This window comes from Escherichia whittamii, from assembly GCF_014836715.1.
GTDB classification, from domain to species: domain Bacteria; phylum Pseudomonadota; class Gammaproteobacteria; order Enterobacterales; family Enterobacteriaceae; genus Escherichia; species Escherichia whittamii.
Window position 1 is genome coordinate 555,509 of sequence record NZ_JACSQI010000001.1, and the last position, 52,849, is coordinate 608,357.

The 52,849-nt window shown below is 52.0% G+C and carries 47 protein-coding genes and 1 pseudogene (1 of these 48 only partly in view); 20 read left to right on the top strand and 28 right to left on the bottom strand.

Annotation, left to right across the window (positions count from 1 at the left end; all coding sequences use genetic code 11):
- Positions 1-104 carry the beginning of an alanine racemase gene (alr, locus tag H9644_RS02520; RefSeq protein WP_064525578.1) on the bottom strand. The gene continues 976 nt to the left of window position 1, outside the view, so 104 of the gene's 1,080 nt are visible here — the first part of the coding sequence; it begins with the start codon at positions 102-104; its stop codon lies off the left edge, out of view.
- Between the two features lie 52 nt (positions 105-156).
- Positions 157-1,572: a replicative DNA helicase gene (gene dnaB, locus H9644_RS02525; RefSeq protein ID WP_064525575.1), complete on the bottom strand. Its 1,416-nt coding sequence runs from the start codon at positions 1,570-1,572 to the stop codon at positions 157-159.
- 82 nt (positions 1,573-1,654) lie between these two features.
- Between dnaB and H9644_RS02530 the strand changes: the two are divergent.
- Positions 1,655-2,638: pseudogene (locus tag H9644_RS02530) on the top strand (NADPH:quinone reductase).
- Between the two features lie 163 nt (positions 2,639-2,801).
- On the opposite strand, the gene pspG reads toward H9644_RS02530, so the two are convergent.
- Positions 2,802-3,044 (bottom strand): envelope stress response protein PspG, encoded by a 243-nt coding sequence (pspG, locus tag H9644_RS02535; RefSeq protein WP_191772948.1) that lies wholly within the window; start codon positions 3,042-3,044, stop codon positions 2,802-2,804.
- Between the two features lie 134 nt (positions 3,045-3,178).
- Positions 3,179-4,174: a tRNA dihydrouridine(20/20a) synthase DusA gene (gene dusA, locus H9644_RS02540; RefSeq protein WP_105289453.1), complete on the bottom strand. Its 996-nt coding sequence runs from the start codon at positions 4,172-4,174 to the stop codon at positions 3,179-3,181.
- 155 nt (positions 4,175-4,329) lie between these two features.
- On the opposite strand from dusA, the gene zur reads away from it, so the two are divergent.
- Complete coding sequence (gene zur / locus H9644_RS02545) at positions 4,330-4,845, top strand: zinc uptake transcriptional repressor Zur (protein ID WP_064525566.1); 516 nt, start codon at positions 4,330-4,332, stop codon at positions 4,843-4,845.
- A 41-nt stretch (positions 4,846-4,886) separates the two neighbouring features.
- Here the strand turns inward: zur and H9644_RS02550 are convergent, their stop codons facing one another.
- The 4 genes from H9644_RS02550 to dgkA all read right to left on the bottom strand — a co-directional run bounded on the left by H9644_RS02550 (position 4,887) and on the right by dgkA (position 7,696).
- The gene (locus H9644_RS02550) at positions 4,887-5,096 is read right to left on the bottom strand and encodes a CsbD family protein (RefSeq protein WP_001030602.1); all 210 of its coding nucleotides are present in this window, start codon (positions 5,094-5,096) and stop codon (positions 4,887-4,889) included.
- A 115-nt stretch (positions 5,097-5,211) separates the two neighbouring features.
- Complete coding sequence (gene dinF, locus H9644_RS02555) at positions 5,212-6,537, bottom strand: MATE family efflux transporter DinF (RefSeq protein WP_191772950.1); 1,326 nt, start codon at positions 6,535-6,537, stop codon at positions 5,212-5,214.
- A gap of 72 nt (positions 6,538-6,609) precedes the next feature.
- A complete protein-coding gene (lexA, locus tag H9644_RS02560) occupies positions 6,610-7,218 on the bottom strand; it encodes a transcriptional repressor LexA (RefSeq protein WP_064525560.1) in 609 nt (202 codons plus the stop codon).
- 109 nt (positions 7,219-7,327) lie between these two features.
- On the bottom strand, positions 7,328-7,696 hold the full coding sequence (gene dgkA / locus H9644_RS02565; protein WP_000002907.1) for a diacylglycerol kinase: 369 nt from the start codon (positions 7,694-7,696) through the stop codon (positions 7,328-7,330).
- Between the two features lie 170 nt (positions 7,697-7,866).
- Here dgkA and plsB point away from each other — a divergent pair, with 170 nt between their 5' ends.
- Complete coding sequence (gene plsB, locus H9644_RS02570; protein WP_191773016.1) at positions 7,867-10,290, top strand: glycerol-3-phosphate 1-O-acyltransferase PlsB; 2,424 nt, start codon at positions 7,867-7,869, stop codon at positions 10,288-10,290.
- A gap of 166 nt (positions 10,291-10,456) precedes the next feature.
- Here plsB and ubiA read toward each other — a convergent pair whose 3' ends face one another.
- The 5 genes from ubiA to malK all read right to left on the bottom strand — a co-directional run bounded on the left by ubiA (position 10,457) and on the right by malK (position 15,726).
- A complete protein-coding gene (ubiA, locus tag H9644_RS02575) occupies positions 10,457-11,329 on the bottom strand; it encodes a 4-hydroxybenzoate octaprenyltransferase (protein ID WP_064525553.1) in 873 nt (290 codons plus the stop codon).
- 12 nt (positions 11,330-11,341) lie between these two features.
- Complete coding sequence (gene ubiC, locus H9644_RS02580; RefSeq protein ID WP_064525550.1) at positions 11,342-11,839, bottom strand: chorismate lyase; 498 nt, start codon at positions 11,837-11,839, stop codon at positions 11,342-11,344.
- A gap of 178 nt (positions 11,840-12,017) precedes the next feature.
- A complete protein-coding gene (gene malM / locus H9644_RS02585) occupies positions 12,018-12,956 on the bottom strand; it encodes a maltose operon protein MalM (RefSeq protein ID WP_191772953.1) in 939 nt (312 codons plus the stop codon).
- Between the two features lie 242 nt (positions 12,957-13,198).
- Positions 13,199-14,539, bottom strand: a complete 1,341-nt coding sequence (lamB, locus tag H9644_RS02590) for a maltoporin LamB (RefSeq protein WP_191772955.1) — start codon at positions 14,537-14,539, stop codon at positions 13,199-13,201.
- Between the two features lie 71 nt (positions 14,540-14,610).
- On the bottom strand, positions 14,611-15,726 hold the full coding sequence (gene malK, locus H9644_RS02595) for a maltose/maltodextrin ABC transporter ATP-binding protein MalK (RefSeq protein WP_064525541.1): 1,116 nt from the start codon (positions 15,724-15,726) through the stop codon (positions 14,611-14,613).
- A 364-nt stretch (positions 15,727-16,090) separates the two neighbouring features.
- Between malK and malE the strand changes: the two genes are divergently transcribed.
- The 3 genes from malE (at position 16,091) to malG (ending at position 20,159) form a co-directional block, all read left to right on the top strand.
- Complete coding sequence (gene malE / locus H9644_RS02600) at positions 16,091-17,281, top strand: maltose/maltodextrin ABC transporter substrate-binding protein MalE (RefSeq protein ID WP_064525535.1); 1,191 nt, start codon at positions 16,091-16,093, stop codon at positions 17,279-17,281.
- A gap of 428 nt (positions 17,282-17,709) precedes the next feature.
- Positions 17,710-19,254 carry a maltose ABC transporter permease MalF gene (gene malF, locus H9644_RS02605; protein WP_191772957.1) on the top strand — a complete coding sequence of 515 codons (1,545 nt, stop codon included), beginning with the start codon at positions 17,710-17,712 and terminating at the stop codon, positions 19,252-19,254.
- Between the two features lie 14 nt (positions 19,255-19,268).
- Complete coding sequence (malG, locus tag H9644_RS02610; RefSeq protein WP_001252058.1) at positions 19,269-20,159, top strand: maltose ABC transporter permease MalG; 891 nt, start codon at positions 19,269-19,271, stop codon at positions 20,157-20,159.
- Positions 20,160-20,253: 94 nt separating this feature from the next.
- On the opposite strand, the gene psiE is transcribed toward malG, so the two are convergent.
- Positions 20,254-20,664 carry a phosphate-starvation-inducible protein PsiE gene (gene psiE / locus H9644_RS02615; RefSeq protein ID WP_000202902.1) on the bottom strand — a complete coding sequence of 137 codons (411 nt, stop codon included), beginning with the start codon at positions 20,662-20,664 and terminating at the stop codon, positions 20,254-20,256.
- Between the two features lie 289 nt (positions 20,665-20,953).
- On the opposite strand from psiE, the gene H9644_RS02620 reads away from it, so the two are divergent.
- Entirely contained in the window at positions 20,954-21,232 is a 279-nt protein-coding gene (locus H9644_RS02620) for a hypothetical protein (RefSeq protein WP_064525529.1), read from the top strand.
- 46 nt (positions 21,233-21,278) lie between these two features.
- On the opposite strand, the gene H9644_RS02625 is transcribed toward H9644_RS02620, so the two are convergent.
- The 5 genes from H9644_RS02625 to pgi form a co-directional block, all read right to left on the bottom strand.
- Positions 21,279-23,375, bottom strand: coding sequence for a YjbH domain-containing protein (locus H9644_RS02625; protein WP_191772958.1), 2,097 nt, complete (start codon positions 23,373-23,375; stop codon positions 21,279-21,281).
- The gene (locus H9644_RS02630; protein ID WP_191772960.1) at positions 23,375-24,112 is read right to left on the bottom strand and encodes a capsule biosynthesis GfcC family protein; all 738 of its coding nucleotides are present in this window, start codon (positions 24,110-24,112) and stop codon (positions 23,375-23,377) included. The genes H9644_RS02625 and H9644_RS02630 overlap by 1 nt, the downstream gene beginning before the upstream one ends.
- Positions 24,109-24,747, bottom strand: coding sequence for a YjbF family lipoprotein (locus H9644_RS02635; protein ID WP_064525519.1), 639 nt, complete (start codon positions 24,745-24,747; stop codon positions 24,109-24,111). Before H9644_RS02635 ends, H9644_RS02630 begins: the two co-directional genes overlap by 4 nt.
- 114 nt (positions 24,748-24,861) lie before the next feature.
- Positions 24,862-25,104, bottom strand: a complete 243-nt coding sequence (gene yjbE / locus H9644_RS02640) for an exopolysaccharide production protein YjbE (protein ID WP_000757329.1) — start codon at positions 25,102-25,104, stop codon at positions 24,862-24,864.
- A gap of 510 nt (positions 25,105-25,614) precedes the next feature.
- Positions 25,615-27,264 (bottom strand): glucose-6-phosphate isomerase, encoded by a 1,650-nt coding sequence (gene pgi / locus H9644_RS02645; RefSeq protein WP_000789986.1) that lies wholly within the window; start codon positions 27,262-27,264, stop codon positions 25,615-25,617.
- Positions 27,265-27,557: 293 nt separating this feature from the next.
- Between pgi and lysC the strand changes: the two genes are divergently transcribed.
- Together lysC and H9644_RS02655 are read left to right on the top strand one after the other, a co-directional pair.
- Entirely contained in the window at positions 27,558-28,907 is a 1,350-nt protein-coding gene (lysC, locus tag H9644_RS02650) for a lysine-sensitive aspartokinase 3 (protein ID WP_191772962.1), read from the top strand.
- A gap of 248 nt (positions 28,908-29,155) precedes the next feature.
- Positions 29,156-29,428 (top strand): DUF3811 domain-containing protein, encoded by a 273-nt coding sequence (locus H9644_RS02655; RefSeq protein ID WP_001207629.1) that lies wholly within the window; start codon positions 29,156-29,158, stop codon positions 29,426-29,428.
- On the opposite strand, the gene rluF is transcribed toward H9644_RS02655, so the two are convergent.
- Positions 29,429-30,301: a 23S rRNA pseudouridine(2604) synthase RluF gene (gene rluF / locus H9644_RS02660; RefSeq protein ID WP_191772964.1), complete on the bottom strand. Its 873-nt coding sequence runs from the start codon at positions 30,299-30,301 to the stop codon at positions 29,429-29,431.
- Positions 30,302-30,649: 348 nt separating this feature from the next.
- Between rluF and H9644_RS02665 the strand changes: the two genes are divergently transcribed.
- The 9 genes from H9644_RS02665 (at position 30,650) to pepE (ending at position 38,137) form a co-directional block, all read left to right on the top strand.
- Entirely contained in the window at positions 30,650-31,597 is a 948-nt protein-coding gene (locus H9644_RS02665; RefSeq protein ID WP_191772966.1) for a sugar-binding transcriptional regulator, read from the top strand.
- Between the two features lie 70 nt (positions 31,598-31,667).
- A complete protein-coding gene (locus H9644_RS02670) occupies positions 31,668-32,474 on the top strand; it encodes an SDR family oxidoreductase (protein WP_191772968.1) in 807 nt (268 codons plus the stop codon).
- Between the two features lie 9 nt (positions 32,475-32,483).
- Positions 32,484-32,891, top strand: a complete 408-nt coding sequence (locus tag H9644_RS02675) for a mannose/fructose/sorbose PTS transporter subunit IIA (protein ID WP_191772971.1) — start codon at positions 32,484-32,486, stop codon at positions 32,889-32,891.
- Complete coding sequence (locus H9644_RS02680; RefSeq protein ID WP_191772973.1) at positions 32,891-33,385, top strand: PTS system mannose/fructose/N-acetylgalactosamine-transporter subunit IIB; 495 nt, start codon at positions 32,891-32,893, stop codon at positions 33,383-33,385. Before H9644_RS02675 ends, H9644_RS02680 begins: the two co-directional genes overlap by 1 nt.
- 65 nt (positions 33,386-33,450) lie before the next feature.
- Complete coding sequence (locus H9644_RS02685) at positions 33,451-34,248, top strand: PTS mannose/fructose/sorbose transporter subunit IIC (RefSeq protein WP_061336292.1); 798 nt, start codon at positions 33,451-33,453, stop codon at positions 34,246-34,248.
- 10 nt (positions 34,249-34,258) lie between these two features.
- Positions 34,259-35,083, top strand: coding sequence for a PTS system mannose/fructose/sorbose family transporter subunit IID (locus tag H9644_RS02690; protein ID WP_135405629.1), 825 nt, complete (start codon positions 34,259-34,261; stop codon positions 35,081-35,083).
- Between the two features lie 51 nt (positions 35,084-35,134).
- On the top strand, positions 35,135-36,364 hold the full coding sequence (gene sorE / locus H9644_RS02695) for an L-sorbose 1-phosphate reductase (RefSeq protein ID WP_191772976.1): 1,230 nt from the start codon (positions 35,135-35,137) through the stop codon (positions 36,362-36,364).
- Positions 36,357-37,169: a shikimate 5-dehydrogenase gene (locus tag H9644_RS02700; RefSeq protein WP_191772983.1), complete on the top strand. Its 813-nt coding sequence runs from the start codon at positions 36,357-36,359 to the stop codon at positions 37,167-37,169. The genes sorE and H9644_RS02700 overlap by 8 nt, the downstream gene beginning before the upstream one ends.
- Before the next feature lie 278 nt (positions 37,170-37,447).
- Entirely contained in the window at positions 37,448-38,137 is a 690-nt protein-coding gene (gene pepE / locus H9644_RS02705; protein ID WP_191772985.1) for a dipeptidase PepE, read from the top strand.
- A gap of 89 nt (positions 38,138-38,226) precedes the next feature.
- Here pepE and H9644_RS02710 read toward each other — a convergent pair whose 3' ends face one another.
- From H9644_RS02710 to metH, 3 genes are all read right to left on the bottom strand, one after another.
- Positions 38,227-39,858 (bottom strand): Na/Pi cotransporter family protein, encoded by a 1,632-nt coding sequence (locus H9644_RS02710; protein WP_064525446.1) that lies wholly within the window; start codon positions 39,856-39,858, stop codon positions 38,227-38,229.
- A gap of 170 nt (positions 39,859-40,028) precedes the next feature.
- On the bottom strand, positions 40,029-40,478 hold the full coding sequence (locus H9644_RS02715) for a hypothetical protein (RefSeq protein WP_064525442.1): 450 nt from the start codon (positions 40,476-40,478) through the stop codon (positions 40,029-40,031).
- Between the two features lie 289 nt (positions 40,479-40,767).
- Positions 40,768-44,451, bottom strand: coding sequence for a methionine synthase (metH, locus tag H9644_RS02720; RefSeq protein WP_191772995.1), 3,684 nt, complete (start codon positions 44,449-44,451; stop codon positions 40,768-40,770).
- Between the two features lie 199 nt (positions 44,452-44,650).
- Here metH and iclR point away from each other — a divergent pair, with 199 nt between their 5' ends.
- Positions 44,651-45,475: a glyoxylate bypass operon transcriptional repressor IclR gene (gene iclR / locus H9644_RS02725; RefSeq protein ID WP_000226399.1), complete on the top strand. Its 825-nt coding sequence runs from the start codon at positions 44,651-44,653 to the stop codon at positions 45,473-45,475.
- Positions 45,476-45,491: 16 nt separating this feature from the next.
- Here the strand turns inward: iclR and aceK are convergent, their stop codons facing one another.
- From aceK to metA, 4 genes are all read right to left on the bottom strand, one after another.
- Positions 45,492-47,216 (bottom strand): bifunctional isocitrate dehydrogenase kinase/phosphatase, encoded by a 1,725-nt coding sequence (gene aceK, locus H9644_RS02730; protein ID WP_191772997.1) that lies wholly within the window; start codon positions 47,214-47,216, stop codon positions 45,492-45,494.
- A 308-nt stretch (positions 47,217-47,524) separates the two neighbouring features.
- Entirely contained in the window at positions 47,525-48,829 is a 1,305-nt protein-coding gene (aceA, locus tag H9644_RS02735) for an isocitrate lyase (RefSeq protein WP_000857847.1), read from the bottom strand.
- A 29-nt stretch (positions 48,830-48,858) separates the two neighbouring features.
- A complete protein-coding gene (aceB, locus tag H9644_RS02740; RefSeq protein WP_191772999.1) occupies positions 48,859-50,460 on the bottom strand; it encodes a malate synthase A in 1,602 nt (533 codons plus the stop codon).
- A 268-nt stretch (positions 50,461-50,728) separates the two neighbouring features.
- The gene (metA, locus tag H9644_RS02745; RefSeq protein ID WP_191773002.1) at positions 50,729-51,658 is read right to left on the bottom strand and encodes a homoserine O-acetyltransferase MetA; all 930 of its coding nucleotides are present in this window, start codon (positions 51,656-51,658) and stop codon (positions 50,729-50,731) included.
- A 156-nt stretch (positions 51,659-51,814) separates the two neighbouring features.
- Here metA and H9644_RS02750 point away from each other — a divergent pair, with 156 nt between their 5' ends.
- Positions 51,815-52,258 carry an acetyltransferase gene (locus tag H9644_RS02750; RefSeq protein ID WP_191773003.1) on the top strand — a complete coding sequence of 148 codons (444 nt, stop codon included), beginning with the start codon at positions 51,815-51,817 and terminating at the stop codon, positions 52,256-52,258.
- 63 nt (positions 52,259-52,321) lie between these two features.
- Here H9644_RS02750 and H9644_RS02755 read toward each other — a convergent pair whose 3' ends face one another.
- The gene (locus tag H9644_RS02755) at positions 52,322-52,705 is read right to left on the bottom strand and encodes a YjaA family stress response protein (RefSeq protein WP_001326558.1); all 384 of its coding nucleotides are present in this window, start codon (positions 52,703-52,705) and stop codon (positions 52,322-52,324) included.
- Positions 52,706-52,849: the final 144 nt, after the last annotated feature.

Below are 52,849 nucleotides of genomic sequence, written 5' to 3' on the forward strand. Positions count from 1 at the left end.
GCTTTCACCACCGCAACCATTTTACTGGCAGGTGCCAGTTCACGAAGACGTTGCAGGTTGTGTCGCAGAGCGCGGCGGTTAATCACTACAGTTGCCGCTTGCATTTGTGTTCCTTGATAAGTGTTTGCTTTAATTACCTAATACATAAAATAATTATTATTCGTCGTCGTACTGCGGCCCCGCGTAGTTGTCGAAGCGCGACCATTGACCGTTAAAGGTCAGGCGTACCGTCCCGATTGGGCCGTTACGTTGTTTACCGATAATAATTTCCGCGATGCCTTTCAAATCACTGTTCTCGTGATAAACCTCATCACGATAGATAAACATGATCAAGTCTGCATCCTGCTCGATGGAGCCAGATTCACGCAAGTCGGAGTTGACCGGGCGTTTGTCGGCACGTTGTTCCAGAGAACGGTTCAACTGGGACAGGGCCACCACCGGCACGTTCAGTTCTTTCGCCAGAGCTTTCAGCGAGCGGGAGATTTCTGCAATTTCCAGCGTACGGTTGTCGGAAAGTGACGGCACACGCATCAGCTGCAGGTAGTCGATCATGATAAGCCCGATGCCGCCATGCTCACGGGCAATGCGACGCGCGCGCGAGCGCACTTCCGTTGGCGTCAGACCGGAGGAGTCATCGATATAGATATTACGTTTTTCGAGCAAAATGCCCATCGTGCCGGAAATACGCGCCCAGTCTTCATCATCCAGTTGCCCGGTACGGATTTTGGTCTGGTCGACGCGCGACAGCGACGCCAGAGAACGCATCATAATCTGTTCCGATGGCATCTCCAGTGAGAAGATAAGCACCGGCTTATCCTGCAACATCGCCGCGTTTTCGACGAGGTTCATCGCAAATGTCGTTTTACCCATCGACGGACGCGCTGCGACGATAATCAAGTCCGACGGCTGCAAACCGGCAGTTTTTTTGTTGAGATCGTCATAGCCGGTGTTTACCCCGGTCACGCCATCGTGCGGCTGCTGGAACAATTGCTCAATACGCGCCACGGTAGCGTCGAGCACATCGGCGATGTTCTTCGGACCTTCATCTTTATTGGCGCGACTTTCGGCAATTTTAAAGACGCGGGATTCAGCAAGGTCGAGCAAGTCTTCACTGGTGCGTCCTTGCGGATCAAAACCAGCTTCGGCAATCTCGTTAGCAACCGAGATCATCTCACGGACAACAGCACGTTCGCGTACGATGTCAGCATAAGCGCTGATGTTCGCTGCACTTGGGGTATTTTTTGACAGTTCTGCCAGATAAGCAAAACCACCGACGCTATCAAGCTGCCCCTGACGCTCCAGCGATTCCGCCAGAGTTATCAGGTCTATCGGTCTACCGCCTTCCTGCAAACGCGCCATTTCGGTAAAGATATGGCGGTGCGGACGGGTGTAGAAATCGTCTGCCACTACACGCTCGGCCACATCGTCCCAGCGTTCGTTATCCAGCATTAAACCGCCCAACACCGACTGCTCCGCTTCGATCGAGTGCGGAGGCACTTTCAGCCCGGCAACTTGTGGATCGCGTTCGCGGGGTTCAGCCTGCTGTTTGTTGAAGGGTTTATTTCCTGCCATAGTGAATGGAGTTACCGAGATAAAGAATGGGTCGAAACTTTACCATATGAAGCAGACCCTGACGATACGTTCTGGAGGACACATGGCAACACGCATCGAATTTCACAAGCACGGTGGTCCGGAAGTACTACAAGCCGCAGAGTTTACTCCTGCCGCCCCGGCAGAGAATGAAATCCAGGTCGAAAATAAAGCCATTGGCATTAATTTTATCGACACGTATATCCGCAGCGGCCTTTATCCGCCGCCATCGCTGCCCAGTGGATTAGGGACAGAAGCAGCTGGCATAGTGAGCAAAGTCGGCAGCGGCGTGAAACATATTAAAGCGGGCGATCGTGTGGTTTATGCGCAGTCAACGTTAGGGGCTTACAGTTCTGTGCATAACGTTAATGCCGATAAAGCGGCAATTCTGCCAGCGGCGATCTCTTTTGAGCAAGCGGCCGCGTCGTTCCTGAAAGGATTAACAGTTTATTATCTGCTGCGCAAAACGTATGAAATCAAACCTGACGAACAGTTCCTGTTCCATGCGGCTGCTGGTGGCGTGGGCTTAATTGCCTGCCAGTGGGCAAAAGCCTTAGGGGCAAAACTTATTGGCACCGTCGGCAGCGCGCAAAAAGCACAAAGCGCCTTAAAAGCAGGCGCATGGCAGGTGATTAACTATCGCGAAGAGAATCTGGTCGAGCGGTTAAAAGAGATTACCGACGGCAAGAAAGTGCGCGTAGTGTACGATTCCGTGGGCAGAGACACCTGAGAACGGTCGCTGGATTGCCTGCAACGTCGCGGTTTAATGGTCAGTTTTGGCAACTCATCAGGCGCGGTTACCGGCGTTAACTTAGGCATTCTCAATCAGAAAGGCTCGCTATATGTAACGCGCCCTTCCCTGCAAGGTTATATCACCACGCGGGAGGAGTTAACTGAAGCCAGTAATGAGCTGTTTTCATTGATTGCCAGTGGCGTAATTAAAGTGGATGTCGCGGAACAACAGAAATATCCGCTGAAGGATGCGCAGCGTGCGCATGAGATTCTGGAAAGCCGGGCGACACAGGGTTCCAGCTTACTGATTCCATAAAGAAATTGGGCTTCCACCTGGGAAGCCCTTTCTTTTATAGTTCGGCTGTATGTAGGGTACAGCACGATGAATCTGTTAGAGGCGCAATAGTGACAGATTTGATAATCAATTCCTATTTTGTTCTAAGGATAAAACCTGAGGTTGTGATCATCCGCACAATCCCTTAGTAACGCCAGCGGTCATAACGCTGATATTTCGGCACTTTTGGCGCTTTAATCGCCTTGATCACCCACACTACTGCAATTGCCAATAACAGCCACGGCAGCAACTTAATCATCAATGCCAGCATACCGCCGAGGAACATAATGGCCGTCGCCACAACCAGCGCGGCGATAATGCCCAGCAACGAAACGCCGGTGACCATCAACATGACAAAAAAGCCAATCACAAAAAGTAGTTCCCGCATGATGTTCTCCCAAATATGAAATCTCTTGCAGCCATTACAAGAATCATGCCAAAACATAATATGTTGATTTATAAAAAATATGCCCCGCGGCGATGCGCAGGGCATGGTGAATTTGACTACTTTGTGGTGAAAAATTAACGCTTATCTGCCACCAGTTTGAGCGCATGTTCCAGCACGTTAATGTCAGCGCCCGCTTTATGGGCATTTTCACTTAAATACCGCCGCCACTGACGCGCGCCAGGAATCCCCTGGAACAGCCCCAGCATATGCCGGGTGATATGGCCCAGATACGTTCCCTGGCTGAGTTCACGCTCAATGTACGGGTACATGGCGCGCACCACTGCCACCGGGTCAGCATCGGTATCCGAGGAACCAAATATCTCTCGATCCACCGCCGCCAGAATGCCTGGATTTTGATATGCCTCGCGCCCCACCATCACGCCATCCATATACTGCAAATGCACCTTAGCCTCTTCCAGTGACTTGATGCCGCCGTTAATCGACATTGTCAGATGCGGGAAATCACGCTTCAGTTGATAGACGCGCGGGTAATCGAGCGGTGGGATTTCACGGTTTTCTTTCGGGCTTAAACCAGAAAGCCAGGCTTTACGCGCATGGATGATAAACATCTCGCATTCACCTTTGCCGGAAACGGTGTTGATGAAATCACAGAGAAATTCATAGCTGTCCAGGTCGTCAATGCCAATACGCGTTTTCACCGTCACTGGAATCGATACTACGTCGCGCATCGCTTTTACGCAGTCGGCTACCAGTTGCGCATTGCCCATCAGGCATGCGCCAAACATGCCGTTCTGTACCCGGTCAGATGGACAACCGACGTTCAGATTGATTTCATCGTATCCGCGCGCTTCTGCCAGTTTTGCGCACTGTGCCAGCGCCGCCGGATCGCTACCGCCCAACTGCAACGCCACCGGATGCTCCTCCTCACTGTATGCCAGGTAATCACCTTTACCGTGAATAATCGCCCCCGTGGTTACCATTTCGGTATAGAGCAACGTATTGCGGGAAAGCAGACGCAGGAAATAACGGCAGTGTCTGTCCGTCCAGTCGAGCATAGGAGCAATAGAGAAACGGTATGCGGGATAAGCGGTTTGTGATTCTGCTGACATGGCGATTTTTTAAGCATCTGGTGAATTGGGGGCGCTACTATAGCATAACGAATATGCGATCAGGCAATGTGACAGCTTCGACGCCCGGTTGTCGGCGTTTAAGTGAGAATTATGGTAAAGTAAGGACATTCTTAACCCCACTTTCGAGGTGCACAATGGAAAAGACCACAACGCAGGAGTTATTGGCGCAGGCTGAAAAACTCTGCGCGCAGCGTAATGTGCGCCTGACTCCACAACGTCTCGAAGTGCTGCGCCTGATGAGCCTGCAAGAAGGGGCTATCAGCGCCTACGATCTACTTGATTTGCTGCGCGAAGCCGAGCCGCAGGCCAAGCCGCCGACAGTTTATCGCGCGCTCGATTTTCTGCTTGAACAAGGTTTTGTGCATAAGGTGGAGTCCACCAACAGCTATGTGCTCTGCCATCTGTTCGATCAGCCTACGCATACTTCAGCCATGTTTATTTGCGATCGCTGCGGCGCGGTTAAAGAAGAGTGTGCGGAAGGTGTGGAAGACATCATGCATACGCTGGCGGCAAAAATGGGGTTTGCCCTGCGGCATAATGTGATTGAAGCACATGGACTCTGTGCGGCATGTGTGGAAGTTGAAGCGTGTCGTCATCCTGAACAGTGCCATCATGACCACTCTCTTCAAGTGAAAAAGAAACCCCGCTAAGAGGGCGTACATCCTTGTACACGTCGGGCAGGAGGGATTAATTACCAACGGTAATCATGGCGTTTTTCCCAGCTATCAACCTCTTTTTCTGCCTGATCTTTCTGGTAACCGTAACGTTCCTGGATTTTACCCACTAACTGGTCACGTTTGCCTTCAATGACCGTCATGTCATCATCGGTCAGTTTGCCCCATTGCTCTTTCACTTTACCTTTGAACTGTTTCCAGTTACCGCCGACTTCGTCTTTATTCATATTCAAATCCTCATCGTTAGGTGGTGAATGAGAGTACGCTCACTTTTCTTCTGAACGTGGGATTAAGTGTAGTCAGGAATCTGGCTTAGGATTATTTATTCAGAATTTTTAACCGTCACGCTCCGGCAAACCAGGTTCCGTTACGCCAGTGACGACGCCAGATAGCAGCCAGAGAAAGCCCGCGCAGCGCCAGAAAGACGGTTAACGCCAGCCATAAACCATGGTTACCCAACCACGGCAACGTCAGTAGAGTTAAAGCAAACCCTGCTGCTGCGACTGCCATACTATTGCGCATTTCGGCAGCGCGTGTTGCGCCAATAAACATACCGTCCAGCAGATAACACCAGACTCCCACCAGCGGTAAAATAACCTGCCAGATTAGGTAGCGATCGGCCAGATTCTGGATCTGCGTTAACGACGTTAGCAACGCGATGATATATTCACCCGCCAGCAAATAAACCACCGAAAACAACAGTGCCACGATCCCCGACTGGCGGCATGCAGCGCGCCAGACATCCAGTAACTGGCTACCGTCGCGCGCGCCATACGCCTGACCGGAGTGGGCTTCAACGGCATAGGCAAAACCATCCAGCGCATAGGCGGTAAAGGTGAGTAGCGTCATCAGAACCGCGTTGACGGCGATAATATCGCTCCCCAGTCGCGCGCCAAGAACTGTTATTGCGCCAAAACAGAGTTGCAACAGCAGGGAACGCAGCATGATATCGCGATTAAGCGCCAGCAAACGGCGGAAGTTGCCTCGCCAGGCGGTTTTCAGCATTTCGCCGGAGATACCGCGTAGTTTGAGGATTTTACGCACCATGAGCAGGCCAATAAGCAACGTCGCATATTCGGCAAGCACTGTTGCCAGCGCCGCGCCCTGCACGTTCATATGCAGCCCCATCACCAGCCAGACATCCAGCACAATGTTGAGGATATTGCCAACCACTAACAGAATCACTGGCGCGCGGGCATATTGCACGCCGAGCAACCAGCCGAGCAGCACCAGATTCGCCAGCGACGCAGGCGCGCTTAACCAGCGGATTTCAAGAAAGCGCCGCGCCTGTTCCAGAACCGCTTCGCTACCGCCAACAATATGCAGCGCCAGCTCGATAATCGGTGTACGCAGTAACGCAATCAACGCTCCGGCCCCCAGAGCCAACAGCAACGGCTGCACCAGCGCACGCGCTAATGCCTGAGGATTTTTGGCACCATAAGCCTGTGCAGTAAGCCCGGTAGTGCTCATACGCAAAAACAGCAACAGCATAAAGAGAAAACTGGTCGCCGTTGCGCCAACCGCCACGCCGCCCAGATAAACCGGGCTATCAAGATGACCAATGACCGCCGTATCAACCAGCCCCAGCAAGGGAACGGTGATATTGGAGAAAATCATGGGTAAGGCGAGATGCCAGAGTGCTTTATCAGATGAAGTGAGGAATGCCATGCAGACAAGCCTGATGAAGAGAGATTAAAAACAAACCGCGATGCCAGGCGGCATCGCGGTATCAGAGATAAATTACAGCCAGTCGCCGTTGCGAATAACCCCAACCGCCAGCCCTTCAATGCTGAAGCTCTGCTGACGAAGGTCAACGACAATTGGTTTAAACTCGCTATTTTCTGGCAGAAGCTCGACTTTATTGCCCTGTTTTTTCAGACGTTTAACGGTAACTTCGTCATCTATACGCGCGACAACAACCTGACCATTACGCACATCCTGGGTTTTATGCACCGCCAGCAAGTCGCCGTCCATAATGCCGATATCTTTCATCGACATCCCACTGACGCGCAGCAGGAAATCGGCATTCGGTTTGAACAGGGAAGGATCGACCTGATAATGACCTTCAATATGCTGCTGCGCCAGAAGCGGTTCACCGGCAGCCACACGACCTACCAGTGGCAATCCTTCTTCCTCTTCCTGCAACAGACGAATCCCGCGCGATGCGCCGGAAACAATTTCAATCACGCCTTTGCGTGCCAGCGCCTTCAGATGTTCTTCTGCCGCATTTGGGGAACGGAACCCCAAACGCTGCGCGATTTCCGCACGCGTCGGCGGCATACCTGTCTGGCTGATGTGATCACGGATGAGATCAAACACCTCTTGTTGCCTGGCCGTTAACGCTTTCATTCCGCCCCCTGGGTGTATATACAGTTATGCTGTGAGTATATACAGCAAAAGGTGATTTTGGAACCATAAACTGCACAATAAACCAGAGATTTATCGAATTCTGGAAGCGTCATCCAAAATGCGACCATAACAGAATGCACCAGGTAATCACGGCGACGATAATGGCGATCAGCACCGCGGCGGAGCCCATATCTTTCGCCCGCCCGGAAAGCTCATGGTATTCAGAACCAATACGGTCAACCACCGCTTCGATGGCACTATTGAGAATTTCCACAATCATCACCAGCATGACAGAACTAATAAGCAGTACGCGGGTTATTGCATCCACATCCAGCCAGCAGGCAATGACCACTGCCAACAACACCGCCACGCCTTCCTGACGGAATGCTGCTTCGTTGATCCATGCGGCACGTAAACCTTTCCAGGAATAGCCAGCGGCTTTGATAATTCGAGTGAATCCAGTGGTATTATTGGCCATCGAAAGAACCTTTTTACATTATGAGCGTCAATATCAGTGTACCGTTGAATCCGAAGATTACGGTTAGCGTAACGTCGCGCGAAACATAAGCGGATACCACAGAATTTCCCATGACTTTCTGCTATCCTTCCCGCGCATTAGCATTATTAACCAGAGGCTTTACATCGTTTATGTCCGGCTGGCCACGAATTTACTACAAATTACTGAATTTACCATTAAGCATCCTGGTAAAAAGCAAGTCTATTCCGGCAGATCCTGCCCCGGAACTGGGACTCGATACCTCTCGTCCAATTATGTACGTTTTACCGTACAACTCAAAAGCGGATTTGCTGACGTTGCGCGCCCAGTGCCTGGCGCACGATCTGCCTGACCCATTAGAGCCGCTGGAAATAGACGGCACGTTACTGCCACGCTATGTGTTTATTCACGGCGGGCCGCGTGTTTTCACCTATTACACGCCGAAAGAAGAGTCCATTAAGCTGTTCCACGACTATCTCGATCTGCACCGTAGCAACCCGAATCTGGATGTGCAAATGGTGCCAGTATCGGTGATGTTTGGTCGTGCGCCGGGGCGTGAAAAAGGTGAAGTGAATCCACCTCTGCGCATGCTCAACGGCGTGCAGAAATTTTTCGCCGTGTTATGGCTCGGTCGCGACAGTTTTGTGCGTTTCTCTCCGTCAGTTTCGCTGCGCCGCATGGCTGACGAACACGGCACGGATAAAACCATCGCCCAAAAACTGGCGCGCGTGGCGCGTATGCACTTTGCCCGCCAGCGTCTGGCTGCTGTGGGGCCGCGTCTACCCGCTCGTCAGGATTTGTTCAATAAGCTGCTCGCCTCGCGCGCCATTGCCAAAGCGGTAGAGGATGAAGCGCGCAGCAAAAAAATCTCCCATGAAAAAGCGCAGCAGAACGCTATTGCGCTGATGGAAGAGATTGCGGCGAACTTCTCTTACGAGATGATCCGCCTGACTGACCGTATTCTGGGCTTCACCTGGAACCGACTTTATCAGGGCATCAACGTCCATAACGCCGAGCGCGTTCGCCAGCTGGCCCACGACGGTCATGAGCTGGTGTATGTGCCTTGCCACCGTAGCCACATGGACTACCTGCTGCTTTCTTACGTGCTGTATCACCAGGGGCTGGTGCCGCCGCATATCGCCGCCGGGATCAACCTGAACTTCTGGCCTGCCGGGCCGATTTTCCGCCGTCTGGGGGCATTCTTTATTCGCCGTACATTTAAAGGCAATAAACTTTATTCCACCGTTTTCCGTGAGTATCTCGGCGAATTGTTCAGCCGTGGTTATTCCGTCGAGTACTTTGTGGAAGGTGGTCGTTCCCGTACAGGCCGTTTGCTGGATCCGAAAACCGGTACGCTGTCGATGACTATTCAGGCGATGCTGCGTGGTGGTACACGTCCGATTACGTTGGTTCCGATCTACATCGGTTATGAGCACGTCATGGAAGTGGGTACTTACGCCAAAGAACTGCGCGGCGCGACGAAAGAGAAAGAGAGCCTGCTGCAGATGCTGCGCGGCTTAAGCAAACTGCGTAATCTCGGTCAGGGCTACGTCAACTTCGGTGAACCAATGCCGTTAATGACCTACCTTAACCAGCACGTGCCAGACTGGCGTGAATCTATTGATCCAATCGAAGCGGTGCGTCCGGCCTGGTTAACGCCGACGGTGAATAACATTGCTGCCGATCTGATGGTACGCATTAACAACGCGGGCGCGGCTAACGCCATGAACCTGTGTTGTACTGCACTGCTGGCGTCACGTCAGCGCTCACTCACTCGCGAACAATTGACTGAGCAGCTTAATTGTTATCTCGATTTGATGCGCAACGTGCCTTACTCCACGGACTCTACCGTTCCTTCAGCCAGCGCCAGCGAGCTTATCGATCACGCGCTGCAGATGAACAAGTTTGAAGTTGAGAAGGATACTATCGGCGACATCATCATTCTGCCGCGCGAGCAAGCGGTGCTGATGACCTACTATCGCAACAACATTGCGCATATGTTGGTCCTGCCTTCGCTGATGGCGGCGATTGTGACGCAGCATCGCCACATCTCTCGCGACGTATTGATGGAGCACGTCAATGTGCTGTACCCAATGCTGAAAGCGGAGCTGTTCCTGCGCTGGGATCGCGACGAGTTACCGGGCGTGATTGATGCGCTGGCGAATGAGATGCAACGTCAGGGGCTGATTACCCTGCAAAATGACGAGCTGCATATCAATCCGGCGCACTCCCGCACGCTTCAGTTGCTGGCCGCAGGTGCGCGCGAAACGCTGCAACGTTATGCGATTACCTTCTGGTTATTGAGCGCTAACCCGTCGATCAACCGCGGTACGCTGGAGAAAGAGAGCCGCACCGTGGCACAACGTCTCTCCGTGCTGCACGGTATCAACGCACCGGAGTTCTTCGACAAAGCAGTGTTCAGTTCTCTGGTCCTGACACTGCGTGATGAAGGGTATATCAGCGACAGCGGCGACGCCGAACCGGCAGAGACGATGAAGGTCTATCAGTTGTTGGCGGAGTTGATTACGTCCGATGTACGTTTGACGATTGAGAGTGCGACGCAAAGCGAAGGGTAATCGGTGAGCGTTGCCGGATGCGGCGAAAACGCCTTATCCGGCCTACAATAACCTGCAAACTCAATAAATTGCGATGTGTTATGTAGGCCTGATAAGCGCAGCGCATCAGGCAGCTTTTCACAGAAAAAAAGCCGGATGACCATGACCATCCGGCTTTTTTACATCATCAGAAATGCCAGTAACTCATTGCCAGCCCTAAAAACAGCACCAGGCCAACATAGTTATTATTCATAAATGCTTTAAAGCAGGCTTCGCGCTCGCGGTTGGCAATCAGTTTTTGTTGATAAACAAACAGTGCGCCCGCGACCAGAATTGACCAGTAATATCCCCAGCCTAAGCCATTTAACTCGCCGACAATCGCCATCAGCACCAGTACGCCAATCTGCAAAATGCCGATAATCAACTTATCGTATTGGCCGAACAAGATGGCGGTGGACTTAATGCCAATCTTCACGTCATCGTCACGGTCAACCATTGCATACTGCGTGTCATAAGCCACCGCCCACAGAATATTGGCAAGGAACATCAGCCAGCAGCTTAACGGCACCGATTCACTCACCGCGGCAAAAGCCATTGGAATCGACCAGCCAAACGCCGCGCCCAGCACCACTTGCGGTAAATGGGTATACCGCTTCATAAACGGGTACACCCACGCCAACGCCAGTCCGGCAATCGACAACAGAATGGTCATCGTGTTCAGCGTCAATACCAGTAGGAACGAAATCAGCACCAGCACCACAAATAGCGTTCGCGCCTCTTTCTCCGTAACCGCTCCGCTGGGAAGCGGTCGGTTTGCTGTGCGCTTCACATGACCATCAAATTTACGGTCAGCGTAGTCATTCACCACGCACCCGGCGGCGCGCATCAGCCAGACGCCAGCGACGAACACCGCCAGAATCCAGAGTTGGGGAACACCCGGCGTTGCCACCCACAACGCCCACAATGTTGGCCAGAGCAGCAGTAACGCGCCTATTGGCTTATCCGTACGCATTAAGCGATGAAACGCCAGCAGCTTATTCTGCGTCAGACTCCACTCCATATTTTTTTCCTCTTAGTACAACGGTGACGCCGGTAAAAACAGTTCAGTCAGCAACAGCGGCTTACCGCTTAATCGCAGGCGGGAACGGCGCCCCCAAAGTCCGGCATCACGGCCTATCTCAATAAAGTCCCGGGTTAATGTCGATGATGTGAACAGATAACGTCCTAATGGCGTTTTACCCAATTTTTGTAACGCCAGCTCGGGGCCACTTAACGTTGACACAGGGACGACGGTACGCCCGGCAAGCCAGGGTTCCCCATCGGCACATAGCAAAATTTCACGTAACCAGTAACGGGGTTCTTTCGGCAGCAGCGGTAATTCTTCGGGGATTTCATTCTGTTCGACAAATCCTTCGCGGATCATCGTCACGCTCACCGTTTTTCCCTGCTGTTCAAAACGTTTAGTCATGGAATCTTCGAGCAACAACCAGTCGAGTAGTTGCGGTTCCAGCGCAGGGATCTCTGCAAAATAGCGCAGCGCACGCAGTTGCGTTAACGCGGGGTGTGACATGCCGAACTCTCCGTTACATAACGTAAAGGCATTGTATCGCAGAAAAGCGATAACGGGAGATGTAAAGCATATTAAGTGATCTAATGCGCAACAAAAACGCAACAATCACATGGAAAGAGAAAAAAAGGTGCGCCAGGAGACGCACCAGTTGTTGCAAAATCAGCACTGTGGGGCGTAATTACCCCTTGCCTTTTACACTGCTGATAAAGGTGGAACGGGCAGATGTCGATCCCAGGCGTTCAGCTTCATCAAGCAGTTTTAACGCCTTATCAACATCACCTTTCGCGACAGCGTTTTTGATCGCGGTATTAAAATAACTTTCCGTGTCGTTGAGCATCGGTTCGCTTTTCTTCGCTGGCGCCGGAGCTGGCGTTGCTGCGGCTGGTGCCGTATAGGTCGCCGGAGCCGCAGTGTTGCCCACGGTCACCGGACCTGGGCCAGATGAACCAAATAGCGGTCCCACCAGCACACTGGAGCTGGAGTTCGTTTTCACTTTCAGTTTCAGCAGACCATCGGTGGTATGACGGGCTACCGGGTCTGGAATATCAGGGATCGAGTTGCCGACGCCTTTGGCATAGGCTTTTGCCGGGTCGAGTAGTTGCGTCGTCTGCTGGAGATCTTTTTCAGTGGTAAAGACCAGAACATACAGTTTTTGCTGCCCCAACGCTGGCGTCAGGCGCATAACCCCTTCCAGACGATCTGCGCTCATGACGCCTGGTTCCTGGTAGGTGAAATAACTGCTGGGGAAGAAGGCTGATGGGGTCATGTTCTGATCAAGAATCAGCACGTTCGGCGCAAATACACTGGTTTGTTTATTCACTTCGCTGGTCAGTGTAAGGGTCAGTTCGCCAATGTTTGCCGGAACGCTGTATGCCGCAACCGGGCCGCTGATACCAGGAACGTTCAACCGTTGGCCGCCAGTCGCTAACTGGGTAGTCTGAGTTTTGGATTGATCGACGGGTGTCCAGGTTAATTGTTGTAGTGCGGCAGATGGAATAGCTGGTGCGTCACTGGTGTTTTGCGGTACATAGTTGACGTCGGCAAGGCTAATTCCAGGCGCGCTCGCCAGCAACCCTGCTGATAAACAGAGGGCGATGAGACTTTTATTCATTTTCATTGTTTTCACCTCAAAATCTGGAGTTCAGCGGTAGCCAGGCAATAGCGCGCTTAACCCGATAATCAGAAGGGCTTACGCCCCTTATAGATAATGACAACCTGTTTTCATGCCGGATGCGGCGTGAACGCCTTATCCGGCCTACATTCGCCAACAGTTGTAGGCCTGATAAGACGCGACAGCGTCGCATCAGGCATTGATTACCGGATGCGGCGTGAACGCCTTATCCGGCCTACGATTAGCTATTACCACCAGATTTCCATCTGGGCGCCGAAGGTCCACTCGTCGCTATCGCCGCGACCGAAGCTACCGCCTTCGAAGTTCGCCGGAACGGCTTTACCGTAGTTCGGGTTGGAAGAGGAACTACCGTTGTAGTCATAGCCCCATTTCTCATCCCACTTAGCGTAGGTTGCGAAGACACGGATTGCCGGGCGTGACCAGATGCTGTCGCCAGCCTGCCATTGTTGTGCAAGGGTGATTTTGTACTGATTGTTCTTGTCGCCAGTGCGCTGGGATTCGACGTTGTCGTAGCCCACTTCCAGCAAGGTACTCATGATCGGCGTCCACTTGTACATCGGACGAATACCGACGGTCCACCATTTGGTGCCGTTGTCGTTATCCCAGTTGATGTCCTGGTACATACCCACGTACATCATGTCCCAGTTGTCACCCATAGAAATCGCACCGTGATCCAGGATACGCAGCAGGTGACCGTTGTTGTTGATGTTGTAAGCAAAGTGTTCATTATCAAATGCGACGCCAGACCCTTGTGACAGACCTTTACCCTGCGAGGTCATCGAGTCAGTAGCGTACTGAACAACAAACTTGTTAAAGCCTTTCAGGATGCTCTGGGTATGCTCGGCAGTGAACATCCAGCCATCTTTCGATGCACCATCAACCAGACGATAGTTATCACGCAGGTTAGCGCGACCGTAGTCGACACCCAGCTCTAAGGTTCCGCCCGGGTTGATTTCCATCTGTGCTAAACGCACGTCGAAGACATCGTTTGCGGTTTCGTTGGTATAGTCATAGATATTGTTGCTGGCGAAAGAGGAGGAACCACCTGCTTCAGAAGAGCGGGTTGCTGCCAGAGAGAGTTTACCGAAGCCAACATCAATGTTTTCCAGACCGGCACCAGGACCAGAAATATCCCAGTAGTAGAAGTCGATCATATGAACGTCATGACGCTGATAGAAACGCTTACCGGCCCAAATGGTGGAACCAGGTAGCCATTCAATCAGGTTTTTACCCTGCACGTTCGCTTCACGGAAGGCCGGATCGGTGGCTTCCCAGTCATTCTGTTGTGCTACGGAATAGGCCACGTTAGTGTCGAAATAGAAGCTCTTATCGCCCTCTTTCCACACTTCCTGTCCCAATTTTAATTCAGCATAAGTTTCACATTCGTTGCCAAGACGGTATTTACTTTGAGCACCGGTAGTCTGGAAACACTGTTGTTCACCGCCGCTCCCTGTCCAGCCGATACCGGAACGAGCGTAACCGTGGAAATCCACAGCCATTGCCTGAGCAGACATTACGCCCGCTGCGATGGCAACCGCCAGAGGAAGTTTGCGCAGAGTAATCATCATTCTATCTCCTGAGTCATTGCTTTTCTTTTTTCACATCACCTGTCACAGGTTTTGTGTCTTTTGTAGGGTGCTTAAACGCCCGGCTCCTGATGCAGTCGACGACACGCAGTGCCATCTTCACGGAACAGATGGCAACGCTCTGGCGGCAGGCCGATAGCGAATGTGGCACCTTCTTCTACCAACACTACGTCAGACTGGCGGTACACCAGGTTTTGACGAATGGAAGGGATCTGGATATGAATTTGGGTTTCGTTGCCGAGTTGTTCGACGACCTGAACTTCACCTTCAAGGATGACGTCAGCAATATCACTTGGCAGTAGATGTTCCGGGCGAATGCCAAGTGACATGTTGGCTCCGACCTGAACGTTGTGGCTTTCAACCGGAAGCCAGACTTGCTGGAGGTTTGGCATCGGCAGCTCAACCTGGACTTGATCGATTGCAACGGCGGTCACTTTTACCGGCAGGAAGTTCATCTTCGGCGAACCGATAAAACCGGCGACAAAGCGGTCGGCCGGGTAGTGATACAACTCAAGCGGTTTCCCGACCTGCGCCACGCGCCCGGCATCCAGTACCACAATTTTATCGGCCAGCGTCATCGCTTCGACCTGATCATGGGTGACGTAGATCATCGTGCGGCCCAGACGTTTATGCAGGCGGGAGATTTCGATACGCATCTGCACACGCAGCGCAGCATCAAGGTTGGAGAGCGGTTCATCGAGTAAAAACACGCTTGGCTCGGCCACCAGTGTTCGACCAATCGCCACTCGCTGACGCTGCCCACCGGAGAGTGCCTTCGGTTTGCGATCCAGCAAGTGCGCCAGTTGCAGAACTTCCGCCACCTGGTTAACGCGCTGGTTGATCACCTCTTTCTTCGCGCCCGCCAGTTTCAGGCCAAAGGACATGTTTTCTGCCACTGACAGATGGGGATAGAGCGCATAGGACTGGAACACCATTCCGACGCCGCGTTCGGCTGGCGGGGTGTCGTTCATTCGTTTCTCACCGATGAACAGGTCGCCGCTGGTAATCGTCTCAAGGCCGGCAATCATGCGCAGTAACGTTGATTTACCGCAGCCAGATGGCCCGACAAACACCACGAATTCGCCTTCGTGGATCTCGAGATTAATATCTTTCGATACCACGACCTCACCCCAGGCTTTCGTTACATTTTGCAGCTGTACGCTCGCCATGCCCTTCTCCCTTCGTTACAACCTGTCATCGACAGCAACATTCATGATGCGGTGACTATGCTTCATCAACAGATGGCTTAAATCCTCCACCCCCAGGCTTTTTTATGGGGGAGGAGGCGGGAGGACGAGAAGAAGGCCTCTGCATACTAATCCGATGAAAAGTACGGAAATTCGTGAAGTTGCTTGCAAAAATCATGGCGATTTTGTGTGCGCCAACCCGCAATACTGCTGCTTCTGTGACAGAGATCACACAAAGCGACGGTGGGGCGTAGGGGCAAGGAGGATGGAAAGAGGTTGCCGTATAAAGAAACTAGAGTCCGTATAGGTGTTTTCACAAGCACTTCACCAACAAGGACCAGAGATTATGAAAATAAAAACAGGTGCACGCATCCTCGCATTATCCGCATTAACGACGATGATGTTTTCCGCCCCGGCTCTCGCCAAAATTGAAGAAGGTAAACTGGTAATCTGGATTAACGGCGATAAAGGCTACAACGGCCTCGCTGAAGTCGGTAAGAAATTCGAGAAAGATACCGGAATTAAAGTCACCGTTGAGCACCCGGATAAACTGGAAGAGAAATTCCCTCAAGTTGCGGCAACTGGCGATGGTCCGGACATCATCTTCTGGGCGCACGACCGCTTTGGCGGCTACGCCCAGTCAGGCCTGCTGGCTGAAATTTCCCCGGACAAAGCGCTCCAGGACAAGATATATCCGTTCACCTGGGATGCCGTGCGTTTTAACGGCAAACTCATTGCTTACCCGATTGCAGTTGAAGCGTTATCGCTGATTTATAACAAAGATCTGCTGCCGAACCCGCCAAAAACCTGGGAAGAGATCCCGGCGCTGGATAAAGAACTGAAAGCGAAAGGTAAGAGCGCGCTGATGTTCAACCTGCAAGAACCGTACTTTACCTGGCCGCTGATTGCTGCTGACGGTGGTTATGCGTTCAAGTATGAAAACGACAAATACAACGTGAAAGACGTTGGCGTGGATAACGCTGGCGCGAAAGCGGGTCTGACCTTCCTGGTTGATCTGGTTAAAAACAAACACATGAATGCGGATACTGATTACTCCATCGCAGAGGCAGCCTTTAACAAAGGTGAAACTGCGATGACCATCAACGGTCCGTGGGCATGGTCCAACATCGATACCAGCAAAGTGAACTACGGCGTGACGCTGCTGCCGACCTTCAAGGGGCAACCGTCCAAACCGTTCGTTGGCGTGCTGAGTGCAGGCATTAACGCGGCCAGTCCGAACAAAGAGCTGGCGAAAGAGTTCCTCGAAAACTACCTGCTGACCGACGAAGGTCTGGAAGCGGTGAATAAAGATAAACCGCTTGGCGCCGTGGCACTGAAGTCTTACCAGGATCAGCTGGCGAAAGATCAGCGCATCGCCGCCACCATGGATAACGCCAAGAATGGTGAAATCATGCCGAACATCCCGCAGATGTCCGCCTTCTGGTATGCCGTGCGTACCGCAGTGATCAACGCAGCCAGTGGTCGTCAGACTGTTGATGCCGCGCTGAAAGATGCACAGGGTCGTATCACTAAGTAATGCCTGAAATGCCGGATGCGGCGTGAACGCCTTATCCGGCCTACGAAACCGAAACGTATGTAGGCCTGATAAGACGCACCAGCGTCGCATCAGGCAGTTGTTGCCGGATGCGGCGTGAACGCCTTATCTGGCCTACGAAAACGAAACGTATGTAGGCCTGATAAGACGCACCAGCGTCGCATCAGGCAATTGTTGTCGGATGCGGCGTAAACGCCTTATCTGGCCTACGAAAACGAAACGTATGTAGACCTGATAAGACGCACCAGAGTCGCATCAGGCAGTTGTTGCCGGATGCGGCGTAAACGCTTTATCCGGCCTACGAAAACGAAACGTATGTAGGCCTGATAAGACGCGTCAGCGTCGCATCAGGCAGTTGTTGCCGGATGCGGCGTAAACGCTTTATCCGTCCTGGAATGAGGAAGAACCCCATGGATGTCATTAAAAAGAAACATTGGTGGCAAAGCGACGCGCTGAAATGGTCAGTGTTAGGTCTGCTCGGCCTGCTGGTGGGTTACCTTGTTGTTTTAATGTACGCACAAGGGGAATACCTGTTCGCCATTACCACGCTGATTTTGAGTTCAGCGGGGCTCTATATTTTCGCCAACCGTAAAGCTTACGCCTGGCGCTATGTTTATCCGGGAATGGCAGGAATGGGGCTATTCGTCCTCTTCCCTCTGGTTTGTACCATCGCCATCGCCTTCACCAACTACAGCAGCACCAATCAGCTTACCTTTGAACGCGCTCAGGAAGTTCTGTTGGACCGCTCCTGGCAGGCAGGGAAAACCTATAACTTTGGGCTTTATCCCGCGGGCGACGAGTGGCAACTGGCACTCACCGACGGCGAAACCGGCAAAAATTATCTCTCAGACGCTTTCAAATTTGACGGCGAGAAAAAACTGGAACTGAAGGAAAGCGCCACGCAGCCTGAAGGCGAGCGTGCGAATCTGCGCGTGATTACCCAGAATCGTCAAGCCCTGAGCAACATTACTGCCATTCTGCCGGATGGTAACAAAGTGATGATGAGCTCCCTGCGCCAGTTCTCTGGCACTCAGCCGCTGTACACATTAGGCGATGACGGTACGCTGACCAATAATCAGAGCGGCGTAAAATATCGTCCAAACGACCAGATTGGTTTTTACCAGTCCATCACTGCTGACGGCAACTGGGGTGACGAAAAACTCAGCCCAGGTTATACCGTGACTACTGGCTGGAAAAACTTTACTCGCGTCTTCACCGACGAAGGGATCCAAAAACCGTTCCTCGCAATTTTCGTCTGGACCGTGGTGTTCTCGCTTATCACCGTCTTTTTAACGGTGGCGGTCGGCATGGTGCTGGCGTGTCTGGTGCAGTGGGAAGCGTTGCGCGGCAAAGCTATCTACCGCGTACTGCTGATTCTGCCCTACGCGGTGCCATCGTTTATTTCAATTTTGATTTTCAAAGGATTGTTCAACCAGAGCTTTGGTGAAATCAACATGATGTTGAGCGCGTTGTTTGGCGTGAAGCCCGCCTGGTTCAGCGACCCGACCACCGCACGAACGATGCTGATTATCGTCAACACCTGGCTGGGTTATCCGTACATGATGATCCTCTGCATGGGCTTGTTGAAAGCGATTCCGGACGATCTGTATGAAGCCTCAGCAATGGATGGCGCAAGTCCGTTCCAGAACTTTTTTAAGATTACGCTACCGCTGCTGATTAAGCCGCTCACACCGCTAATGATCGCCAGCTTCGCCTTTAACTTTAACAACTTCGTGCTGATTCAACTGTTGACCAACGGCGGCCCGGATCGTCTTGGCACCACCACGCCAGCCGGTTATACCGACCTGCTCGTTAACTACACCTACCGTATCGCCTTTGAAGGCGGCGGTGGTCAGGACTTCGGTCTGGCGGCGGCGATTGCCACGCTGATCTTCCTGCTGGTGGGTGCGTTGGCGATAGTGAACCTGAAAGCCACGCGAATGAAGTTTGATTAAGGGAGATAACAAAAATGGCAATGGTCCAACCGAAATCGCAAAAAGCACGTTTGTTTATTACTCACCTGCTACTGCTACTTTTTATCGCGGCGATTATGTTCCCGCTGCTGATGGTCGTTGCAATCTCGCTGCGCCAGGGAAACTTCGCAACCGGTAGCCTGATCCCGGAACAAATCTCATGGGATCACTGGAAACTGGCGTTAGGTTTTAGCGTTGAACAGGCTGATGGTCGCATTACGCCACCGCCGTTCCCGGTACTGCTGTGGCTATGGAACTCGGTGAAGGTTGCCGGTATTTCCGCGATTGGTATCGTGGCGCTCTCCACCACCTGCGCCTACGCCTTCGCCCGTATGCGTTTCCCTGGCAAAGCGACGCTGCTGAAAGGGATGTTGATTTTCCAGATGTTCCCTGCGGTACTCTCACTGGTGGCGTTGTACGCGTTATTTGACCGCCTGGGCGAGTATATTCCGTTCATCGGCCTGAATACCCACGGTGGCGTTATCTTCGCGTACCTGGGTGGGATTGCACTGCACGTCTGGACCATCAAAGGTTATTTTGAAACCATCGACAGCTCGCTGGAAGAAGCGGCGGCGCTGGACGGCGCGACACCGTGGCAGGCTTTCCGCCTCGTCCTGTTACCGCTGTCAGTACCGATTCTGGCGGTGGTGTTCATCCTGTCGTTTATTGCTGCCATTACCGAAGTTCCGGTCGCATCATTGTTACTGCGTGACGTGAACAGCTACACCCTGGCCGTGGGTATGCAGCAATACCTCAACCCGCAAAACTACCTGTGGGGCGACTTTGCTGCCGCTGCCGTGATGTCTGCATTACCGATCACCATCGTCTTCTTGCTGGCACAACGCTGGCTAGTTAACGGCCTGACGGCAGGTGGTGTGAAAGGTTAAAGATGTTGTTCTGCCAATGTTATGCCACTACACCCTCAACTTACGTTATCCCAACTTGTGACTGTCATTCGGCGCTCTTCGGAGCGCCTCTTTTTTATTCCCGCTTCAGCCGTTTCGAATTACACAGCCATAGGGTGATCACCAGCAACAGGATCGCCGCGGAGTAGATCAACACATCCAATGGCGATTTATGATCGACGATGATCAAGCGCACAATGGCGGTGATCCCGATATAGACAAAGTAACGTAGCGGAAAGTGAAAACCGGACTGAAAGTATTTCACAATCAGCGCGATAAATTCGAAATAGAGAAAGTAAACCACCAGCCCTTCCACCAGCTCATACTTACTGGTTTGTTCTGGCGCGAACAGCACATCAGCCAGATGCACCGTTTCTTTACCGAGAAAGACAACCAGAATCAGGCCCAGGCACAACAGGCCAAGATTGAGTACGGTCTGCAAAATAGTGGAGATAAACTCCACGCGGGGACGAGATAGCGACGTCATAACAGCCCTCCAACTCAGTGGCGAGCTTCCTGTATAACGTAAAAATGTGACGGAGATCTATATTTTTTGTGTATGTTTTGTTCAACCTGAAGTTAGATGGCTCCTCCCAACCAACGCCAGATGCGGCGTGAACGCCTTATCCGGCCTACACGTTGGTGCTAATCCGTAGGCCGGATAAGCCGCGCCTGGCGGCGCATCCGGCAAGACACGCTGCCCAAAAAATCACCCATTCAGGTGATTCCCAGCCACCAGCAATGCGCGAAAAATCGACAATGTTCCTCTGGAACAAATGAAACGTAACCTGATAAAGGTGGTAAAAATGAAGCCTTATTTTGCTGCTTTGTTGTTATCAGTCTCTGTTCTTCCTGCTTTTGCCGGTCCGCTCGGTACTGCCGATAAAGCCGACCTTCCGCAAAGCAATGTCTCCAGCCCAATGATGGCCCAGTCGCTCAGGCAACCAGACCTGCAACCGATATCGACGGACAGGAAGACAGAATGTTTTCGCCTTTACACACCAGATCGCAAACCGGGGGTAAACTGCGTTCCTGATGGCTCGACAGGCCATTAAGAGTGAAGGTGCCAGTGATTGCGAAAACTGGCACCTTTCCCATGACTTAGCGGAAATTCACGCTACGGTCGCTGGTCATGTCATACAACTGGAACTTACGCCCAAGTTGCTGACCGCCGTCACGCGTCAGCGGCGTCCAGCCAATCGCCGCACGGCTACGTGTCGGGCCAGACGAGAAGAGATCCAACGGTACAGAGACATACACGCCTTTGGTGAAGTCCCCTTCTCCGTACTCCTCTTTCGAAACATTGGTGATCGTGGCATAGCCGCCAACCACCACACCGCTATCAAAGCGTTTGGCTATCTCCAGCGTGCCGCCTTTATCCCCTGCCAGATACTGTCCGACGCTGGCTTTGACTAACACATCCTGGGCGAAAGATGGCGTCCAGTACGCGGTCAGATGTCCGGTTTTTACGCTGTAATCGGTGAATTTCATCATATCTTTTGCGCTACGCCAGTCGCGCTGTTTAACGTAGTTGGCATCCAGACCAAACGCCCAGTTGCTGTCCAGCGGGCGATACAACACTTCTGCCCCTGCGCCGCCAAACATGGTTTCGAGATAGCCGCCATAAACCTGACCGTAGAAGCCGTTGCCCAGATGCTGGAAGTAGTTGGCTTGCAGGTTATTCACATAGACATCATTCTGCACATACTCACGCACATGGGTACGAACGCGCGGTAAATGCGAGTCCTGCGGTGGATTGGTGTAGTTAAACTTGTCGTAGTTGTTCGCCAGGTTCGCAAACAGGCTACCGGTGGTCAGCAGATGGTCCGTCAGCCACAAATCCGCCGTTCCCATCACGCCAAGTTGGTACATGTAAAAGTTTTCCGGGCCACCAACCGACTGATTCAGCACCGGATCGATATGGAAATCAAAGCGCGATTTGTCGATATACCATCCCTGCTCGGTGGACGCAGGAACCACCGGCTCGACGCGTTTTTGCGCCAGCGTCGTTTCGTGGCCCAACGGCTCTCCGGCGAGATGTTTTTTCAGGCTGGCGACATCGGTTTCCGTCGTCACCTGCGGCATGTTAAGGCGGTTTTCCGTGATACGGATCGTCTTGATCCCATCCGGCAGATCGTTCATCACGATCCGATTAGCACGGATGATCCCTTCACGCGAATCACGATATTTCACTTGCTCGCCGCTGACGTATAACGTATCGCCTTTCGTCTGGATCTGCGGATCGGCCAGTCCGGCGTTGTATTTCAACAGCGTTAACTGATTCGCCACCACCGAGTGCTGCAAAATGGCATCCTGTGGCTGCGGTTGATATTGCGGGCGGGCGTTATCGTTGTACGAAGGACGTAGATCGTTAAAGTTGGTGCGCAGCGTGACGCCAAACATAAAGGTGTTACCGCGTTCATAGCTAAGGTTAACGTCGGCCCAATCGGTAACGCGATAAATCGCCCCGACGTTAAACTTACTTTTTTGCTCCAGCTTCCCGGCAAAATCCTGCTGATAATTATTGCCCTCATACTCCAGTTTCAGGCGCAGCGGCTGCCAGGGCGTCTGGTATTCCACGCCGCCAAACAGTGAGGCCGGGCCGTGGAACATCTGGCTGCCGTCGATAGATCCCGCCTGTTTGTAGCTGTTATCGCGATAGCAATATTTATCACTGGCTGAACAGAGCGGATTTTTTACATTACCGCTGGTGCCCAGATATCCCCAGCCCAGGCCGAGCGTAAAATCGAACGGCCCCCAGGCTTTGCTGGCGACAAGATATTCCGCATCAAACAGCCCCGTACCGCCGATATCCCGCGCACCAACCGCTATCTGTGGCAGCCAGTAACTCTCTTCCCACAAACGCAGTTTGAGATCGAAGGCTTTATCTTTATACGTTTGATCACCAGAGAACGCTTCGACGCTGCTGTACTGGCGGGTGCGCACGTCGGTGTAGCGTAGCGTTGTTTCCAGCCACGGGAAGAGTTGCACTGAGGCAGAGTAATAACGGTACTGATCGTTATCGCGATAGTTCAGACTTAACTCCCCTTCCCGCGCCATACGAGCGGTGGGTGTTTGTAACAAACCGACTCCGCCGAAATCCGATTGCGACGGGCCAATGGGTGCAGGATACGTTTCGCCGTAGCAGGCTGTGCTAATGCCCAGTGCCAGCAAGCTGAACAGATGTCTTTTTTTCATTATTGCGGTATCCGCTGCGTCAGAGTCTGAAGAATGTCGGCGTTCAGGGCATCGGGCGTCTTACTCCAGACGGAGTCCGCCAGGCCAACATAAATAATACTGCCGGGCATCGGCTCTACGTGACGCTTGTTCCAGTAAGCCACCGGCGCTTTTTGCGTGCGTCCGTCCGGGTAAACGACCCACGCATAGCTGCGATCCGCACCACTAAGCAGGCTCTGGCCGGAGAGATAGCTCGCCACATCGCGACCAGGGGTGAATGGCTGATTGCCAGGACGGCTGATAAGCCCGAACAGCGTGACAGTGGACGGTGGTGGTCCGACCCACAGCGTGTAGTTGCCCTGCAACGGCGGATTACCGCGTTCGGCAACGCGCACGATATCGGGATCAAGATTGATTTTTTGCCTGCCAGTCACCTTCAACACCTGAATTTGCTGGCGTAAAGCGTTAATGGTGGCGGCATCGTCGGTGCTGGAATCTGCGGCCAGTTCTGCCAGCCGTGTCAGCAACGCCTGCTGCTGGCGCAATGCTGCCGCCGTTGCCAGCTCTTCGCTGATCACCGCTCCGGGCCACCAGCTATTCGCCAGTCGTGGTTGCCCCACCAGATCAATTAAATGCTCTGCGCCCGTTAGCGTTTTGGCTTCGCTGTTGCCATTGCTGAATACCTTGACGGTTCCCGTCGCAAAGACCGATGACGCTCCCACGCTCAAAATCAACGCGACAATAGTTTGTTTAATCACTGTTTTGCCGCCTTGATGAGAGTGGTTTTCACCGGGAAGTAGTCCGCGCCGAGATACTGTTCCGACTGGCGAATTTGACCTTCGCTATCGATCCAGTAGCGGTTATGCCAGCGCGCCTGGTCGGTTGAGACTTCTTCGTCCAGCACACGAACCGGGGTTTCATCGCTGCCGACTTTGACGGTATCGGTACCATCCCATTTGAAGACCGAGCGTGCGGTGGCGTAGCGCACCTGCTTATACTCGGTCCAGCCCATCGTGCGGGTCCATGTTGCGCCATCAACGATTTGTGCGGGTTTGATCAGCGGGTCAGCGGCAAGGTTATTCACTTCAATCAGGTTGTCGCCGCCAAGCAAAGTCTTCACCAGACGCCCATGTTGTGTGACGAGAGTCGCCTGATCCTGAGTGACCCATTTTTGTTGTCCGTCTTCAGCAAAGGCCAAAACGACAAATAACTGTGGACCACCATTAAGCTGCATGTACTGGCTGGCGTAGGGCATATTTTGAATATCATCGTCCGTCAGTTGTACGCCTGGCGTACCGAACAGACTGTCCCACAGTGAATTGCCCAGCTCTTGAGTAGTGGCTGAACACGCCTGTAATAACAGGCAGATAAGAATGAGTGCAGGTCGCTTCACGACTCTTCTCCAGAGGGGCAGAATAACCACACCGGAGTGTGGTTATGGTAAATCCCCGTCATACTTCAAGCCTCAGATGCGATGACTCGAATTATTTTGGGGATACATACGTTATTACTGGGTACTGGTGGTCGTGGTTGTGGTGGTTCCGGTATTAGAACCATCACCGCCACCGGTTGCCGCGAGCGCGACACCCACCGCCGAGCTTACGGTGCTGACGCTGGTCGCGGAGGAACTCCCCGCCGAAACCGACGTTGCTGCCGCCCCTGCCGCTTCGCCCACCTGTACAGGTGCAGCCCACGCAGAAGTCGCCGCAAGCGCAGATATGGCAAAAATGCCATACAGAACTTTTTTCATAACAATTTCCCTTCATTGAATGAATGGAGATTTACCCAAAAGCATTTCGGGCGGGATCGAGTATACACAACTAAAGCATGCGAATTACGGCGCGGGTAATTAGTGATGGGGTTTTAGGATAATTGGAATGAATATCAATTATATATTTTTATTATATAAAAATAATCATGTTAATCATTAAGTTAAAATAAATACAAAAGTGATTAACCTGCGTATTTTCCGAAATTATTACAGACTAAAAATCTATTTTAGGATTAACCTCACGGTATGGATTTTGTTAAATCACAGACAAGGGGATTTATCTGATAAAACAATGCCGACTTATAGTCGGCATTTTTATTAAGGTTATTTAATCAATCGTGCTATGTATTAATTGCCGAATACGATGTACATATCGGCATCAACCTGTAGGCCTGATAAGACGCGACCGCGTCGCATCAGGCACCGGTTGCCGGATGCGGCGTAAACGCCTTATCCGGCCTACGTAGCGACATCAGGCATGCACGATGATTAACCGCGCCATGCTTTATAGCGGTTAATCAGCCCATTGGTTGAGCTATCGTGGCTGCTGATTTCTTTGTCATCTTTCAGCTCCGGCAGAATGCGGTTCGCCAGCTGTTTACCCAGCTCCACGCCCCACTGGTCAAAGGTGAAGATGTTCAGGATCACGCCCTGAGTAAAGATTTTGTGCTCATACAGCGCAATCAATGCCCCCAGGCTAAACGGAGTGATTTCGCGCAGCAGGATAGAGTTGGTCGGGCGGTTGCCTTCGAACACTTTGAACGGCACTACGTAGTCGAGCGTTGCCGGATCTTTACCCTGATCGCGATACTCCTGTTCAACCACTTCACGGGATTTACCAAACGCCAGCGCTTCAGTCTGAGCGAAGAAGTTAGACAGCAGTTTCTGGTGGTGATCAGAGAGCGGATTATGAGTGATAGCCGGGGCGATGAAATCACACGGCACCATTTTGGTTCCCTGGTGGATCAGCTGGTAAAACGCGTGCTGACCGTTCGTACCTGGTTCACCCCAGATAATCGGGCCAGTCTGGTAATCCACGACGTTACCGTTACGGTCAACGTACTTACCGTTGGACTCCATATTGCCCTGCTGGAAGTACGCCGCGAAACGGTGCATATACTGGTCGTACGGCAGAATCGCTTCAGTTTCCGCACCGAAGAAATTGTTGTACCAGATGCCGATCAGCGCCAGCAATACAGGCAGGTTTTTCTCTGCTGGAGTGGTGGAGAAATGCTTGTCCATCGCATGTGCGCCAGAAAGCAGTTCAACGAAGTTATCAAAGCCAATGGAGAGAACAATCGACAGACCAATCGCTGACCACAAAGAGTAACGGCCGCCGACCCAGTCCCAAAACTCGAACATGTTGGCGGTATCAATACCAAACTCGCCGACGGCTTTGGCGTTGGTGGAAAGCGCAGCGAAATGTTTCGCAACGTGTTTTTCATCACCTGCCGCTTTCAGGAACCAGTCACGCGCGCTATGAGCGTTGGTCATGGTTTCCTGAGTAGTAAAGGTTTTGGATGCTACCAGGAACAGAGTGGTTTCCGGGTTTACTTTTTTCAGCACTTCCGCGATGTGAGTCCCATCGACGTTAGAAACAAAGTGCATGTTCAGGTGATTTTTGTACGGACGCAGTGCTTCAGTCACCATGTACGGGCCAAGGTCAGAACCGCCGATACCGATGTTCACCACGTCGGTGATTGCTTTGCCGGTATAGCCTTTCCACTCACCAGAAATAATCGCTTCCGAGAAGGTTTTCATCTTCTCCAGCACTGCGTTAACTTCCGGCATGACATCTTTGCCATCAACCAGAATCGGGGTGTTGCTACGGTTACGCAGCGCCACGTGCAGCACGGCACGGTTTTCGGTGCGGTTGATCTTCTCGCCAGAGAACATCGACTTAATCGCGCCCGCCAGATCGCACTCTTTCGCCAGATCCTGCAATTTCGCCAGCGTCTCTTCGGTGATGCGGTTTTTGGAGTAATCCACCAGCATCTGATCGTCGAAGGTTGCGGAGAACTTAGAAAAACGATCGCCGTCTTTAGCAAAAAGATCGGCGATCGTTACGTCTTTCATTTCATCGAAGTGTTTCTGTAGTGCCTGCCAGGCTGCGGTCTGTGTTGGATTGATGTTTTTCATTAGCAATACTCTTCTGATTTTGAGAATTGTGACTTTGGAAGATTGTAGCGCCAGTCACAGAAAAATGTGATGGTTTTAGTGCCGTTAGCTCGACTGGCTAGCGAAGAGGATAAAAAGTATCGCTGTTATAAGCACAATTTCTCACCACTCCCGCTGCATGAAAAATCCGCATAATCCCAGCGTTGACAGCCTCCCCCACACCTTTTATTTATAAATACGGTTTGCGCCTGCACCGGTTTCAGTTCTGCCTTTGTGCCATGGTCGCTTCTTCCACTCCCTGACACGAGGTAGTTATGTCCGATATTGTTGTCTCTAAATTTGGTGGTACTAGCGTTGCTGATTTTGACGCCATGAATCGCAGCGCCGACATTGTGCTTTCCGATGCAAATGTGCGTTTAGTCGTCCTCTCGGCTTCCGCCGGGATCACTAATCTGTTGGTTGCTCTGGCTGAAGGTCTGGAACCAGCTGAACGCTTCGCAAAACTTGATGCTATTCGCAATATCCAGTTCGCTATTCTGGAGCGTCTGCGCTACCCCAATGTCATCCGCGAAGAGATTGAACGTCTACTGGAGAATATTACTGTGCTGGCGGAGGCTGCTGCACTGGCAACCTCTCCAGCGCTAACTGATGAACTGGTCAGCCACGGCGAACTAATGTCTACCCTGCTGTTTGTGGAGATTCTGCGTGAGCGCAATGTTCAGGCCCAGTGGTTTGATGTGCGTAAAGTGATGCGCACAAACGATCGCTTTGGCCGCGCGGAGCCAGATATTGCTGCGCTGGAGGAACTGTCTGCGCTGCAACTAACCCCACGTCTCAGCGAAGGTTTAGTCATCACTCAGGGCTTTATTGGGAGTGAAAGTAAAGGGCGAACCACAACACTTGGTCGCGGCGGTAGTGACTACACGGCGGCACTATTGGCAGAAGCGTTAAACGCTGCTCGTGTCGATATCTGGACAGATGTGCCGGGGATTTATACTACCGACCCACGCGTCGTGCCTGATGCTAAACGAATTGATGAAATCGCCTTTGAAGAAGCGGCTGAGATGGCAACCTTTGGCGCCAAAGTACTTCATCCGGCAACCTTACTGCCTGCTGTTCGCAGCGATATCCCGGTGTTTGTCGGTTCAAGTAAAGATCCGCGTGCAGGCGGTACTTTGGTGTGTAATAAAACCGAAAATCCGCCGTTGTTCCGTGCGCTGGCTCTGCGTCGCAAACAAACGCTGTTAACTCTGCATAGCCTGAATATGCTGCATTCTCGCGGCTTCCTCGCGGAAGTTTTCGGCATTCTCGCACGGCATAATATTTCGGTGGATTTAATTACTACGTCGGAGGTGAGCGTGGCGCTGACTCTCGACACTACCGGTTCAACGTCAACTGGCGATACGTTGCTGACACAATCGCTGCTGATGGAGCTTTCAGCGTTGTGCCGGGTAGAAGTGGAAGAAGGCCTGGCACTGGTGGCTCTGATTGGTAACGACCTGTCAAAAGCCTGTGGCGTTGGCAAAGAGGTGTTTGGCGTACTTGAACCGTTCAACATTCGCATGATTTGCTACGGCGCTTCCAGCCATAACCTGTGCTTCCTGGTACCAGGCGAAGATGCGGAACAAGTCGTGCAGAAATTGCATAGTAATTTGTTTGAGTAAAAACAGTGCGGCCCGGATGATACTTGCCGGGCCGAATTTATTTTCCCATCACTGTCGCCATCAATAAACGAGTCTATTCCCTGTTAATCAGCGTCTTTATCGGAGAATAATTGCCGTTAAATTTTATCTACATTTATCGTTAATTTTCGAGAGAGATAAATGTTTTAAAAGAGGCAAATGAATCTTATCGGTTCTGCTCGCAAATAAATTCCCGTACACTGAACCCTCCGGCTCAATGAGGCACCATCATGGCACTCCCCCGTATTACCCAAAAAGAGATGACTGAACGCGAGCAGCGCGAGCTAAAAACGCTGCTGGATCGGGCACGTATTGCGCATGGCCGCGTGCTGACCAACGCCGAAACTAACAGCATTAAGAAAGAGTACATCGATAAGCTGATGGTTGAGCGTGAGGCTGAAGCGAAAAAAGCCCGCCAGTTGAAGAAAAAGCAGGCTTATAAACCGGATCCTGAAGCGTCATTCAGTTGGTCGGCAAATACGTCAACGCGCGGCAAACGCTGATTAACGACCTTTTTTCTTCCGCCCCGGCGAAGTGAAACGCTTGCCGTTTGATGCCGGGCGGCCACCTTTTTCCGCCGTTTTTTCTACCTTCACCACCGGGCGTTTGATACCTGCCGTTTTCGGTTTGGCCTTCGCTTTGGGTTTTGCCTCGGAAGAGGAATTTTCAATGAGCTTAAAGAGATCGATAAGCTCATCATCGGTTAAATCACGCCACTCACCCAGCGGAATGCCACTTAAGCTGACGTTCATAATGCGCGTACGTTCCAGCTTTTTCACTTCGTAACCAAAGTGTTCACACATCCGGCGGATTTGACGGTTCAGCCCCTGCACCAGCGTAATGCGAAAGACAAACGGCGCTTCTTTTTTAACTTTGCACTTTTTGGTCACCGTCCCAAGAATCGGCACACCTGCCGCCATGCCACGAATAAATTCATCGGTAATCGGTTTATCCACCGTTACCAGATACTCTTTCTCATGGTCGTTACCCGCGCGGAGGATCTTATTGACCAGATCGCCATGATTGGTGAGAAAAATCAGCCCCTGAGAATCTTTATCCAGGCGACCAATCGGGAATACGCGTTTACTGTGGTTAACGAAATCGACAATGTTGTCGCGCTCACCATCTTCGGTGGTACTGACAATCCCCACCGGCTTATTCAGGGCGATAAGCACTAAATCTTCGGCTTCCCGAGGCTCAATCACCTGACCGTTTACTTTCACAACGTCGCCGGGTTTCACCTGATCGCCAATGGTGGCACGCTTGCCATTAAGGAACACATTGCCTTGCTCAATGTAGCGATCCGCTTCGCGGCGTGAGCAAATTCCGCTTTCGCTGATGTATTTATTTAAACGGACTGATGAGTCGGGCAGCATAAATTCTCCTGTAAAACGCGGAATATACCGTACCTCTTAGCGGGGAAAAACAGGGTTATGCGGCAACGTCGAAATTAAATGTGATCTGCAGCGCCTTTTATCACAAAAGTGTCACCAGAAGCCCGATGCAAATTTGCCTGGCGAAAACCAGAATAATCAACCTATTACGAATCTCTGCACACTTGTGCTGATGACTGCTACGCAGAGAAACAAATGTGCAAGAGAAAGCACCATTTCAGCGTAAACAAAGAGTGAAAAATCGCTTTTAAAGGCCACGATGATGAGGTTATATCAGATCAAGCGGTAAGAAAGCGTAATTGCACAAATGTGCAGAACCAGGAGGCGGCAATGGAAAACAGTGACGATATCCGTTTGATTGTGAAGATTGCCCAACTCTATTACGAGCAGGACATGACGCAGGCGCAAATCGCCCGCGAGCTGGGTATTTACCGCACCACTATCAGCCGCTTGCTTAAACGAGGCCGCGAACAGGGTATTGTCACCATCGCCATCAACTATGACTACAACGAAAACCTCTGGCTGGAGCAACAGCTGAAGCAAAAGTTTGGTCTGAAAGAAGCCGTGGTGGTGTCGGGGCATGATGAAGAGGAAGACGCGCAACTGGCGGTGATGGGGTTACACGGCGCGCAACTGCTGGATCGCTTGCTGGAGCCTGGCGATATTGTCGGTTTTTCCTGGGGCCGCGCGGTAAGCGCACTGGTTGAAAACTTGCCGCAGGCGGGGCAATCGCGGCAGTTAATCTGCGTGCCAATTATTGGTGGCCCGTCCGGTAAACTCGAAAGCCGCTATCACGTAAACACATTAACCTACAGCGCGGCGGCAAAGCTGAAAGGGGAATCGCATCTTGCGGATTTTCCGGCGCTACTGGATAACACATTAATTCGTAATGGGATCATGCAGTCTCAGCACTTTAAAACCATCTCTGCCTACTGGGATAATCTGGATATCGCCCTTGTGGGGATTGGTTCACCGGCCATTCGCGATGGTGCTAACTGGCATGCGTTTTATGGCGGCGAAGAGAGTGACGATCTGAATGCTCGTCAGGTTGCCGGGGATATTTGCTCACGCTTTTTTGATATTCACGGCGCAATGGTCGAAACGAATATGAGCGAGAAAACGCTCTCTATCGAAATGAATAAATTAAAGCAGGCACATTATTCCATTGGTATTGCTATGGGTGAAGAAAAATATAGTGGAATTATTGGCGCATTGCGTGGGAAATATATTAATTGTCTGGTAACAAATAGCAACACAGCTGAACTATTACTGAAATAAAAATCTGCCCGAATTTTACCGTAATAAAAAATTACGGCGGGCCTCTATTACCTAAAATCAGGAGTTTGTTATGCCAACGTGGTTAAATTTGCAGGATAAAATCATTATTGTCACCGGTGGTGCATCCGGCATTGGTCTGGCGATTGTGGAGGAATTATTAACACAAGGCGTGAATGTACAGATGGTCGATATTCACGGTGGCGACGGTCAATATGAAGGCCATAAAGGTTATCAGTTCTGGCCGACCGATATTTCCAGCGCCAAAGAGGTGAATCATACGGTGGCGGAAATTATCCAGCGCTTTGGCCGCATCGACGGTCTGGTCAATAACGCAGGGGTCAATTTCCCACGCCTGTTGGTCGATGAGAAATCGCCTGCCGGGCAGTATGAACTCAACGAAGCAGCGTTTGAAAAAATGGTCAATATAAACCAGAAAGGCGTTTTTCTGATGTCGCAGGCGGTGGCGCGGCAGATGGTAAAACAACACGATGGCGTGATTGTGAATGTTTCCTCGGAAAGCGGGCTGGAAGGCTCAGAGGGTCAGAGCTGCTATGCCGCCACCAAAGCTGCGCTCAATAGCTTCACGCGCTCCTGGTCGAAAGAGCTGGGTAAGCACGGTATCCGTGTAGTCGGTATCGCGCCGGGGATTCTGGAAAAAACCGGGCTGCGCACGCCGGAATATGAAGAAGCGCTGGCGTGGACGCGCAATATCACCGTCGAGCAACTGCGCGAAGGCTACACCAAAAATTCCATTCCTATTGGACGCTCGGGAAGATTAGCGGAAGTAGCTGATTTTGTTTGTTATCTGCTGTCTGAACGCGCCAGTTACATCACCGGAGTAACCACTAACATTGCGGGCGGCAAAACGCGCGGTTAAGGAGGATGTATGGTCAATGCCATTTTTTGCGCCCACGGCAAATTAGCCTGCGCCATGCTGGAATCGGTTCAGATGGTGTACGGCGATGCTAACGTTGAAGCGGTTGAATTTGTGCCCGGCGAGAACGCCGGAGACATTGTCACGAAACTGGAGCAGTTAGTAAGTATTCACAATCAGGACGAGTGGTTGATTGCTGTGGATTTACAATGCGGCAGCCCGTGGAATGCGGCAGCAACGCTTGCAATGCGCAATCCGCGCCTGCGGGTGATCAGCGGTCTTTCTCTGCCTCTGTCGCTCGAACTGGTTGATAACCAGGGCAGCATGAACATTGATGAACTGTGTGAACACCTGACGCAAATCGCAAAGCAAACCTGCGTCGTCTGGAAACCGCTGGTAACGGCTGAGGAAGATTTCTGATGAACATTACGCTCGCCCGCATTGATGACCGCCTGATCCACGGCCAGGTCACTACCGTCTGGTCGAAAGTGGCTAACGCCCAGCGCATTATTATCTGCAATGACGAGGTGTATAACGATGAAGTTCGCCGAACCTTATTGCGTCAGGCTGCGCCGCCGGGAATGAAGGTTAACGTGGTCAATATTGAAAAAGCCGTCGCGGTTTATCACAACCCGCAATATCAGGACGAAACCGTTTTTTATCTTTTCACCCGACCTCAGGATGCCTTAGAAATGGTTCGCCAGGGCGTAAAAATCGGCACCCTGAATATTGGCGGAATGGCCTGGCGGCCCGGTAAAAAACAGTTAACCAAAGCCGTATCATTAGATGACGATGATATTAACGCATTTAATGAGTTGAATAATCTTGGCGTCACCCTGGATTTACGCGTCGTGGCGTCCGATCCCTCAATCAATATTATTGACAAAATAAACGAACAGTTAGCTACATATTAAATAATAGCGCCTGTGTACATATGCTTTAACAGGCAGGGATGACGACACTTAAAAGGTGACACATAATGGAAATAAGTACCCTACAAATCATAGCCATATTTCTTTTTTCCTGCATTGCCGGAATGGGCAGCGTGCTGGATGAATTTCAGACCCACCGCCCGTTAATTGCCTGTACGGTGATTGGTTTAATTCTCGGTGATTTAAAAACCGGAATTATGCTCGGTGGCACGCTGGAATTGATAGCTCTCGGCTGGATGAATGTCGGCGCGGCGCAATCTCCGGATTCTGCGCTCGCCAGCATTATCTCCGCCATTCTGGTTATCGTTGGTCAGCAAAGCATCGCCACCGGTATCGCCATCGCGTTGCCTGTGGCTGCTGCAGGCCAGGTGTTGACGGTGTTTGCCCGCACCATCACCGTAGTGTTCCAGCACGCGGCGGATAAAGCAGCGGAAGAGGCGCGGTTTCGCACTCTCGATATTCTACATGTCTCCGCGCTTGGCGTGCAGGCGCTGCGCGTTGCGATTCCGGCACTGATTGTCTCGCTGTTCGTCAGCGCCGACATGGTGAGCAATATGCTGAGTGCAATACCGGAATTCGTCACTCGTGGTCTGCAAATTGCGGGCGGTTTTATTGTCGTCGTCGGCTACGCCATGGTGCTGCGCATGATGGGCGTGAAATATTTGATGCCTTTCTTTTTCCTCGGTTTCCTCGCAGGTGGCTACCTCGATCTCAGTCTGCTGGCTTTCGGTGGCGTCGGCGTGATCATGGCCTTGCTCTACATCCAGCTAAATCCACAGTGGCGTAAAGCTGAACCACATCCCCAGGCCACTACTATCACCGCCCTTGACCAACTTGACGATTAACGGAGCCATCATGGAACAGAGAAAAATTACACGCAGCGATCTGGTGAGCATGTTTCTGCGCTCCAACCTGCAACAGGCGTCCTTCAACTTTGAACGCATTCATGGGCTGGGCTTTTGCTACGACATGATCCCCGCCATCAAGCGACTCTACCCATTAAAAGAGGATCAGGTTGCGGCGCTCAGGCGACACCTGGTGTTCTTCAATACCACGCCAGCCGTGTGTGGCCCGGTCATCGGTGTGACCGCCGCTATGGAAGAAGCGCGGGCCAACGGTGCAGAAATTGATGACGGCACCATTAACGGCATCAAAGTCGGCCTGATGGGACCGCTGGCAGGAGTTGGCGATCCACTGGTCTGGGGAACCCTGCGCCCGATTACTGCCGCGCTCGGCGCCTCTCTGGCACTTTCGGGCAACATTCTCGGCCCGCTGCTGTTCTTCTTTATTTTCAATGCAGTACGTCTGGCAATGAAATGGTATGGGCTGCAACTGGGCTTTCGTAAAGGGGTGAATATCGTCAGCGATATGGGCGGGAATGTACTGCAAAAACTCACCGAAGGTGCGTCGATTCTCGGACTGTTTGTGATGGGCGTGCTGGTGACCAAATGGACGTCGATCAACGTGCCGTTGGTGGTTTCACAAACGCCTGCCGCCGATGGCTCCACCGTCACCATGACCGTGCAGAACATTCTCGACCAACTTTGCCCTGGTTTGCTGGCGCTAGGTCTGACACTGCTGATGGTGCGTCTGCTCAACAAAAAAATTAACCCGGTATGGCTGATTTTCGCCCTGTTTGGTTTAGGGATTATCGGCAATGCGCTGGGCTTCCTGTCCTGATTCTTCGCCCCGGCGCAACCGTCGGGGCCATCGTTCAACACGAGGTGGTTTATGAAAACAACAGCTCTGCGTCTTTATGGTAAACGTGATTTACGCCTGGAATCCTTTGATCTTCCTGAAATGCAGGAGGATGAAATCCTCGCGACGGTGGTCACCGACAGCCTGTGTCTCTCTTCCTGGAAAGAGGCCAATCTGGGCGAAAACCACAAAAAAGTGCCCGACGATGTGGCAACCAATCCCATCATCATCGGCCATGAGTTTTGCGGCGATATTCTGGCCGTCGGTAAAAAGTGGCAGCACAAGTTCCAGCCCGGCCAGCGCTATGTGATTCAGGCCAACCTGCAACTGCCGGATCGCCCGGACTGCCCCGGTTACTCTTTCCCATGGGTGGGCGGCGAAGCGACGCATGTGGTTATCCCCAACGAGGTTATGGAACAGGATTGCCTGCTGGCATACGACGGTGAAACTTACTTTGAAGGCTCGCTGGTTGAACCACTCTCCTGCGTGATTGGCGCGTTCAACGCCAACTATCATCTGCAGGAAGGCACCTATAACCACAAGATGGGGATTCGCCCGCAAGGACGGACGCTGATCCTCGGCGGTACCGGCCCGATGGGACTGCTGGCGATTGATTACGCGCTTCATGGGCCAGTTAACCCGTCGCTGCTCGTCATTACCGATACCGACAACGACAAATTGAGTTATGCGCGGAAGCACTATCCATCAGAACCGCAAACACTGATTCATTATCTCAATGCCGCCGATGCAGCATTTGATACGTTAATGGCACTGAGTGGCGTTCACGGCTTCGATGATATTTTCGTCTTTGTGCCTAATGAAGGACTGGTGACTCTCGCCTCTTCCTTGCTGGCGACAGATGGTTGTCTGAATTTCTTCGCCGGACCGCAGGATAAACACTTCAGCGCGCCAATTAATTTCTACGATGTGCATTATGCCTTTACCCATTACGTTGGCACGTCGGGCGGCAACACCGATGACATGCGCGCGGCGGTCAAACTGATCGAAGAGAAAAAAGTGCAGGCCGCAAAAGTGGTAACACATATTCTTGGGCTGAATGCTGCGGGCGAAACCACGCTTGAATTGCCTGCCGTCGGCGGCGGCAAAAAACTGGTGTATACCGGGAAATATCTGCCGCTGACGTCACTCACGCAGATCCAGGATGAAGGACTGGCGGCGATTCTGGCGCGCCATCAGGGAGTCTGGTCCGGTGAGGCGGAGCAATACCTGCTCGCTCATGCAGAGGCAATTACCCATGATTAATCGCGAGACTCAACTCTGCATGTCGCTGGCCGGTCGCCCCGGCAACTTCGGCACGCGCTTTCACAATTATCTGTATGAAAAGCTGGGGCTGAATTTCATCTACAAAGCGTTCACCACCCAGGATATTGAGGCGGCGGTGAAAGGTGTTCGCGCATTAGGTATTCGCGGCTGTGCCGTGTCGATGCCGTTTAAAGAAAGCTGTATGCCCTTTCTCGATACTATCGATCCGTCGGCGAAAGTCATTGATTCAGTGAATACCATCGTGAATGACGACGGCAAGCTGACCGGGTTTAACACCGACTACATCGCAGTGAAAAGTCTGATTATTCACCACCAGCTCAATAGCGCCGCACGCGTGATGATTCGCGGCAGCGGCGGCATGGGCAAAGCAGTGATTGCCGCCTTTCGCGACGCAGGGTTTACCGATGTCATCATCGCAGCCCGCAACCACGAGAGCGGCCCGGCGCTGGCGAAGCAGTATGGCTTCCAGTGGCAACCGCAGCCAGAAGGAATCGACTGCGACATTCTGGTTAACGTGACGCCTGTCGGCATGAGCGGTGGTAAAGAGAGCCATGAGCTGGCCTTCAGCGAGGCAATGATCTCTGCGGCAAGCGTCGTTTTTGACGTCGTGGCATTGCCACCGGAAACGCCGCTCATTCGCCTGGCGCAGCTGCTTGATAAGCAGACGATCAGTGGCGCAGAGGTGATAGCCTTACAGGCCGTCGAGCAATTCGCGATGTATACCGGCATGCGACCTGATGCGCAGCTGATTGCTGAAGCGGCACAATTTGCACGAGAAGGGTAAGAAACATCAGTGCCTTAACGAGCGCTCAAATTGTTGGCAAAGTGCACATTGTTCATGCCGGATGCGGCGTGAACGCCTTATCCGGCCTACATAATCCTGATAATTCAATACATTGCAATTATCTGGTAGGCCTGATAAGCGTAGCGCATCAGGCAATGCTGTGTTTGTCATCAGTCTCAGCGTCTGGTGCAATGCGCAACATCGTGAGCCACGTCAGTAAGCGGTTAAAATCACAGTGATAGCATGCCTCCCGTGATTTCTTACTAACCGGAGAAGTAATGGAACTGCTTTTATTGAGTAACTCGACGCTGCCGGGTAAAGCCTGGCTGGAACATGCGCTGCCGTTGATTGCTGAACAGTTGCAAGGTCGTCGTTCAGCGGTGTTTATTCCTTTCGCTGGCGTAACGCAAACCTGGGATGATTACACCGCCAAAACGGCTGCGGTCCTCGCTCCGCTTGGCATTTCTGTCACCGGTATTCATAGCGCGGCCGATCCTGTTGCCGCGATTGAAAATGCTGAGATCGTGATTGTCGGCGGCGGCAACACTTTCCAGTTGCTGAAGGAATGCCGTGTGCGCGGTCTGCTGGCCCCCATTGTTGACGTGGTGAAACGTGGCGCGCTGTATATCGGCTGGAGTGCAGGCGCTAACCTGGCTTGCCCAACCATCCGTACTACCAACGATATGCCGATTGTCGATCCGCAAGGTTTCGATGCGCTGAATCTGTTCCCGCTGCAAATCAACCCGCACTTCACCAACGCGCTGCCGGAAGGCCATAAAGGTGAAACGCGCGAGCAGCGTATTCGCGAACTGCTGGTAGTCGCGCCAGAACTGACCATTATTGGTCTGCCGGAAGGTAACTGGATCACGGTGAGTAAAGGTCACGCTACGCTGGGTGGCCCAAATACCACTTATGTGTTTAAAGCCGGTGAGGAAGCGGTGCCACTGGAAGCGGGTCACCGTTTTTAAGTGAATTGCCGGATGCATTATCCGGCATCTTGTACACAGTGCCTGATGCGGCGCTTTACGCGTCTTATCAGGCCTACAGGGTCACGGTATTAATACTCGTCCCGTCCCTCATCTTCATCAGGCTGTTCCAGCACACTGTAAGCTACCGAACAAAACAGCGAGTTCAGGCGCTGCATGTCTCCCAGTAAGCCTAAATGTAGCGAACTGGTTTCAATGCTCTGCACGTTTTGCTGATGCAGGCGATCGACGTGCGCATGGGAATAGCGGCGATTAAGAATGCGAAAGCGGTGCTTGCTTCGGCGTAAACGACGAGCGCTGGTGACATCGCCAGAGAAGAACACCGACATCGCCAGTTTTAAATTACTGAGCAGTTGCTCATAGAGCGCATCCAGTTCCTTCAATCCATCAAGCGAAAATGCCCGCCGTGCTGCCAGCGATTTGTCAGCAATTTCGCTGCCCATGCGCTCGACGATATCAGAAGCCTGCTCCAGGTTGAGAGCCATTTCGATAATTTCCGCCCAGCGACGCGACTCTTCCTCCGCCAGCTCCTCTTTTGGCATCCGCGCCAGGTAAAGTTTAATCGCGGTATACAACACGTTGATATCATCCGCCAGCTTGCGCAGCTCTTTCTCTTCACGAGGTGCACCGTGCATTACTTTATTCAGCCCTTCCATCATCTGTTCCATGGCATCGCCAATGCGCAGGGTTTCACGGGCTGCATTTGCCAAAGCGAGGGTCGGCGTGTCCAGCGCGCTAACGTCCAGATGTTTTGGTTTTAGATGGGCATCCAGTTCGGGTTCATCGCGAATAATCGTTTTGCAAAACCGCGCCATCGGATCGACAAACGGCAGCATTACCAGACAGCGCACAAGATTGTAAAAGACGTGGAAATAGATAACCAGTTCCGCTTTGGGCAGCGATAACTTGCCCATAGTCTCGGCCAAAATATGGACAAACGGCAGGATAATCAGGCTACCCACCAGCTTAAACAGCAGGCTGCCCAGCGCAACACGGCGAGCAGCGGCATTAGCGGCACTGTTGTTAAGCATTGCCAGCAAGCCGGAACCGAGGTTAGCGCCGATGACCAGGCAGAGCGCTACCGGGAAGGAGATAATGCCTGCAGCGGTCAGAGTGGCGGTCAGCAGTACGGCGGCAAGACTTGAATAACTGATAATGGCGAACATCGCGCCAATCAGCGCATCCAGCAGAATATCGCCAGTCAGCGAGGCAAAGATCACCTGAACGCCGTTTGCCTGGGTGATCGGCGTTACGGCCTGCACAATCAACTCCAGCGCCAGTAAAATCAGCCCAAGACCAATACCAACGCGGCCCAGTTGCCCGGCGCGTGATTGCTTGCGTCCGAGGAAAAAAATCACGCCGATAAAAATGAGTAATGGTGATAACCAGGATAAATCGAAGGTGAGGATTCGCGCCATTAGCGCCGTCCCGACATCTGCCCCCAGTACAATCACCAGCGCAGGCGCGAGAGCAACCAGATCCTGAGCGACGAACGAGGTCACCAACATGGTGGTGGCATTACTGCTCTGCACCAGTGCGGTAACGCCGATACCCGCGCAAAAGGCGAGCGGCTTCTTTTCGACGCTCCGGCTAAGAACAGTACGCAGGCGTGCGCCGAAGACGCGCATTACGCCCGTTCGGACAATATGCGTCCCCCAGACCAACAGGGCGACGGCAGAAAGCAGGTGAAGCAAGGTTAGCACGGAATCTGGTTCTCCTTTTTGTTATGCATTTCCTTGTTGAGGATTTTCTAATTATGTTGTTTTTATCCAGGCATTTCACCTGTGCATGCTCTCAGTATAAGAGATTTATACAAGAAAGCATTTTAAACCTCTTTTTTATAAAAATTTGTCTCTGCCTGTTGCTATTTTCGTCACATTTTTCCATAACGTTTACACCAGATAATCGTTGTCGTTTTTATAACTTCTGAGAAAATAAATAACGAAATATTTAAGACCAGGTTTTGAGAATTAAAATAATTAAGCAACAACGGTATTATAGAGATTGAGCAACTCACGGTAGCAAAACGCATGACTTCCTGAAAAGCAAAAAAAGGAAGACTGATCTCTTTTTGTCTTAAAAAACATTGCGCAGAAAAGAATAAAGAGATCATTAACACAATTTGTAGCGCAATAGTAGCGACCGCATAAGCGTAAAAACCGCCTTCAACACCGATATCCCGGAGTAAGGAGATTGAATGGACAATATCGGAATAGAAGGGAATACGGCCATTACCGATCGAGTAAAACAAATACGAGGCTATCGCAATAACATCCATGACGCCCCAAAAAAGAAGAATATATTTTTTATATTGCCTGTGCATAAAGTAAATCCTTTTTATGAAAAAATTCATTAATAAATATGAGCCTTATAATCCGCCGTTTTTATACTCTTCATACTTCCCGTTGTATGTGCTGCGCCTGTGGGTTATTCGGTGCCTCAGATTACAGGTAAAGTAGACTTTTTTCATGCCGAATGTGACATGAACGCTTTATCAGCCCCACAATAATCATGATATTGCAATGTCAATATAGGCTTGATAAGCGTAGCGCATCCGGCAATTTTACGTTTGCCATCAGTCTCAACCGGGGCAAATACCCCGGTATTTTAATTTACTCCGCGTCATACCCCAGATTTGGCGCCAGCCAGCGCTCAACTTCGGTAACGCTCATACCTTTACGACGGGCATAATCTTCAACCTGATCGCGTTGAATCTGCGCCACGGCGTAGTACTTGCTGTCCGGGTGGCTGAAGTACCAACCTGAAACCGACGCACCAGGCCACATCGCGAAAGATTCCGTGAGTTTCATGCCGGTGTGTTTTTCCACTTCCAGCAGCTCCCAGATGGTGGCTTTTTCCGTGTGTTCCGGGCAAGCCGGATAGCCTGGTGCCGGGCGGATGCCCTGGTAGTTTTCGCGGATCAGCTCTTCGTTGCTCAGGTTCTCGTTCGGCGCATAGCCCCAGTAAACTTTACGCACGCGCTCATGGAGATATTCCGCAAAGGCTTCCGCCAGACGGTCAGCAAGGGCTTTCACCATGATTTTGTTGTAATCATCGTGCTGTGCTTCAAAGGCATCAGCCAGTGCGTCCTCTTCCAGCCCGCCAGTCACGGCAAATGCGCCGATGTAATCTGCTTTACCAGAAAGCTTCGGCGCCACGAAGTCAGCGAGACAGTAGTTAGCGAAGCCCGTTTTTTCGGTCTGTTGACGCAGATGGTGGCTGACATTAATCACATGTGTACGCGTTTCGTCACGATAGATTTCAATGTCGTCTCCCACGCGGTTTGCCGGGAACAATCCCACCACGCCACGCGGGTTCAGCGTTTTCTCGGCGCTTAATTTATCCAGCATGTCATTGGCGTCTTTAAACAGACGCTGCGCCTCAACGCCTACCACTTCATCTTCCAGAATGCGCGGATATTTCCCGGCCAGCGACCAGGTCATAAAGAACGGCGTCCAGTCGATGTAATTACGCAGCGTTTCGATGCTGGCTTCAACTTCCTGCACGCCGAGACGGTGCGCCACCGGTGGCGTATAGGCCTGCCAGTCAAAAGCGAAGTCGTTATCACGTGCCGCTTCCAGCGTGACCGGTGGTGTGCGCGGTTTCTTACGCCCGTGCTGAATACGCACGGTTTCGTACTCCTTGCGGGTACGAGCGACGAAATCGTCACGCTGAGTGTCAGAAAGCAGCGCCGCCACGACGCCAACAGTGCGCGAGGCGTTCTGTACATACACCGTCGGGCCACTGTAGTTCTGCTCGATTTTCACCGCCGTGTGCGCTTTAGAGGTGGTCGCGCCGCCAATCAATAGCGGAATGGTAAAGCCCTGACGCTCCATCTCTTTCGCCACGTTGACCATCTCGTCCAGCGACGGCGTGATCAATCCTGAAAGACCAATCAAATCAGCATTCACTTCTTTGGCGGTGCGGAGGATTTTTTCTGCTGGTACCATCACGCCGAGATCGACAATTTCGTAGTTGTTACATTGCAGCACCACGCCAACGATATTTTTACCGATGTCGTGGACGTCGCCCTTCACGGTGGCTATCACCATCTTACCGTTGGTTTTGCCCTGCTCTTTGCTGGCTTCGATAAACGGTTCAAGATACGCCACCGCCTGTTTCATGACGCGCGCCGATTTGACCACCTGCGGCAGGAACATTTTGCCCTCGCCAAACAGATCACCGACCACGTTCATGCCGTCCATCAGCGGGCCTTCAATCACCTGAATGGGGCGTTCTGCCTGCTGACGGGCTTCTTCGGTGTCCTGTTCAATAAATTCGGTAATGCCTTTGACCAACGAGTATTCCAGACGTTTATTCACGTCCCATGAGCGCCACTCCGCCTGTTGGGCGTTAGCGGTGTCGTCGGTTTTGCTGCCGCGATATTTCTCGGCAAGTTCCAGTAAACGCTCGGTGCCATCGTCGCGACGGTTAAGGATCACATCTTCCACCGCGTCGCGCAGTTCAGCGGGCAGGTCATCGTAAATCGCCAGTTGCCCGGCGTTGACAATCCCCATATCCATACCGTTGCGGATAGCGTAGTAGAGGAACACCGCGTGAATGGCTTCGCGCACCGGATCGTTACCACGGAATGAGAAAGAAACGTTAGAAACGCCGCCGGAGATCAACGCATGGGGAAGCTCACGTTTGATGTCTTCGCAAGCGCCAATAAAGTCCTGCGCGTAGTTGTTGTGCTCTTCAATGCCAGTTGCGACCGCGAAGATATTCGGGTCAAAGATGATATCTTCCGGCGGGAAGCCGACTTCCTCGGTGAGGATTTTGTACGCCCGGCGGCAAATCTCTATTTTGCGCGCGCGGGTATCGGCCTGGCCCTGTTCGTCAAAGGCCATCACCACCACTGCCGCACCGTAACGACGCAACAGTTTCGCATGATGGATAAAGGCGTCGACGCCCTCTTTCATTGAGATAGAGTTAACAATGCCTTTGCCCTGAATACACTTCAGCCCTTTTTCAATGACGTCCCATTTTGAAGAGTCGATCATAATCGGCACGCGGGCAATATCCGGTTCACCCGCAATCAGGCTGAGGAAACGCACCATCGCCGCTTCGGCGTCAAGCATCCCTTCATCCATGTTGATATCAATAATCTGCGCACCGTTTTCTACCTGCTGGCGCGCCACATCCAGCGCCTCACTGTATTTATCTTCTTTGATCAGGCGTTTGAATTTGGCAGAACCGGTGACGTTAGTCCGCTCACCGACGTTCACAAACAGGCTGTCATCGCCAATGTTCAGCGGCTCCAGGCCGGACAAACGACAGGCGACGGGGATCTCCGGCAATTTGCGCGGCGCTAATCCTGCTACTGCGCGACTCATTGCCGCAATATGTCGTGGCGTGGTGCCGCAGCAACCGCCGACGATATTGAGGAAGCCCGCTTGCGCCCATTCGCGGATGTGCTTCGCCATCGTATCGGCGTCGAGATCGTATTCACCAAAGGCGTTGGGCAGTCCGGCGTTCGGATGGGCGGTAACGTAGCATTCTGCAATACGTGACAGCTCCTGCACGTACTGGCGCAGTTCATCGGGTCCCAGCGCGCAGTTGAGGCCAAAAGTCAGCGCTTCGGCATGGCGAAGAGAATTATAAAATGCTTCGGTTGTCTGGCCGGAGAGCGTGCGCCCGGAGGCATCAGTAATGGTGCCAGAGATCATAATCGGCAGCTCAACGCCCAGTGCTTCGAACTCCGTTTTCACCGCAAAAATCGCCGCTTTGGCGTTAAGAGTGTCGAAGACGGTTTCAATCAGGATCAGGTCGGCACCACCTTCCACCAGCGCTCTGGTAGATTCGCGATAGGCCGCCACCAGCTGGTCAAAAGTGATGTTGCGGAATGCCGGATCGTTTACGTCCGGAGATATAGACGCCGTGCGGTTGGTTGGGCCGAGAACACCAGCAACGTAGCGCGGTTTCTCTGGCGTGCGTGCGGTCCACTCGTCGGCACAGGCACGCGCCAGCTTCGCCGCCGCAAAGTTGATTTCCGCTGACAGGGATTCCATCTGGTAATCCGCCATCGCAATAGTCGTGGAGTTGAAGGTGTTGGTTTCGATGATATCCGCGCCCGCTTCAAAGTAAGCGTTGTGGATAGCGGCAATCACTTCAGGCTTACTGAGCACCAGCAGGTCGTTGTTGCCTTTGAGATCGCACGGCCAGTCGGCAAAGCGTTCACCACGAAAATCGGCTTCGTTCAGCCGATAACTCTGGATCATGGTGCCCATACCGCCGTCCAGCACCAGAATACGTTCATTTAACTGCGCACGCAGTTGTTCAACTTTGCTACTCACACTCGCTCCCGACACGCTCAACCCAGACTGTAAAAAAATTCAACAAACCATACTGGCATAAACGCATCAGTGGTAAAAGCGACCACCACGCAACATGAGATTTGTTCAACATTAACTCATCGGATCAGTGTGGCTACTATTGCATTACACAGCAATAAAAATGAAAATGATTTCCACGATACAGAAAAAGGAGGCTGTCATGGTCGCACCCATTCCCGCAAAACGCGGCAGAAAACCCGCCGTTGCCACCGCACCAGCGACAGGACAGGTTCAGTCTTTAACGCGTGGGCTGAAATTACTGGAGTGGATTGCCGAATCCAATGGCAGTGTGGCGTTAACCGAACTGGCGCAGCAAGCCGGATTGCCTAATTCCACGACCCATCGCTTGCTAACCACGATGCAACAACAGGGCTTTGTCCGTCAGGTTGGCGAACTTGGACACTGGGCGATAGGCGCACATGCTTTTATGGTCGGCAGCAGCTTTCTCCAGAGTCGTAATCTGTTAGCCATTGTCCATCCTATTCTGCGCAATCTGATGGAAGAGTCTGGCGAAACGGTAAATATGGCGGTGCTGGATCATAGCGATCACGAAGCGATTATTATCGACCAGGTACAATGTACGCATCTGATGCGTATGTCAGCCCCTATCGGCGGTAAGTTACCGATGCATGCCTCTGGTGCCGGTAAAGCCTTTTTAGCCCAACTGAGCGAAGAACAGGTGACGAAACTTCTGCATCGCAAAGGCTTACATGCCTATACCCACGCGACGCTGGTGTCTCCTGTGCATTTAAAAGAGGACCTCGCCCAGACGCGTAAACGTGGCTATTCATTTGACGATGAGGAACATGCGCTGGGACTGCGTTGTCTCGCGGCGTGTATTTTCGATGAGCACCGCGAACCGTTTGCCGCGATTTCGATTTCCGGGCCGATTTCACGTATTACCGATGATCGCGTAACCGAGTTTGGCGCGATGGTGATTAAAGCGGCGAAGGAAGTGACGCTGGCGTATGGCGGAATGCGGTGACATTCTCGTCTCTGATTTATACGAATCGCACGCTAAACCGCTGCCTGCGTCGGTACGCATAAACATCTTCCACATGCCCTTCACGGATGCGTTTTTGTAATGCGCGCCAGTAGTCGGCGCGGAACAGGTCGGCGTGCATTTCTTCGAACAGCGGACCAATGCGCGGGTCGGCGCAAAGCCAGTGACGAAACTCTTCCGGGAAAACATCGCCCGGCGAGACGCTGTACCACGGTTCGCTGGCAAGTTCGTCTTCCGGGTAGCGCGGCGGCGGGATATCACGGAAATTCACTTCCGTCATGTAGCAAATTTCATCGTAATCATAAAACACCACGCGCCCGTGACGAGTGACACCAAAGTTTTTAAATAGCATGTCGCCGGGGAAAATATTGGCGGCGGCAAGTTGGCGAATAGCGTTGCCGTATTCTTCAATGGCATCGCGCAGCTGCTGACCTTCTACTTGTTCCAGCCAGATATTGAGCGGCACCATCCGCCGTTCGATATAGAGATGGCGAATCACAATCTGTTCGCCGAGATCGGTGATTTTTTCCGGCGCTTCCTGGAACAGTAATTCCATTAATGCCGGAGCAATTTGCCGCTTCTCCAGCACAAAGTTTTCAAATTCCTGGGTGTCCGCCATTCGACCTACGCGATCGTGCTCTTTAACCAGTTGATAGCAGGCACGAACATGAGCCGCTGACATCTCTTTCTGCGGCGCGAACTTGTCTTTGATGACTTTGAATACCCGATCAAAGCCCGGCAGCGTAAACACCAACATCACCATTCCACGAATACCCGGCGCTTCAATAAATTGCTCATTACAGCCCTGTAGATAAACGAGATATTCGCGGTAACTTTCTGTTTTGGCGTGCTTCTGGCAGCCGATAGCCATATACAGTTCTGCGGTGGTTTTGCCAGGCAAAATTTCCCTAAGCCACTCGACCAGTGCGGCAGGCAGCGGCGCGTAAACCATAAAATAGGAACGCGCGAAGCCAAAGACAATGCTCGCTTCGGCGGTCGTCGTCAGGCAGGTATCAATAAATAACTCGCCGTCGTCCGTCTGGTGGATAGGTAGCAAAAATGGCAACGTGCCGGAAGGCGTGATCAGTTTGCCCACCAGCCAGGCGGCTTTATTGCGGTAAAACAGTTCGTTTGCCACCTGTAAATGGCTTTCGGCGAGGTTTCCTTTCCCCAGCGTTTCTGTCAGATGGCGAATGATGTAGTTGATATCCCGGTTTTTATTCTGCCAGCGCAAGCGCAGCGGCAGGTCGCTGAGGACGCGTATCAGTAACGCCTCCCAGCCGTGATCGGGATAAAAGTCTTTTGCCAGCGGGCGCGGAATGGTACGAAAGCGGCGCTCTGGCTGGGAGCTAAAGATAAAAAGCCGCTCGGGAGTGAGCGAGCGGTGGTCAAATAACCGACAGTACACGGAGTTAAAAAAGCTCTCCGCAATCTCGAAGCGCGGGTAATCCGGCAAAAGCCGGGTGTAGTGCTCTTTGACGCGCAGTAAAAATGCCGCGTCCGTGCTTTGGCCGTTAGTGATACAGCGCAACTGTTCCACCACCAGACCAACGTGATGATCATAAAGATGGATACGGTTTTTCATCGCCTGCTGGACAGCGTGCCAGTCGGCTTGTTCGAAACGCTGCTGCGCCCCGGAAGTCACTTCGAGAAATCGACCATACTGAGCGTCGAAACCTTGCAAAATGGTTTGTGCAATCAGTAATTCCAGGCCACGCGGCATTTGTTGCCCTCGTCGGGAACAGAGAATTGCCAGATAAGACGCGCAAGCGTCACATCAGGCGTTGATTGCCGGATGCGGCGTGAACGCCTTATCCGACCTACGTGTCTACCACATTTGTAGGCCTGATAAGACGCGATAGCGTCGCATCAGGCGTTGATTGCCGGATGCGGCGTGAACGCCTTATCCGGCCTACGTGTCTACCACATTTGTAGGCCTGATAAGACGCGCAAGCGTCGCATCAGGCGCTCATTGCCGGATGCGGCGTGAACGCCTTATCCGGCATATAGTCAGCAACGATTGTCGGTTGCTTAGAACTGCGATTCTTCAGTGGACCCCGTCAGCGCGGTAACTGACGACGTGCCGCCCTGAATAATAGTCGTCACTTTATCGAAGTAACCTGTGCCCACTTCTTGCTGGTGAGAAACGAAGGTATAGCCATCTTTCGCGGCGGCGAATTCTGGTTGCTGCACTTTCTCAACGTAATGCTTCATACCTTCGCCCTGCGCATAGGCGTTTGCCAGGTCGAACATGTTGAACCACATGCTGTGGATACCCGCCAGGGTGATGAACTGGAACTTGTAGCCCATATCCGACAGTTGCTGCTGGAAGCTGGCGATAGTTTTATCATCGAGGTTTTTCTGCCAGTTGAACGACGGTGAGCAGTTATAAGCCAGCAGTTTGCCCGGGTATTTCGCGTGGATGGCTTCAGCAAAGCGACGCGCCAGTTCCAGATCCGGTGTAGAAGTTTCACACCATACCAGATCAGCATATGGCGCATACGCCAGGCCACGGCTGATTGCTTGCTCAATGCCTGCATGAGTACGGAAGAAGCCTTCGTTGGTGCGCTCGCCGGTAATAAATTCGCTGTCATACGGGTCGCAATCGGAGGTGATCAAATCCGCCGCATCAGCATCGGTACGTGCAACCAGTAAGGTTGGAACGCCCGTCACGTCCGCAGCCAGACGCGCCGCAACCAGTTTCTGGATTGCTTCCTGAGTTGGCACCAGTACTTTACCGCCCATATGGCCGCATTTTTTCACGGACGCCAGCTGATCTTCGAAGTGAACTGCCGCTGCACCGGCTTCAATCATCGCTTTCATCAGTTCAAAGGCATTAAGTACACCACCAAAACCGGCTTCCGCATCAGCAACGATCGGCAGGAAGTAATCGACATAACGAGGATCGCCCGGCTCAATGCCAGCAGACCACTGGATCTGATCCGCACGGCGGAAAGTATTGTTGATCCGCTCCACCACAGCAGGAACCGAGTTCGCCGGATAAAGCGACTGATCCGGGTACATGCTTGCCGCCAGGTTAGCATCCGCAGCTACCTGCCAGCCAGACAGGTAAACCGCTTCGATGCCCGCTTTCGCCTGTTGCAGCGCCTGACCACCAGTCAGTGCGCCGAGGCTGTTGATGTAGCCTTTTTTCGACTCGCCGTGCAGGAGCCGCCACATTTTTGCCGCGCCCAGTTGTGCCAGCGTGCATTCCGGGTTGACCGAACCGCGTAATTTCACCACGTCCTCCGCGCTGTATGGGCGGGTAATGCCTTCCCAGCGCGGTTGAGTCCACTCTTTCTGTAATTCTTCAATTTGTTGGGTACGGGTTTTCATGTGCAGATGCTCCATAGTTATGTGGTGGTTTACGCTAACAGGCGGTAGCCTGGCAGGGTCAGGAAATCAATTAACTCATCGGAAGTGGTGATCTGTTCCATCAAGCGTGCGGCATCGTCAAAACGCCCCTGAGAGAAACGTTCTTCACCCAGTTCGCTGGCAATAACCTTCATCTCTTCGCCCAGCATCTGGCGGAACAATGCTTTGGTAACTGGTTTGCCATTGCTCAATGTTTTTTGATGATGGATCCACTGCCAGATAGAGGTACGGGAAATTTCAGCCGTCGCCGCATCTTCCATCAGGCCGTAAATCGGCACGCAGCCGTTGCCGGAGATCCACGCTTCGATATACTGCACAGCCACGCGAATGTTGGCGCGCATACCTTCTTCGGTGCGTTCACCATCACAAGGTGCCAGTAGTTGATAGGCAGTAATCGGCGCGTCTTGTTCGCGCATCACCTCAAGCTGGTTTTTACGGGAACCGAGAATGTCGTTGAATACCGCCATTGCCGTGTCAGCAAGGCCTGGATGGGCGATCCACGTGCCATCGTGACCGTTATTGGCTTCCAGCGCTTTATCCGCTTTCACTTTGTTGAGCACCTGGCTATTGCGCTCTTCATCTTTACTCGGAATAAACGCCGCCATACCGCCCATCGCAAATGCACCGCGTTTATGGCAGGTTTTGATTAGCAGACGTGAGTAAGCATTGAGAAACGGCTTATCCATCGTCACTGCCTGGCGGTCTGGCAGGACGCGATCGGAATAGTTTTTCAACGTTTTGATATAGCTGAAAATATAATCCCAGCGACCGCAGTTCAGCCCGACAATATGGTCGCGCAGCGCGTGAAGAATTTCGTCCATCTGAAACACGGCGGGCAGCGTTTCAATCAGCAACGTCGCCTTGATGGTGCCGCGCGGCAGGTTAAAGCGATCTTCTGCATAGCTGAAGACTTCGCTCCACCAGGCCGCTTCCTGCCAGGACTGGGTTTTCGGCAGATAAAAATAGGGGCCGCTACCTTTTGCCAGTAAGGCCTGGTAGTTGTGGAAGAAATAGAGCGCAAAATCGAACAAGCTGCCAGGAATCGCTTCGCCGCGCCAGGTGACATGTTTTTCCGGCAAGTGCAGACCGCGTACCCGACAAATCAAAACCGCTGGATTGGGTTTGAGCTGATAGATTTTGCCTGCTTCGTTGGTGTAACTGATGGTGCCATTAACGGCATCGCGCAGGTTAATTTGCCCGTCGATCACTTTGTTCCAGTCTGGCGCCAGTGAATCCTCGAAATCGGCCATAAACACTTTCACATTGGCGTTCAGCGCGTTGATCACCATCTTGCGCTCAACGGGTCCGGTAATCTCGACCCGACGATCTTCTAAGTCCGCAGGAATTCCGCGAATCTTCCAACCACCTTCACGAATGGAAGCCGTTTCCGAAATAAAATCAGGCAACGTCCCGTTATCGATATCCTGCTGTTGCTGAATGCGCGCTGCCAGAAGTTTATTGCGTTGTGGCGTAAAATGCATCACCAGTTCAGTCAGAAATTCTACCGCCTCGGCAGTGAGAACTTGCTTTTCCTGCTCGCCATACGGCCTTGTGAAAGCCAGTTCATCGGTTGTTGTTGCCTGTTCAGTCATCGTGCAGCTCCTCGTTATGGATCCGAAAACTTCCCCACTGTGAACGAAGGATCGTTGTGTGCTTTTCGTTCAGCACAACTAAGACTACTCATTTAAAATGCAAAATCAAAAACAATTTCCATTTTAAATAAAAATATGAGTTAACCTATTGATAACAATATGAATAAAATTTATTCACCTGTTGATGTGTGTTTCGGAAATAAAAAAGGCACCCGAAGGTGCCTGAGGTAAGGTGCTGAATCGCTTAACGATCGAATGCCGCAGAAGATTAATCCAGCGTAGGATTCATACGGCGTAGATCGTATGGCGTGATCTGGTAGACGTAATAGTTGAGCCAGTTGGTAAATAGCAAATTACCATGACTGCGCCAACTCGCGCGCGGTTTGTTTTGCGGATCGTTATGCGGAAAATAGTTATACGGTACATCCGGACTCAGCCCGGCTTCCACATCGCGGAAATATTCCTGCGCCAGCGTTTGCGCATCATATTCGGGATGGCCCGTCACAAAGGCAATGCGCTTATCTTTACTGGCAAACAGATATGCATCCCCTTCTTCCGTCTCTGCCAGAATTTCCAGATCGGTGTAATCACGAATCAACGCTGCCGGAAAGTCAGCATAGCGCGAATGCGGTGCCAGGAATGAATCATCAAAGCCACGCGTCAGAAGCGCATGCGGATGGAGAATGTGGTGCTCGTAAACGCCAGAGAGCTTATCGGTGCGGGTTTGTTTGGGGATACCGTAGAGAATATTGAGTGCGGCCTGTACCGCCCAGCAGACAAACAGTGTTGAGGTGACGTGATCTTTCGACCACTCCAGCACCTGTTTGATCTGTGGCCAGTAGGCAACGTCATTAAACTCCACCAGTCCCAACGGCGCACCGGTAACTATCAGGCCATCAAAGTTATGATCCTGAATATCTTCAAAGTTACAGTAGAAGTTGTTCAGATGCTCTGTGGGCGTGTTGCGCGACTCGCGAGAATCGATGCGCAACAGCTGAATATCGACCTGCAAAGGCGAGTTTGAAAGCAGGCGTAAGAACTGATTTTCAGTTTCGATCTTCTTCGGCATCAGGTTAAGGATAAGAACCTTTAGCGGACGAATTTCCTGACCAGACGCACGAGAAGTCGTCATTACAAAGACGTTTTCTTCGCGCAAGAAATTGACGGCGGGTAGCTCGTCCGGCACACGAATCGGCATAACCTGATTACCTCACTACATACGCTTATACGTTTAGACATCCAGATAGCTGAAGATAACCAGAAAATTTGCCAATGTCGAGCCTGCATGTTGAAGGTGAGAAAGTTTCAAGGAAAAGACTACGTTAGAATATAAGAATGACGAAAAGGAGAGAAAATGGTTATTAGTATTCGCCGCTCACGGCATGAGGAAGGGGAGGAACTCGTTGCGATTTGGTGTCGTTCTGTCGATGCCACTCACGATTTTTTATCAGCAGAGTATCGGACCGAGCTGGAGGACCTAGTTCGTTCCTTCCTGCCGGAAGCGCCGTTGTGGGTCGCGGTTAATGAGCGGGATCAGCCGGTTGGGTTTATGTTGTTAAGTGGGCAGCATATGGATGCGCTGTTTATCGATCCTGATGTGTGCGGCTGCGGCGTGGGTCGGATGCTGGTGGAGCATGCGCTCTCGATGGCACCGGAACTGACAACCAACGTTAATGAGCAAAATGAGCAGGCGGTTGGGTTCTATAAGAAGGTGGGTTTTAAGGTTACGGGACGCTCTGAGGTGGACGATTTGGGGAAACCGTATCCGTTGCTGAATCTGGCGTATGTGGGGGCGTAGGTGATTTTTTTCTCATCCCGGTGGGCTGAACTTCAGGTTTCGTACCCACCAATGGTGACACGATTATTTCTGCTTAAGCATTGCCATGACCGCACTATCACTGAGTACCGCTGATTGCGCATGGATGTGGAACTGGCGATATTTCATTAACGTTGCCCCAGCGACCACTTCATGGAGAATGCGTTCCTCAACCTGTGACAAACCGCCCTCATTCATTTCCAGCGCGCTCACAACAATATCCATACGTTTTGCTGGCAAAAAAGAATGCCAGGTTGAACGTGGGTGGAGTTGCAGAACAAGATCTTGCAGAACTTTTTCTGCAACAAAGAAATTGGCGATTAACAGGCGCTGGTTACTGAAGGCAGCGTCTCCTGACACTTCACGTTTGCTTTCAAGATCGCGAACAGTAATTTGATTACGACGAATTTGGATATACAGAACTGACATGAGATTCCCTTCATCATGCAAATAATTGATATGCAAAAAACCCCGGCCTTATGGACCGGGGTTTTTCTAATTTGATGCCTGGCAGTTCCCTACTCTCGCATGGGGAGACCCCACACTACCATCGGCGCTACGGCGTTTCACTTC

Excerpts from the sequence above, each read along its gene's own strand:
- rluF (WP_191772964.1), bottom strand. The coding sequence starts at position 30,301 with ATGCTGCCCGACTCATCAGTCCGTTTAAATAAATACATCAGCGAAAGC.
- zur (WP_064525566.1), top strand. The coding sequence starts at position 4,330 with ATGGAAAAGACCACAACGCAGGAGTTATTGGCGCAGGCTGAAAAACTC.
- H9644_RS02655 (WP_001207629.1), top strand. The coding sequence starts at position 29,156 with ATGGCACTCCCCCGTATTACCCAAAAAGAGATGACTGAACGCGAGCAG.
- plsB (WP_191773016.1), top strand. The coding sequence starts at position 7,867 with ATGTCCGGCTGGCCACGAATTTACTACAAATTACTGAATTTACCATTA.
- H9644_RS02550 (WP_001030602.1), bottom strand. The coding sequence starts at position 5,096 with ATGAATAAAGACGAAGTCGGCGGTAACTGGAAACAGTTCAAAGGTAAA.
- lysC (WP_191772962.1), top strand. The coding sequence starts at position 27,558 with ATGTCCGATATTGTTGTCTCTAAATTTGGTGGTACTAGCGTTGCTGAT.
- H9644_RS02690 (WP_135405629.1), top strand. The coding sequence starts at position 34,259 with ATGGAACAGAGAAAAATTACACGCAGCGATCTGGTGAGCATGTTTCTG.
- malE (WP_064525535.1), top strand. The coding sequence starts at position 16,091 with ATGAAAATAAAAACAGGTGCACGCATCCTCGCATTATCCGCATTAACG.
- malF (WP_191772957.1), top strand. The coding sequence starts at position 17,710 with ATGGATGTCATTAAAAAGAAACATTGGTGGCAAAGCGACGCGCTGAAA.
- psiE (WP_000202902.1), bottom strand. The coding sequence starts at position 20,664 with ATGACGTCGCTATCTCGTCCCCGCGTGGAGTTTATCTCCACTATTTTG.
- lamB (WP_191772955.1), bottom strand. The coding sequence starts at position 14,539 with ATGATGATTACTCTGCGCAAACTTCCTCTGGCGGTTGCCATCGCAGCG.
- aceA (WP_000857847.1), bottom strand. The coding sequence starts at position 48,829 with ATGAAAACCCGTACCCAACAAATTGAAGAATTACAGAAAGAGTGGACT.
- pepE (WP_191772985.1), top strand. The coding sequence starts at position 37,448 with ATGGAACTGCTTTTATTGAGTAACTCGACGCTGCCGGGTAAAGCCTGG.
- H9644_RS02625 (WP_191772958.1), bottom strand. The coding sequence starts at position 23,375 with ATGAAAAAAAGACATCTGTTCAGCTTGCTGGCACTGGGCATTAGCACA.
- malK (WP_064525541.1), bottom strand. The coding sequence starts at position 15,726 with ATGGCGAGCGTACAGCTGCAAAATGTAACGAAAGCCTGGGGTGAGGTC.
- iclR (WP_000226399.1), top strand. The coding sequence starts at position 44,651 with ATGGTCGCACCCATTCCCGCAAAACGCGGCAGAAAACCCGCCGTTGCC.
- aceK (WP_191772997.1), bottom strand. The coding sequence starts at position 47,216 with ATGCCGCGTGGCCTGGAATTACTGATTGCACAAACCATTTTGCAAGGT.
- H9644_RS02675 (WP_191772971.1), top strand. The coding sequence starts at position 32,484 with ATGGTCAATGCCATTTTTTGCGCCCACGGCAAATTAGCCTGCGCCATG.
- dgkA (WP_000002907.1), bottom strand. The coding sequence starts at position 7,696 with ATGGCCAATAATACCACTGGATTCACTCGAATTATCAAAGCCGCTGGC.
- pgi (WP_000789986.1), bottom strand. The coding sequence starts at position 27,264 with ATGAAAAACATCAATCCAACACAGACCGCAGCCTGGCAGGCACTACAG.
- H9644_RS02670 (WP_191772968.1), top strand. The coding sequence starts at position 31,668 with ATGCCAACGTGGTTAAATTTGCAGGATAAAATCATTATTGTCACCGGT.
- H9644_RS02665 (WP_191772966.1), top strand. The coding sequence starts at position 30,650 with ATGGAAAACAGTGACGATATCCGTTTGATTGTGAAGATTGCCCAACTC.
- dnaB (WP_064525575.1), bottom strand. The coding sequence starts at position 1,572 with ATGGCAGGAAATAAACCCTTCAACAAACAGCAGGCTGAACCCCGCGAA.
- H9644_RS02715 (WP_064525442.1), bottom strand. The coding sequence starts at position 40,478 with ATGCACAGGCAATATAAAAAATATATTCTTCTTTTTTGGGGCGTCATG.
- ubiC (WP_064525550.1), bottom strand. The coding sequence starts at position 11,839 with ATGTCACACCCCGCGTTAACGCAACTGCGTGCGCTGCGCTATTTTGCA.
- H9644_RS02680 (WP_191772973.1), top strand. The coding sequence starts at position 32,891 with ATGAACATTACGCTCGCCCGCATTGATGACCGCCTGATCCACGGCCAG.
- H9644_RS02700 (WP_191772983.1), top strand. The coding sequence starts at position 36,357 with ATGATTAATCGCGAGACTCAACTCTGCATGTCGCTGGCCGGTCGCCCC.
- malG (WP_001252058.1), top strand. The coding sequence starts at position 19,269 with ATGGCAATGGTCCAACCGAAATCGCAAAAAGCACGTTTGTTTATTACT.
- H9644_RS02750 (WP_191773003.1), top strand. The coding sequence starts at position 51,815 with ATGGTTATTAGTATTCGCCGCTCACGGCATGAGGAAGGGGAGGAACTC.
- ubiA (WP_064525553.1), bottom strand. The coding sequence starts at position 11,329 with ATGGAGTGGAGTCTGACGCAGAATAAGCTGCTGGCGTTTCATCGCTTA.
- dinF (WP_191772950.1), bottom strand. The coding sequence starts at position 6,537 with ATGGCATTCCTCACTTCATCTGATAAAGCACTCTGGCATCTCGCCTTA.
- pspG (WP_191772948.1), bottom strand. The coding sequence starts at position 3,044 with ATGCGGGAACTACTTTTTGTGATTGGCTTTTTTGTCATGTTGATGGTC.
- metA (WP_191773002.1), bottom strand. The coding sequence starts at position 51,658 with ATGCCGATTCGTGTGCCGGACGAGCTACCCGCCGTCAATTTCTTGCGC.
- malM (WP_191772953.1), bottom strand. The coding sequence starts at position 12,956 with ATGAAAATGAATAAAAGTCTCATCGCCCTCTGTTTATCAGCAGGGTTG.
- H9644_RS02755 (WP_001326558.1), bottom strand. The coding sequence starts at position 52,705 with ATGTCAGTTCTGTATATCCAAATTCGTCGTAATCAAATTACTGTTCGC.
- yjbE (WP_000757329.1), bottom strand. The coding sequence starts at position 25,104 with ATGAAAAAAGTTCTGTATGGCATTTTTGCCATATCTGCGCTTGCGGCG.
- sorE (WP_191772976.1), top strand. The coding sequence starts at position 35,135 with ATGAAAACAACAGCTCTGCGTCTTTATGGTAAACGTGATTTACGCCTG.
- lexA (WP_064525560.1), bottom strand. The coding sequence starts at position 7,218 with ATGAAAGCGTTAACGGCCAGGCAACAAGAGGTGTTTGATCTCATCCGT.
- H9644_RS02685 (WP_061336292.1), top strand. The coding sequence starts at position 33,451 with ATGGAAATAAGTACCCTACAAATCATAGCCATATTTCTTTTTTCCTGC.
- dusA (WP_105289453.1), bottom strand. The coding sequence starts at position 4,174 with ATGTCAGCAGAATCACAAACCGCTTATCCCGCATACCGTTTCTCTATT.
- H9644_RS02620 (WP_064525529.1), top strand. The coding sequence starts at position 20,954 with ATGAAACGTAACCTGATAAAGGTGGTAAAAATGAAGCCTTATTTTGCT.
- aceB (WP_191772999.1), bottom strand. The coding sequence starts at position 50,460 with ATGACTGAACAGGCAACAACAACCGATGAACTGGCTTTCACAAGGCCG.